General features: G+C 37.7%; 64 protein-coding genes (1 of these 64 running past the window's edge). 21 read left to right on the top strand and 43 right to left on the bottom strand.

Going from position 1 to position 55,361, the window contains the following annotated elements:
* From REI64_RS17220 to REI64_RS17210, 3 genes are all read right to left on the bottom strand, one after another.
* Positions 1–691, bottom strand: the 5' portion of a protein-coding gene (locus REI64_RS17220) for a LysR substrate-binding domain-containing protein (protein WP_308851388.1). It extends 245 nt beyond the left edge of the window; only the first 691 of its 936 coding nucleotides appear in the window; its start codon is at positions 689–691; its stop codon lies off the left edge, out of view.
* A gap of 134 nt (positions 692–825) precedes the next feature.
* Entirely contained in the window at positions 826–1,629 is an 804-nt protein-coding gene (locus tag REI64_RS17215) for a DUF4249 domain-containing protein (RefSeq protein ID WP_308851387.1), read from the bottom strand.
* A 12-nt stretch (positions 1,630–1,641) separates the two neighbouring features.
* Positions 1,642–3,972 carry a TonB-dependent receptor gene (locus tag REI64_RS17210; protein WP_308851386.1) on the bottom strand — a complete coding sequence of 777 codons (2,331 nt, stop codon included), beginning with the start codon at positions 3,970–3,972 and terminating at the stop codon, positions 1,642–1,644.
* A 237-nt stretch (positions 3,973–4,209) separates the two neighbouring features.
* Between REI64_RS17210 and trmB the strand changes: the two genes are divergently transcribed.
* From trmB to REI64_RS17175, 7 genes are all read left to right on the top strand, one after another.
* The gene (trmB, locus tag REI64_RS17205; RefSeq protein WP_308851385.1) at positions 4,210–4,860 is read left to right on the top strand and encodes a tRNA (guanosine(46)-N7)-methyltransferase TrmB; all 651 of its coding nucleotides are present in this window, start codon (positions 4,210–4,212) and stop codon (positions 4,858–4,860) included.
* Positions 4,861–4,957: 97 nt separating this feature from the next.
* The gene (locus REI64_RS17200) at positions 4,958–5,284 is read left to right on the top strand and encodes an MGMT family protein (protein WP_308851384.1); all 327 of its coding nucleotides are present in this window, start codon (positions 4,958–4,960) and stop codon (positions 5,282–5,284) included.
* Positions 5,285–5,371: 87 nt separating this feature from the next.
* Entirely contained in the window at positions 5,372–5,713 is a 342-nt protein-coding gene (locus tag REI64_RS17195; RefSeq protein ID WP_308851383.1) for a carboxymuconolactone decarboxylase family protein, read from the top strand.
* A 57-nt stretch (positions 5,714–5,770) separates the two neighbouring features.
* Entirely contained in the window at positions 5,771–6,055 is a 285-nt protein-coding gene (locus REI64_RS17190) for an Rdx family protein (RefSeq protein ID WP_308851382.1), read from the top strand.
* Between the two features lie 187 nt (positions 6,056–6,242).
* Entirely contained in the window at positions 6,243–6,602 is a 360-nt protein-coding gene (locus REI64_RS17185) for a hypothetical protein (RefSeq protein ID WP_308851381.1), read from the top strand.
* A 219-nt stretch (positions 6,603–6,821) separates the two neighbouring features.
* Entirely contained in the window at positions 6,822–7,385 is a 564-nt protein-coding gene (locus REI64_RS17180) for a hypothetical protein (protein WP_308851380.1), read from the top strand.
* Positions 7,386–7,388: 3 nt separating this feature from the next.
* A complete protein-coding gene (locus REI64_RS17175) occupies positions 7,389–7,697 on the top strand; it encodes a hypothetical protein (protein ID WP_308851379.1) in 309 nt (102 codons plus the stop codon).
* A 97-nt stretch (positions 7,698–7,794) separates the two neighbouring features.
* Here REI64_RS17175 and REI64_RS17170 read toward each other — a convergent pair whose 3' ends face one another.
* Entirely contained in the window at positions 7,795–8,478 is a 684-nt protein-coding gene (locus REI64_RS17170; protein WP_308851378.1) for a hypothetical protein, read from the bottom strand.
* Positions 8,479–8,542: 64 nt separating this feature from the next.
* Between REI64_RS17170 and REI64_RS17165 the strand changes: the two genes are divergently transcribed.
* From REI64_RS17165 to REI64_RS17150, 4 genes are all read left to right on the top strand, one after another.
* Positions 8,543–9,238: a type II CAAX prenyl endopeptidase Rce1 family protein gene (locus tag REI64_RS17165; RefSeq protein ID WP_308851377.1), complete on the top strand. Its 696-nt coding sequence runs from the start codon at positions 8,543–8,545 to the stop codon at positions 9,236–9,238.
* Positions 9,239–9,297: 59 nt separating this feature from the next.
* The gene (polA, locus tag REI64_RS17160) at positions 9,298–12,096 is read left to right on the top strand and encodes a DNA polymerase I (RefSeq protein WP_308851376.1); all 2,799 of its coding nucleotides are present in this window, start codon (positions 9,298–9,300) and stop codon (positions 12,094–12,096) included.
* A gap of 99 nt (positions 12,097–12,195) precedes the next feature.
* Entirely contained in the window at positions 12,196–13,086 is an 891-nt protein-coding gene (locus REI64_RS17155) for a TonB family protein (RefSeq protein WP_308851375.1), read from the top strand.
* 49 nt (positions 13,087–13,135) lie between these two features.
* Positions 13,136–13,411 carry a hypothetical protein gene (locus REI64_RS17150; RefSeq protein ID WP_308851374.1) on the top strand — a complete coding sequence of 92 codons (276 nt, stop codon included), beginning with the start codon at positions 13,136–13,138 and terminating at the stop codon, positions 13,409–13,411.
* 143 nt (positions 13,412–13,554) lie between these two features.
* Here the strand turns inward: REI64_RS17150 and REI64_RS17145 are convergent, their stop codons facing one another.
* The 5 genes from REI64_RS17145 to REI64_RS17125 all read right to left on the bottom strand — a co-directional run bounded on the left by REI64_RS17145 (position 13,555) and on the right by REI64_RS17125 (position 17,657).
* Positions 13,555–14,232 carry a metal-dependent hydrolase gene (locus tag REI64_RS17145; protein WP_308851373.1) on the bottom strand — a complete coding sequence of 226 codons (678 nt, stop codon included), beginning with the start codon at positions 14,230–14,232 and terminating at the stop codon, positions 13,555–13,557.
* A gap of 82 nt (positions 14,233–14,314) precedes the next feature.
* On the bottom strand, positions 14,315–14,620 hold the full coding sequence (locus tag REI64_RS17140) for a YbaB/EbfC family nucleoid-associated protein (protein WP_308851372.1): 306 nt from the start codon (positions 14,618–14,620) through the stop codon (positions 14,315–14,317).
* A 126-nt stretch (positions 14,621–14,746) separates the two neighbouring features.
* Positions 14,747–15,565: an OmpA family protein gene (locus REI64_RS17135; protein WP_308851371.1), complete on the bottom strand. Its 819-nt coding sequence runs from the start codon at positions 15,563–15,565 to the stop codon at positions 14,747–14,749.
* 89 nt (positions 15,566–15,654) lie between these two features.
* Positions 15,655–16,716 carry an NADPH dehydrogenase NamA gene (gene namA, locus REI64_RS17130; protein ID WP_308851370.1) on the bottom strand — a complete coding sequence of 354 codons (1,062 nt, stop codon included), beginning with the start codon at positions 16,714–16,716 and terminating at the stop codon, positions 15,655–15,657.
* Between the two features lie 395 nt (positions 16,717–17,111).
* The gene (locus tag REI64_RS17125) at positions 17,112–17,657 is read right to left on the bottom strand and encodes a DUF1543 domain-containing protein (RefSeq protein ID WP_308851369.1); all 546 of its coding nucleotides are present in this window, start codon (positions 17,655–17,657) and stop codon (positions 17,112–17,114) included.
* A gap of 161 nt (positions 17,658–17,818) precedes the next feature.
* Between REI64_RS17125 and REI64_RS17120 the strand changes: the two genes are divergently transcribed.
* Positions 17,819–18,493: a hypothetical protein gene (locus REI64_RS17120; protein WP_308851368.1), complete on the top strand. Its 675-nt coding sequence runs from the start codon at positions 17,819–17,821 to the stop codon at positions 18,491–18,493.
* Here REI64_RS17120 and REI64_RS17115 read toward each other — a convergent pair.
* The 6 genes from REI64_RS17115 to fumC form a co-directional block, all read right to left on the bottom strand.
* On the bottom strand, positions 18,482–18,919 hold the full coding sequence (locus REI64_RS17115; RefSeq protein WP_308851367.1) for a low molecular weight protein-tyrosine-phosphatase: 438 nt from the start codon (positions 18,917–18,919) through the stop codon (positions 18,482–18,484). The two genes, REI64_RS17120 and REI64_RS17115, sit on opposite strands and share 12 nt — an antisense overlap.
* Positions 18,919–19,356 (bottom strand): hypothetical protein, encoded by a 438-nt coding sequence (locus tag REI64_RS17110; protein ID WP_308851366.1) that lies wholly within the window; start codon positions 19,354–19,356, stop codon positions 18,919–18,921. The genes REI64_RS17115 and REI64_RS17110 overlap by 1 nt, the downstream gene beginning before the upstream one ends.
* A gap of 54 nt (positions 19,357–19,410) precedes the next feature.
* Complete coding sequence (locus REI64_RS17105; protein ID WP_308851365.1) at positions 19,411–20,202, bottom strand: S1/P1 nuclease; 792 nt, start codon at positions 20,200–20,202, stop codon at positions 19,411–19,413.
* A gap of 52 nt (positions 20,203–20,254) precedes the next feature.
* Positions 20,255–20,803, bottom strand: a complete 549-nt coding sequence (locus tag REI64_RS17100) for a fumarate hydratase (RefSeq protein WP_308851364.1) — start codon at positions 20,801–20,803, stop codon at positions 20,255–20,257.
* Between the two features lie 2 nt (positions 20,804–20,805).
* Positions 20,806–21,162 (bottom strand): hypothetical protein, encoded by a 357-nt coding sequence (locus REI64_RS17095; RefSeq protein WP_308851363.1) that lies wholly within the window; start codon positions 21,160–21,162, stop codon positions 20,806–20,808.
* 206 nt (positions 21,163–21,368) lie between these two features.
* Complete coding sequence (gene fumC, locus REI64_RS17090) at positions 21,369–22,766, bottom strand: class II fumarate hydratase (protein WP_308851362.1); 1,398 nt, start codon at positions 22,764–22,766, stop codon at positions 21,369–21,371.
* Between the two features lie 549 nt (positions 22,767–23,315).
* On the opposite strand from fumC, the gene REI64_RS17085 reads away from it, so the two are divergent.
* Both REI64_RS17085 and REI64_RS17080 read left to right on the top strand, forming a co-directional pair.
* Complete coding sequence (locus REI64_RS17085; protein ID WP_308851361.1) at positions 23,316–24,908, top strand: histidine kinase; 1,593 nt, start codon at positions 23,316–23,318, stop codon at positions 24,906–24,908.
* A gap of 4 nt (positions 24,909–24,912) precedes the next feature.
* Entirely contained in the window at positions 24,913–25,659 is a 747-nt protein-coding gene (locus REI64_RS17080; RefSeq protein WP_308851360.1) for a LytTR family DNA-binding domain-containing protein, read from the top strand.
* Between the two features lie 410 nt (positions 25,660–26,069).
* On the opposite strand, the gene REI64_RS17075 is transcribed toward REI64_RS17080, so the two are convergent.
* The 3 genes from REI64_RS17075 to REI64_RS17065 form a co-directional block, all read right to left on the bottom strand.
* Positions 26,070–26,684, bottom strand: coding sequence for a superoxide dismutase (locus REI64_RS17075; protein WP_308851359.1), 615 nt, complete (start codon positions 26,682–26,684; stop codon positions 26,070–26,072).
* 86 nt (positions 26,685–26,770) lie between these two features.
* The gene (locus tag REI64_RS17070; RefSeq protein ID WP_308851358.1) at positions 26,771–27,253 is read right to left on the bottom strand and encodes a nucleoside deaminase; all 483 of its coding nucleotides are present in this window, start codon (positions 27,251–27,253) and stop codon (positions 26,771–26,773) included.
* A 75-nt stretch (positions 27,254–27,328) separates the two neighbouring features.
* Positions 27,329–27,664: a tRNA-binding protein gene (locus REI64_RS17065; RefSeq protein ID WP_138723172.1), complete on the bottom strand. Its 336-nt coding sequence runs from the start codon at positions 27,662–27,664 to the stop codon at positions 27,329–27,331.
* Positions 27,665–27,801: 137 nt separating this feature from the next.
* Here REI64_RS17065 and REI64_RS17060 point away from each other — a divergent pair, with 137 nt between their 5' ends.
* Together REI64_RS17060 and REI64_RS17055 are read left to right on the top strand one after the other, a co-directional pair.
* Complete coding sequence (locus tag REI64_RS17060; protein ID WP_308851357.1) at positions 27,802–28,989, top strand: class I SAM-dependent rRNA methyltransferase; 1,188 nt, start codon at positions 27,802–27,804, stop codon at positions 28,987–28,989.
* Between the two features lie 54 nt (positions 28,990–29,043).
* A complete protein-coding gene (locus REI64_RS17055) occupies positions 29,044–29,943 on the top strand; it encodes a bestrophin family ion channel (RefSeq protein ID WP_308851356.1) in 900 nt (299 codons plus the stop codon).
* 184 nt (positions 29,944–30,127) lie between these two features.
* Here REI64_RS17055 and REI64_RS17050 read toward each other — a convergent pair whose 3' ends face one another.
* The 9 genes from REI64_RS17050 to REI64_RS17010 form a co-directional block, all read right to left on the bottom strand.
* Positions 30,128–30,889: an SDR family oxidoreductase gene (locus REI64_RS17050; protein ID WP_308851355.1), complete on the bottom strand. Its 762-nt coding sequence runs from the start codon at positions 30,887–30,889 to the stop codon at positions 30,128–30,130.
* A gap of 65 nt (positions 30,890–30,954) precedes the next feature.
* On the bottom strand, positions 30,955–31,338 hold the full coding sequence (locus tag REI64_RS17045) for an AraC family transcriptional regulator (RefSeq protein ID WP_308851354.1): 384 nt from the start codon (positions 31,336–31,338) through the stop codon (positions 30,955–30,957).
* A gap of 98 nt (positions 31,339–31,436) precedes the next feature.
* A complete protein-coding gene (locus REI64_RS17040) occupies positions 31,437–31,628 on the bottom strand; it encodes a hypothetical protein (protein ID WP_308851353.1) in 192 nt (63 codons plus the stop codon).
* 27 nt (positions 31,629–31,655) lie between these two features.
* The gene (locus REI64_RS17035; protein ID WP_308851352.1) at positions 31,656–32,036 is read right to left on the bottom strand and encodes an XRE family transcriptional regulator; all 381 of its coding nucleotides are present in this window, start codon (positions 32,034–32,036) and stop codon (positions 31,656–31,658) included.
* Positions 32,037–32,066: 30 nt separating this feature from the next.
* Entirely contained in the window at positions 32,067–32,360 is a 294-nt protein-coding gene (locus tag REI64_RS17030; protein WP_308851351.1) for a type II toxin-antitoxin system HigB family toxin, read from the bottom strand.
* Between the two features lie 145 nt (positions 32,361–32,505).
* Positions 32,506–33,561 (bottom strand): nucleoid-associated protein, encoded by a 1,056-nt coding sequence (locus tag REI64_RS17025; protein WP_308851350.1) that lies wholly within the window; start codon positions 33,559–33,561, stop codon positions 32,506–32,508.
* Between the two features lie 482 nt (positions 33,562–34,043).
* Positions 34,044–34,832, bottom strand: a complete 789-nt coding sequence (locus REI64_RS17020; RefSeq protein WP_308851349.1) for a TerC family protein — start codon at positions 34,830–34,832, stop codon at positions 34,044–34,046.
* 82 nt (positions 34,833–34,914) lie between these two features.
* Positions 34,915–35,355 carry a hypothetical protein gene (locus REI64_RS17015; RefSeq protein WP_308851348.1) on the bottom strand — a complete coding sequence of 147 codons (441 nt, stop codon included), beginning with the start codon at positions 35,353–35,355 and terminating at the stop codon, positions 34,915–34,917.
* A 78-nt stretch (positions 35,356–35,433) separates the two neighbouring features.
* Positions 35,434–36,822, bottom strand: a complete 1,389-nt coding sequence (locus tag REI64_RS17010) for a DUF6600 domain-containing protein (RefSeq protein WP_308851347.1) — start codon at positions 36,820–36,822, stop codon at positions 35,434–35,436.
* Positions 36,823–37,091: 269 nt separating this feature from the next.
* Between REI64_RS17010 and REI64_RS17005 the strand changes: the two genes are divergently transcribed.
* Positions 37,092–37,805 (top strand): SAM-dependent methyltransferase, encoded by a 714-nt coding sequence (locus REI64_RS17005; RefSeq protein ID WP_308851346.1) that lies wholly within the window; start codon positions 37,092–37,094, stop codon positions 37,803–37,805.
* Positions 37,806–37,871: 66 nt separating this feature from the next.
* Here the strand turns inward: REI64_RS17005 and REI64_RS17000 are convergent, their stop codons facing one another.
* From REI64_RS17000 to REI64_RS16960, 9 genes are all read right to left on the bottom strand, one after another.
* The gene (locus REI64_RS17000) at positions 37,872–38,315 is read right to left on the bottom strand and encodes a hypothetical protein (RefSeq protein ID WP_308851345.1); all 444 of its coding nucleotides are present in this window, start codon (positions 38,313–38,315) and stop codon (positions 37,872–37,874) included.
* Entirely contained in the window at positions 38,305–38,676 is a 372-nt protein-coding gene (locus tag REI64_RS16995; RefSeq protein ID WP_308851344.1) for a phage holin family protein, read from the bottom strand. Before REI64_RS16995 ends, REI64_RS17000 begins: the two co-directional genes overlap by 11 nt.
* A gap of 20 nt (positions 38,677–38,696) precedes the next feature.
* Positions 38,697–38,963 (bottom strand): YtxH domain-containing protein, encoded by a 267-nt coding sequence (locus tag REI64_RS16990; protein WP_308851343.1) that lies wholly within the window; start codon positions 38,961–38,963, stop codon positions 38,697–38,699.
* A 306-nt stretch (positions 38,964–39,269) separates the two neighbouring features.
* Positions 39,270–40,712: an ATP-binding protein gene (locus REI64_RS16985; protein WP_308851342.1), complete on the bottom strand. Its 1,443-nt coding sequence runs from the start codon at positions 40,710–40,712 to the stop codon at positions 39,270–39,272.
* 14 nt (positions 40,713–40,726) lie between these two features.
* Positions 40,727–41,128 (bottom strand): response regulator, encoded by a 402-nt coding sequence (locus REI64_RS16980; RefSeq protein WP_308851341.1) that lies wholly within the window; start codon positions 41,126–41,128, stop codon positions 40,727–40,729.
* Positions 41,125–43,410 (bottom strand): PAS domain-containing protein, encoded by a 2,286-nt coding sequence (locus REI64_RS16975; protein ID WP_308851340.1) that lies wholly within the window; start codon positions 43,408–43,410, stop codon positions 41,125–41,127. Before REI64_RS16975 ends, REI64_RS16980 begins: the two co-directional genes overlap by 4 nt.
* Positions 43,411–43,578: 168 nt before the next feature.
* A complete protein-coding gene (locus REI64_RS16970) occupies positions 43,579–45,006 on the bottom strand; it encodes a sigma-54 dependent transcriptional regulator (RefSeq protein WP_308851339.1) in 1,428 nt (475 codons plus the stop codon).
* 135 nt (positions 45,007–45,141) lie between these two features.
* The gene (locus REI64_RS16965; RefSeq protein WP_308851338.1) at positions 45,142–45,924 is read right to left on the bottom strand and encodes an enoyl-CoA hydratase-related protein; all 783 of its coding nucleotides are present in this window, start codon (positions 45,922–45,924) and stop codon (positions 45,142–45,144) included.
* Between the two features lie 4 nt (positions 45,925–45,928).
* A complete protein-coding gene (locus REI64_RS16960) occupies positions 45,929–46,348 on the bottom strand; it encodes a cobalamin B12-binding domain-containing protein (protein WP_308851337.1) in 420 nt (139 codons plus the stop codon).
* A gap of 127 nt (positions 46,349–46,475) precedes the next feature.
* Here REI64_RS16960 and REI64_RS16955 point away from each other — a divergent pair, with 127 nt between their 5' ends.
* The 3 genes from REI64_RS16955 to REI64_RS16945 all read left to right on the top strand — a co-directional run bounded on the left by REI64_RS16955 (position 46,476) and on the right by REI64_RS16945 (position 48,862).
* On the top strand, positions 46,476–46,772 hold the full coding sequence (locus REI64_RS16955) for a type II toxin-antitoxin system HigB family toxin (RefSeq protein WP_308851336.1): 297 nt from the start codon (positions 46,476–46,478) through the stop codon (positions 46,770–46,772).
* A gap of 1 nt (position 46,773) precedes the next feature.
* The gene (locus tag REI64_RS16950; protein ID WP_308851335.1) at positions 46,774–47,139 is read left to right on the top strand and encodes a helix-turn-helix domain-containing protein; all 366 of its coding nucleotides are present in this window, start codon (positions 46,774–46,776) and stop codon (positions 47,137–47,139) included.
* Between the two features lie 73 nt (positions 47,140–47,212).
* A complete protein-coding gene (locus REI64_RS16945; RefSeq protein WP_308851334.1) occupies positions 47,213–48,862 on the top strand; it encodes a glutamine--tRNA ligase/YqeY domain fusion protein in 1,650 nt (549 codons plus the stop codon).
* A 102-nt stretch (positions 48,863–48,964) separates the two neighbouring features.
* On the opposite strand, the gene nadD is transcribed toward REI64_RS16945, so the two are convergent.
* From nadD to REI64_RS16925, 4 genes are all read right to left on the bottom strand, one after another.
* The gene (gene nadD, locus REI64_RS16940) at positions 48,965–49,540 is read right to left on the bottom strand and encodes a nicotinate (nicotinamide) nucleotide adenylyltransferase (protein ID WP_308851333.1); all 576 of its coding nucleotides are present in this window, start codon (positions 49,538–49,540) and stop codon (positions 48,965–48,967) included.
* A 172-nt stretch (positions 49,541–49,712) separates the two neighbouring features.
* Positions 49,713–50,279 (bottom strand): guanylate kinase, encoded by a 567-nt coding sequence (gene gmk, locus REI64_RS16935; protein WP_308851332.1) that lies wholly within the window; start codon positions 50,277–50,279, stop codon positions 49,713–49,715.
* A gap of 57 nt (positions 50,280–50,336) precedes the next feature.
* Entirely contained in the window at positions 50,337–51,200 is an 864-nt protein-coding gene (locus REI64_RS16930; RefSeq protein WP_308851406.1) for a YicC/YloC family endoribonuclease, read from the bottom strand.
* A gap of 243 nt (positions 51,201–51,443) precedes the next feature.
* Positions 51,444–52,178 carry a lysophospholipid acyltransferase family protein gene (locus REI64_RS16925; protein ID WP_308851331.1) on the bottom strand — a complete coding sequence of 245 codons (735 nt, stop codon included), beginning with the start codon at positions 52,176–52,178 and terminating at the stop codon, positions 51,444–51,446.
* 124 nt (positions 52,179–52,302) lie between these two features.
* Between REI64_RS16925 and REI64_RS16920 the strand changes: the two genes are divergently transcribed.
* Positions 52,303–52,980 (top strand): hypothetical protein, encoded by a 678-nt coding sequence (locus REI64_RS16920; RefSeq protein WP_308851330.1) that lies wholly within the window; start codon positions 52,303–52,305, stop codon positions 52,978–52,980.
* A gap of 33 nt (positions 52,981–53,013) precedes the next feature.
* Here REI64_RS16920 and rnc read toward each other — a convergent pair whose 3' ends face one another.
* From rnc to REI64_RS16905, 3 genes are all read right to left on the bottom strand, one after another.
* Positions 53,014–53,742 (bottom strand): ribonuclease III, encoded by a 729-nt coding sequence (gene rnc / locus REI64_RS16915; RefSeq protein WP_308851329.1) that lies wholly within the window; start codon positions 53,740–53,742, stop codon positions 53,014–53,016.
* Between the two features lie 83 nt (positions 53,743–53,825).
* Positions 53,826–55,079: a beta-ketoacyl-ACP synthase II gene (gene fabF, locus REI64_RS16910; protein ID WP_308851328.1), complete on the bottom strand. Its 1,254-nt coding sequence runs from the start codon at positions 55,077–55,079 to the stop codon at positions 53,826–53,828.
* A 28-nt stretch (positions 55,080–55,107) separates the two neighbouring features.
* Positions 55,108–55,344: an acyl carrier protein gene (locus tag REI64_RS16905; RefSeq protein WP_008508386.1), complete on the bottom strand. Its 237-nt coding sequence runs from the start codon at positions 55,342–55,344 to the stop codon at positions 55,108–55,110.
* Positions 55,345–55,361: the final 17 nt, after the last annotated feature.

The following is a 55,361-nucleotide window of genomic DNA, read 5'->3' as shown; positions in this document are numbered from 1 at the left end:
TGATCAAAGTTTCTACACTGCCAGTGTTGTAAGTTAAAGCTTGCAGTTTATTATTTTTGGTAGATCTGCAAATGTTTAGCACCTGCGAACGCATACAATGCCCCTCGTTTAAAAGCCAGATGTTTTCTTCCTCGAAATCTTCGGTGTCGATGGTTTTCTTTTTGTAGAGCTTACTATTTTTACTTACATAGCCCACAAAAGTTTCGTAGTACAAAGGCTGCTCGGCAATGTTGGCATCAACTAAAGGCGTTGCCAAAATACCACAATCTATTACCCCGGTTTTTAGGTGGTGGATAATATCTTCGGTAGTGTACTCCCAAATTAGCAGCTTTAGTTCTGGATATTTGCCCAGCATTGAAGCAATAACTTCTGGCAGTAAATAAGGGGCAATGGTTGGGATGATACCAATTTTTAGCTCACCTGTAATATCTTGCTCCTGATTGCTGATAATTTCCTTGATCTTGCTATTCTCTTGTAAAACGATACGAGCTTGCTCAATAATCTGCGATCCTATTTCTGTTGGTGTTACAGGCTGTTTGCTCCTATCAAAAATCTTTACGTTAAGAAACTCTTCGAGCTTTTGTACCTGCATACTTAACGTTGGCTGGGTAACAAAGCACTTTTCGGCAGCGCTAACAAAACTTCTGTAAGTGTCTACGGCAACAATATATTCGAGTTGAACTAAGGTCATATAGCTAAAATTGATAATAATGTTATTTAGCTATAAATTTAGACAATATCAGCTCTCAAACAAAACTTATTAGATAATTTAAAATTAAGGAATGAAGAATAATTAAGACCTAACTCCTTAATGGTTGAGTATTTTTATTGTACTGTATATTCTTTTGTTTGCAACGTGTGCGCACTGAAATACCCAATAGCACCGCCTTTGATATTACTTACCGGATTAGCTGGCGCCGCGTTATCTCCGCCACCCTGTGCTCCGTTATCTACACTAAACCAATATTTATAAACAGGCTCTTCAATAGTTAGAAACTCTAGTTTAATTCTGTCACCTTTTTTAAGTTTACTTTCTTCGGTGAACTCAAAAGGGAAAATGGTTTGATTAACGGTTTTGCCATCACTAAACTCATCGTTAGAAGCCATGATAGATTTAGTGTAAACCCCGTTTTTGTACTCTATGAAACGATAAAAGTTTTTCACGCCAATTGGATCCGTATATCTAACATGGGTAAATAGGCGTGGACCATCAAACAAGTTTAGTTCATATTGATAAACATCTTCTAAAGGCACCACTTCGGGCATCACGGAAGTAGAGGTAAAAGTTTGTCCAGAAACCGAAATTTTTAGCTTGTATGTCTGTTTTGGCATGCCTTTTAGTGTTTGATGAGTATAAACACCTTTGGGCATTTCAATTAATTGTGTGTTGTTCCCAAACTGATCTTCAATTAAAACTAAAGCATTGGGCACGCCATCAAAGTCGTTTGTGCTTTTGTAGTTTTTAGTTTTGCTGATAAGCACCCTGGCACCACCAGCTTGATCAGTTAATGTTGCTTCTATTACGTATTTCTCTGGGGCATTTTTTAATTCTAAGTCTATCACTTCTTCGCAAGAAGAAAGCCCAATTACCAATAAAAAAACAATTGTTAAATATTTGAAATTTCTCATGAGTATCAGCTATTAAAATTTGAAATTATAAGATATTGATGGCAACCACTGGAACAAAGTAGTGCGAACCACTTCGGTTCTGCTTGGGTCGTTTTCTGCCTCTCTAAAATTAATAGAGTAAGCATTCTTTCTACCATAAGCATTGTACAAACTGAACGAAAGTTCCGAACTATAGTTTTTTCGTTTCTTTAATTGAAGGTTTGCGCCTAAATCTAACCTGTGGTAAGATGGCATTCGGTAAGTATTTCTGTCTGTATAATAGAAGAAGACCTGTCCATCCATATTGTATTTACCCACCGGAAAAGTAATGGCATCGCCAGTATAGTAAATCCACGATGCACTAAGGCTCCATTTTTCATTAAGCTGATACGAACCTACCAAGGCCAATTCATGCGTTCTATCCTGACGGGCATTGTACCAGTTGCCACCATTAATTCCGTCTATTTTCCTTTCGGTTTTAGATAGTGTATAGCTTAACCATCCGGTAAAATCGCCCTTCTTTTTCTTAAACAACATTTCTAAACCGTACGCTCTTCCAATACCGTAAAGCAACTGCGTTTCTATATTATCTGAGTTAAAAGTTTCGGCTCCATCCCTGTAATCAATTTGGTTATCGAGGGTTTTGTAGTAACTCTCTACGTTCAATTCAAAGGCATTATCGAATAAATTACGGTAATAGCCTACGGCAAACTGGTCTGATATTTCTGGCTTTACCATCAACGAACTTGGCAGCCACTTATCGCTCGGGCGACTAGAGGTAGAGTTAGAGATCATATGCATATTCTGTGCATTTCTTACATACGATGCCTTTACAGAACTTTGTTGATTTAGCAAATAACTTAACGATAAACGGGGTTCTAGGTTGAGGTAGGTTTTCACAAACTCGCCTTTATTGTAATAGGTTGAATTAATGATATTTCCCTCTGGATCAACTGTCAGAAAATCGCCACCACCAAGCACACTAAAGCTGGTTAAGCGCAAGCCAAAACCAATGTTAAGTTTTTCGGAAGCTTGCCAATCGCTTGATGCGAATACCGCATTTTCCCAAGAAAATTTCTCTTGGTAATTCACATCGTTAAAACTAGACTGACCTTGTGAGGTAACTTCGCCGGGCGTTACTGTATGGTGAATAGAATTGAACCCGAACTTTACCAAGTTTTGATCCGAAGCTTGCCAGAAGAAATTTTGCTTCAAGCCCCAATCTTTTAACTGCGAGAAAATACGAACGTTATCTATTCCGGTATTTACTTCAATCTTGTTTTGATAACTAGTAAAAGAACCTGTAGTTGTTGAGCTTAATTTATCAGAAAATATATGTTTCCATTGTGCGCTTGCAATGCCATTGCCCCAGCTTAAGCCAAAGGTTTTTGCTAAGCCCAATTTATCGCTACCTAAATAACCACTGAAACTTAGTTTATCTTTATCGCCCAACTGGAAATCGGCTTTTCCGTTCACATCATAAAAGTACATGGTGTTTTGGTTAATGGTACTATCTGGCGAAAGCCTCAAAAGTGCATCTACATACGTTCTTCGTCCAGAAATAATAAAAGACGATTTATTCTTCTGAATTGGACCTTCTAAGGTAAGTTTCGAAGAAATTAAACCAATACCGCCAGAAGCAGAGAATTTATCGGCATTGCCCTGGCGCATTTTGATGTCTAACACCGAAGAAAGTCTGCCGCCAAATTGAGATGGCATTCCGGTTTTGTAAACGGTGATATCTTCTACCGCATCTGGATTAAAAGTAGAAAAGAAGCCTAATAGGTGAGCAGCGTTATAAACAGGCACATCGTCCATCAATACCAAGTTTTGATCTGCCGAACCACCACGAACATAAATACCTGCACCGCCTTCGCCTGCAGATTTAATTCCCGGTAAAAGCTGAATGGCTTTCAAAATATCTCGCTCACCAAAAATTAATGGAATATTTTTAATGGTTTTCATGCTCAATCGTTCTGCACCCATTTGCGGACTGGCTAAACTGCGGTCGTCCCTTGCTGTAGAGATTACAATTTCATCGAGGTTGTTGGCATTGTCTTCTAATTCGAAGTTCAAGGTCTGATTTTTGGAAACCTTCAGTTTTTTTGTCAAGGTTGTCATTCCAACGGCACTAATTACGAAAGTGTAATTTCCTGCTTTTAGTTCTACTTCGTAATTACCCAAACTATCTGCCATCACATTGCGCTTAGCCTCAACAATGTTAATGGTTGCTGCTTCTATTTGGCTTTCGGCCGATTTTACCTTGCCGGAAATTTTAAAAGTTTGTTGTGCAGATGTACTTGAAATACTTAGAATAATAAAGCTGAATAAAAATAAGACGAGCTTAAAGAGATTAGATGTCATTTACGTATCGGAATTTATTTGTGTGTTAATTAATGGTATTTTGAAGTATGACAACGAAAAAAGAACATACCCCTACGTTTTCCAATAATTTTTTCGCAAGTTAAATAGAATGAAAGTATTTATTTCTTAAGGAAAAGTTAAATCTTAAGCATTAGACGATAATTTGCCCACTTAGTTACTTGATATAAATAACGGAATAGACAATTAAATCTTACTTTTGTGCTTTAATTTGCAGTAGTGGGAAAAGATAAACTCAGAAAATTTGCGGAAATAGACACTTTTCCGAATGTATATCAATTAGATGAAGCCAAAGTACTGAAAGGAAATTGGGCAAAAGATCACTTTAAGAACAGCAATCCGGTAGTGTTAGAGTTAGCTTGTGGAAAAGGCGAATATTCGGTGGGATTGGCTAGGCTTTTTCCTGAGAAAAATTTCATTGGCATTGATTTAAAAGGAAACAGAATTTGGCGTGGCGCTAGAACAGGCGTTGATGAGGGCATTCCAAACCTTGCTTTTTTGCGCATTCAGATTGAAGATTTACTAGAGTACTTTGGTGAAAACGAGATTGATGAAATTTGGATCACTTTTGCCGACCCACAGCCTCAAATTAGCCGAGAAAAGAAACGTTTAACGTCTCCAAATTTCTTGACCAAGTACAAGCCTTTATTGCGTGAAGGAGGGAAAATCAACCTAAAAACAGATAATGATGGTTTGTACAACTACACTAAAGAAAAAGTAGCGGAATTGGGTTTGGTTACGCATAAAGATACCGATCATTTATATCAATCTGATTTGGCAGATGAGGTACTTTCGATCAAAACACATTACGAACGCATTTACCTTAAAAAGGATAAGAATATTAATTACATTCAATTTTCGTTTTGTTAGGCACTCCGTCATTGCGAGGCACGAAGCAATCTTACAACGTTAGTTATTTGCTTTAGGATTGTTTCGTGCATCGCAGTGATGTATAATTTGACTTAAAATGGACACCAATTTTTACGAACAGGTTTACGAAGTGGCAAGGTTAGTTCCCAAAGGGAGGGTTACTTCCTATGGAGCAATTGCCAAAGCTTTGGGCGTGGCAAATTCATCGAGAATGGTGGGGCATGCCATGGCTTATGCAGGCCAAGCTAGTCCAAAAGTACCGGCGCATAGAATTGTAAATAGTAGCGGATTGCTAACTGGCCGGTTTCATTTTTCGCCACCAACATTGATGCAGGAACTTCTGGAAAAAGAAGGAATTACGGTAGTTAACGATAGAATAAGGAATTTCAAGCAGGTATTTTGGGATCCGTTGCAGGAATTATAACCTCTAAATCCCCTAAAGGGGGCTTTTGTAAGTAGCCAAATGATTTTAGTCCCCTTTAGGGGATTTAGGGGTTCAATTATTATAAAAATGGGAAAATTAGCAGAAGAATTTAACGACTATCGCTCAAAAATGAATGAGCGTGTAATGGAAACCGCCAATACCAACATTAAACGCTTTTTTGCGCTAGATACCACTTCTTACGCAGAAGGCGCATTAAACGTAAAGACAAAAGAGATGTTGGGCTTGGTAGCTTCGATGGTTTTAAGATGTGATGATTGCATTAAATATCATCTAGAAAAGTGCTACAACGAAGGCGTTACCGATGACGAAATGAACGAAATATTCATGATCGCCAATTTGGTGGGTGGCTCTATCGTTATCCCACACTATCGCAGAGCTGTAGAGTTTTGGGACGATTTGAAGAAATAGGTTTTAACCACTAAAACATAATTTATCCCGACCTTTCGGGAAAGGACGAAGAATTTTATGATAAACAAATCCAATGTTACCATTGAATATTGCCCTAAATGTGGTTGGATGTTACGTTCTGCTTATTTCGCTCAAGAACTGTTGACTACTTTTTCTGAAGAACTGGAAAGCGTAAAATTAAAACCCAGTGAAACAAGTGGCACATTTCTAATTTTCGTAAATAACGATTTAATTTTCGACAGAAAAGCGCAAGGTCGTTTTCCAGATATTAAAGAGCTGAAACAGCTGGTTAGAGATATTGCTTGTCCGGGTAAAAGTTTGGGACATGCTGATAAACCTTAAACAGACCCAACTTTAGGTAGGGTTGAATAGCATTGATAAGCAGTGTTTTGCGTAAAATCTTCTACAAATTGACCAAGCGTTACACGTTTGCAAAATCTTGGTTTATACAAAGCCGATCTAAATGTAGGCTTTAATAACTTTGGCACATTTTTTAATAGGTTAGGAGTATCTACTATATACACATCCTATGAAAAATTTTTTAATAACTAGCGTTTTAACGTTATGTATTTTAACAGGCCTCAGTGCCCAGCAAAAGCAACTGCGCACTTACCAATATCATCCAGAAATCAACAAAAAATCTATTTCTGGCACCATCACAAAAATTACCAGCTCAACCCTTGGAAAGCACGAATTGAAATGGTTTCATTTGGGAGATATCGTTATCCATGTTTGGGGAAAAGACATCAAAAGAGAGATGGCGGTAGGCAAAGTATTTACTTTTAATGGGGTCCAAAGACTAATTGGCGTTAGAAGGCACATGGAAGAAGCGATTAATCCACAATTACTGGGACTAACAAATGCGCCCAGTGACAACAATAACCGCTAATTAATTGAAAGGTGGAGACGTTGCTATTTTGGTTGAAAAATATTGGAATAAGCTAGCTCTCCACCTTCATTTAAAGCTGTCATCTTTTGTAATTGCAGGTTATAAAGTTCCTTTAATTCTGGAGGATTGATGATTTTCACGTTGCTTTGAGTTTAACATAAAAACATTTGGATGTTCATAATTTTTTTATTATAATTAGTAAAAAACATCCTAGTTTCTATGATAGTAAATCACCAACTTTTAGACCGTGACTTCTTTATTCCATCTTGGAAAGTTAAACATTTATTTTTAGGCACATTCAATCCTTATGGAGGAAAAAGTGTTGCTTACTTTTATGGAAGAGAAAAAAATTTCACATGGAATATTCTTTCAAAGATATTTACTTCCCATTTTAACAGAAACAACATAAACGAGCTATTGCCTCTTCTGAAACAAAACAAAATTGCTTGTATGGATATGATTAGAAGTGTTAATGCTTTAGAAGAATTTGTACCAGGAATAATTGGAGAAGGATATCGAGATTCTAAAATAATCAACAGAAAAATCAACAGAAACTATAATACCTTATTCATAAACGAGGTAATTAGGAAAAACCCAGGTATAAAAGTCTACTCTACATGGGGCAAAGGATCTACACTTAAAAGTTGGATTGAAGAAGTAAGTAGTGTTGAATCAAATGTAATTAGCCTAGCTTCCCCAAGTCCTGCCGCTAGAGTGCCTAAAGGGACTGAAAAATATAATTATGTCTTAAATAATTGGCAAACCAAAATTCAAAAATTTTAGGTCATGATAATTTACATAAAGCTAGGCATAGCTTTTTATAATCAAGGGTTTTTTAATGTTCTAAAAAAGGACAAGCCTTACTTTGGCAAACATCAAGAAAAAATAAAAGTTAAACTTGGGTGTAATGGACAGATCGCAAAATACCCCTCGCATATTAATAGGAAATTTAATGAAAATGAAACCCTTAGTACTTATATTGGTAACGAATACACAAATTGGGTTCAAACCAAATTTCGGCAAGGTGACGCAATGAAAATAGAAATAGTAAATCCAAACTCAATCATACTTTATGCAAAAGGAGAGGAGAACTAACAAACATATTTACTTAAAAAATGTCAAAAAAAACTGTTCCGGATTGCAAACCGAGTAAGGCGAGTTCATGTAATAATCTCGACTAGCGGAAACTATTTCACTTCACCGCCTCATTGTAAGATTTTACCAACGCAATCAGCATTTTTTCGTCGAAACTTTCGGTTGCTTTGATACTCTCTGTTAAGCCTTCGTCACCCGTAAGTTTAGCTAACAGCAAGTTTTTAGTAGCTGCTGTCCTAGAGCCGTCAGCAGCAATTTCTTGCATTGGGCCGGTGCCTGGTTTTTCAATGAAGTAAAAAACCTTGGCTTTCGGCGGTGCTCCAGCGGGTCTTTCAACACCTCCGCCACGATTACCACCAAGGTTAATGCTAACACCACCTCCCATGCCGCCGCCCATACCGCCACCAGTCCCCATGCCAACACCAAAAGTTGGGCGAGCTTTTACACGAGGTTGTACAGGTTCTTCAACACCAGATGTTCCGCCCACCGCATATAAATTTACTTTTCCGCTTTCTACCAATTTAAAGAACTTAACTACTGCTTTCTTCCCAACAATGTAGGGCTTACTTTCGTAGGTATCGCCGTTCCATAAAAATGATTTGATATCTTTAGCCTTATATTCCTTTAGGCCTTGCTCTTCTATTTGGATAAAAACAGATTCGTAATTGGTTCCTTTAATTTCGCCACGCACAAAGTTGCCCTCACTAATCAATACCGCATCTTGGGCCTTTGTGGTAAAAGCCAACAAACAAATTACGACTATTAATTTAAAAATTCTCATACTCAAATTAACGGAAAATAATGTAGTATTGTTATATCGATAACATTTATTAACATCTCACATCATGAAGGAAGCGCTTGAAACTTTTGTCACTTTTTTAAAGAGTCCAAAACCACTAAAGCAAGTCAAATACAAGTATTTATTGATAAGAGATTTTGCAGCACTTTTAATTCTGTATGTTTCCTTTACCATATTATTATTATCTGTATTTGGTTTACTTTTACATTTTGATCTGATCAGAGAATACAAAGGCATAGACCTCTTAAAAGAATTTGGTGTTTTAGGCACTTTATTTTTAGCCTGTATCGTTGCGCCACTATTGGAAGAAACTATTTTCAGATGTCATCTAAAGGATCTAAACGGGGCAATTTATTTTATTTTTCTATCCTTAGGAGCATTAACCGTTTCGCAAGTTAATGGGATACGTATTCAGCTTGCCATTATTGGGACAGCTTTAGTCTTAGCAGTGTTAGTCATCGAGTTTTTGAAGAAAAAAAGTAGGTTTTACGCTACAAAATTCTGGATAAAGATTTATCCATATCTATTTTACTACACTGCCATTATTTTTGGATTGGTACATTTAAGCAACTACAAAGATTTGACGGTTACTGACCCTAGTTTTGTGTTCTACATTGGCTCCCAAGCTTTTGGCGGACTAGGACTTGGGTACTTACGCATTAAGTATGGCCTAATCTACAGTATGCTTTTCCATGCTTTATTTAACTTGCTAATGGTTTCGTTGGTAATTCTTTTCTCCTAGTTTTTTCAATTTATCATTACCTTTATCATCTGTCTTAAATATCAAATATTGTTAAGCAAATGAGCAACAAAAAACTTTTCCTTTTAGACGGAATGGCCTTGATTTACCGAGCACATTTCGCACTAAGCAAAAACCCTCGTTTTACGTCAACAGGTGTTAATACTTCTGCAGTGATGGGGTTTACCAATACCTTACTAGAAGTGCTAAAAAAGGAAAAGCCTACGCATATCGCTGTAGTTTTCGACACCGATGCGCCTACAGAAAGGCACACCGATTTTGAAGCCTACAAAGCGCATCGAGAAGCTATGCCCGAGGACTTATCGAAAGCTATTCCTTATATTTTCAGGCTCATTGAGGGCTTCAATATCCCGGTAATTACTAAAGATGGCTACGAAGCCGACGATATTATTGGAACCTTGGCCAAGGAAGGCGAAAAAGCTGGCTTTAAGGTATTCTGCATGACACCCGATAAAGATTTCGCTCAGTTGGTTTCTGATAATATTTTCATTTACAAGCCTGCTCGTATGGGTAACGAAATGGAAATTTTGGGCGTGCCAGAGGTTTTGGCCAAATGGGAAATTGAAAATGTTTCGCAGGTAATTGATATTTTGGGCTTATGGGGTGATGCCGTAGATAATATACCAGGTATTCCTGGTATCGGCGAGAAGACTGCTAAAGCGCTGATTAAGCAATACGGCAGTATGGAAAATATCATCGCCAATAGTCACGAACTGAAAGGAAAACAAAGGGAAAATGTAGAAAATTTTGCTGAGCAAGGATTGATTTCCAAAAAACTGGCTACTATAATTCTGAATGTTCCTGTAGAATTTAACGAACAACAGTTATTGCTTGAAGAACCGAGCAAAGAGTTGTTAGAACCTCTATTTGCTGAGCTAGAATTTAGGACCATTGGCAAACGTGTTTTTGGCGATGCTTTTAGTGTAAATGAAGGTAAAGCGGGGGGACAGCAAGATCTGTTCGGCAACGCTATAACTACAAAAGAAGTAGAAAACCAACCTTCGCTGTTCGATACGCCGATTGATGCCAAAAACATTGCTAACACACCGCACGAATATCATTTAGTTGCCACACCAGAGGAGAGAAAAGAACTAGTTAATTTGTTATTGCGACAAAGTCGGATATCTTTTGACACCGAAACGACAGGAACAGACGCCAATTTTGTGGATTTGGTAGGCTTATCTTTCTCCATTGAAGCCGGTAAAGGATATTACATTCCAACTCCTCAAGATAAAGCAGAAACACTAGCCATTTTAGAAGAGTTTAGGCCAGTTTTTGAAAGCGAAAATATCGTTAAAATTGGTCAAAATATTAAGTACGATATGTTGGTACTTAAATGGTACGACATCAATCTAAAAGGAGAGTTATTCGATACCATGTTGGCGCATTATCTGATAGATCCTGATACTCGACACGGCATGGACGTGCTTTCGGAAAACTATTTAGGTTATACCCCAATTTCTATTACTTCGTTAATTGGAGCCAAAGGTAAAAACCAACTGAATATGAAAGATGTGCCGGTAGAGAAAGTGGTTGATTATGCCGCAGAAGATGCCGACGTGACTTGGCAATTGGCCAATGTTTTTGAGCCAATGCTAGCGGAAAGAAATGCCAATAAACTAGCTGCCGAAATCGAAAATCCGCTGATTTATGTATTGGCTGATATGGAAAAAGAAGGTGTTAGGATTGATGCTGAAACACTAGCCAATTATTCGTCGCAGTTACAGGAGGAAATTTTAAAAGCTGAACTTTCGGTTTATGAAAAAGCGGGGTTTAAGTTTAATCTCGCCTCACCTAAGCAATTAGGAGAAGTTCTTTTTGATCATTTAAAACTTGATCCAAAAGCGAAGAAAACTAAAACCGGTCAATATCAAACTGGCGAAGATGTGTTAACCGCATTAGCTAATAAAAGCGATATTGTTAAGGATATTCTAGATTTCCGCCAGATGCAGAAATTGAAATCTACTTATGTGGATGCTTTGCCTTTGTTGGTAAACCCAAGAACTGGAAGAGTGCATACAAGTTACAATCAGGCAGTTGCCGCAACGGGAAGATTGAGTTCTAACAATCCGAACTTACAAAACATTCCTATTAAAACTGATAGAGGTCGGGAAGTTAGGAAGGCCTTTATTGCTAGAGACGAAAATCACATCCTTTTATCTGCCGATTATTCACAAATTGAACTAAGGATCATTGCCGAAATAAGTAAGGAAGCAAATATGTTGGATGCCTTTTTAAATGGAATTGATATCCATACCGCAACTGCAGCCAAAGTTTACGGAATTGGCATTGATGAAGTAACTTCCAATCAACGTAGAAATGCCAAAGCGGTTAATTTCGGTATTATTTATGGTCAATCGGCTTTTGGCTTATCGCAAAACTTGAACATTCCGCGTAAAGAAGCTGCCGAAATTATCGAACAATACTTTATTCAATATCCAGGTATCAAAAACTACATGAGCGATACCATGAATTTTGCTCGCGAAAACGGTTACGTAGAAACCATTATGGGCCGTCGCAGATATTTACGAGACATTAACTCGGCAAATATGACAGTAAGAGGTTATGCAGAGCGAAATGCGATTAATGCACCAATTCAAGGTTCCGCAGCCGATATGATCAAAATTGCGATGATCAATATCCATAAAGACATGACGGCTCAAAAACTACAATCAAAAATGACGATGCAGGTACATGATGAGTTGGTGTTCGATGTAATTAAGAGCGAAAAAGAAGCGGTGAAAGAAATTATCACTAACAGAATGAAAACGGCCATCAAAACCGAAGTACCAATTGAAATTGAAATTGGCGAAGGTGTAAATTGGTTGGAGGCGCATTAATAAACTTAATACGTCATTGCGAGGCACGAAGCAATCTTTGAAATTTATCTTTTAAGATTGCTTCGTGCCTCGCAATGACGACGATAATAACAAATAACGATGAAAAAAATAACGCTTATCTTATTGCTAGCAATTACAAAAATCAGCTTTGCACAAAATACCGACCGTAATAATTCCATACAAGATACCACATTGGTTTACAATAGCCCAATGTACACCAAAGACCCTGTGCGTTCTAAATGGCGACCGGTAATTAAACGTACTGGAGAATTTTACCAAGTTTCGTTCTACGACCGAAAAGATATTCTTCAGGAGGTTATCAGTTTTGAGGATAGGGATCTAGTGGTAAGAAAAGGCCCGTATTCAAAACTAGCTAAAGGCAAGTTGAAAGAAAAAGGGAATTATGATAAAGGCCACAAACACGGAGAATGGATTACTTACACCAATGACGGCGAGGAACAAAAGAAAATCGAAACCTACACCTACGGCAAGCTAGATGGCAAATTCATAGAATACTGGCTTGGTAATAAGGAAGAGGGCAGCTATGTGAATGGCAAAAAATCGGGTATTTGGAAGTTCACTTATAAAGAAGGTAAGATAGCGGGCGAAGAAAGTTACGATGAGATTGGAAAGAAAATAAGCGGCAAATACTATGACAAAAATGGGGTAGAAGTTAAATATGAAGATTTATTCTCTCCGCCAACCTACAAAGGTGGTTTAAAAGATTTCTATAGGTATCTTTCTTCAGAAATCAAATATCCATCTCAATCTGCCAAACAAGGCATTCAGGGCACGGTAATATTAAGTTTTAGTGTAAAGAAAAATGGTGATGTAGAAGATGTCAATATAGAAAGGTCGCCAAATAATGAGCTTGCGATAGAAGCGATGAGGGTACTTGAAATGTCTCCAGATTGGATGCCCGGCAAAATGTTTGGCGAAGTAGTGAATGTACGATACAACATTCCAATTAAATTCTCACTAAACAGATAACATTCTGTATATTACATCGTTATTAAACACTAAAATAATACTACTGAAAATGAAAAAATTCTTAACTCTAGCTGCTATTGCCCTATTTGGCTTAAGCACTACATTTGCGCAAACTACTACAACAGTAAAGCAAACCCCTAAAAAAACTACAGTAACTACAAAAACTAAATCTACAAGTGTAAAGCTTAAAGCCGACGGTACGCCAGATATGCGTTACAAAGAAAACAAGGCTAATAAAGTGGTTGTAGCAGGACCGAAGAAGAAAGATGGAACTGCTGATATGAGGTATAAAGCAAACAAGGCAGCCGCTAAAAAGAAAGGCTAACTGACAAAAAGAAAGTCCCGATGTAATGTCGGGACTTTTTTATTTTAGACTTACGAAGTTTAACTTTTGTATGCTGTTATTTTAATGGTAAAGTTGAGGGCTTTGCCATTTAAAAACTTCGTAAGTCTAATTAAAGTCAAATACTACAATTCTATCGTTTCGCCAATTGCAGGCAATAACAATTGTTTTTGTGCTCTTTTAAATACTTCAACGGCAGTGTATTTATCAATCTCAATTACTGGGAAAGAATCATAATGTACACCAATTACTTTATTGCAGTTTACATATTCTGCAGCTATTGCAGCATCGCTGGCATCCATGGTGTAATTACCGCCAATTGGTAAAATAGCATACTCCAACTTGTACAGTTCGGCCAAAAGTTTCATCTCTAGGGTTAAACCTGTATCGCCTGCAAAATAAATCTGTTTGTCATCAACATCTAACACAAAACCTGCCGGATTACCTCCATAAGAACCATCTGGCAAACTGCTAGAGTGTGTTGCTGTAACCATACGAACAGTTCCAAAATCGAATTTAAACTTGCCAATGTTCATATCGTGGATATTGGTAACACCTTGCTTTTGCAGCCATCCTGCTATTTCTGGCATACAGATGACTTTTGCGTTTGTTCTTTTGGCAATATCGACCAAATCTGCTACGTGGTCTGCATGACCATGACTTACCAAAATGTAGTCGGCTTCAATTTTAGCTATGTCAATGTTTTTCGCTAATGGATTTCCACTAATAAAAGGATCAAATAATAGTTTTGCCGACGATGTTTCTAATAGAAAGCACGACTGCCCGTAATAAGTGTATTTCATTTTTTTAGATTTGAGTATTAAGATATAAGAAATCGGGGTGCAAAGGAGAAAGCTTTAGTCTTTCACCTTTAGTCTTTCAAGCTTAACCGCCGAACAAACCACCTAAACCGCCCAACATATCTTTAGTTGCCGCTTGCATTTCAACTGCACTAACTTGGTCGGCTTGTGCAAGCGCTTTATTAACCGCAGCCTGTAACAGTTCTTCTAGTTCTTCTTTGTCGGCTTTTTCATAAAATTCGTCGGTAATTGCGATAGCAGTAATCGCTTTATTTGCAGTAGCGGTAACTTTAATTGCGCCACCTTCTACCTCGCCAAATACCGAAATGGTATCTAATCTTTTCTTAATTTCTTCGGCTTTGCCTTGTGCAGCCATTAATTTATCAAACATGCTATTATATTTAAATCGTATCAATAAGCGATGAAGCTCGCTTCAAAAGTAAAAATCAAATTGCTAATAAAAGAGAAAAACCCCAAAGTTTAAACTATGAGGTTTATCAAAAGGTTTTAAAATTCTTTATTTGGTGTTGATGCCGGTAATCTGTAATTCAACTCTTCTGTCGTTCTTTTCGCCTTTGCCCAAAGGGAAATTAGCCATCATACCTTTATAGGTCAACCTTTTTTTATCCACTCCTTTATAAATTAGGTAATCGTAAATGATTTTTGCTCTTGCTTGTGAAAGATTATACTCACCAGTTTCAAAATCCTTTACATCTCTACCTGGCGGATTACAACAAATATGACCGAGTATGGCAATATTGTATTGCTTCTTTTCTTTAATGATATTGGTTATCCTTTCTAAAACTGGAATTGATTCTTCCAAAAGCACCGACCTACTATTTTCAAAAAGGATGTTCTCTAGAATAATCTTATCACCTACTTTAAGTGTGTCTGATAAAATGGAGTTGTCGTTAGCAAACTTTCTTTTTACATAACCTATCACTAAATCTACCCTTCTGTTGTAAGCTCTTTGTTCGGTTACGTTGTTTTGTTCTGCTAAATCTACTTTTCCATTGCCAGTAAGCAATTTTACTTTATCGGTATTAATTCCTCTTTGATGCAGTAAATCTTTAACGTAGTTGGCTCTTTTTATAGAAAGCGTATCGTTATAGCCCTTTCTTCCCCTATCATCGCAATAGCCGAGTATCGAAATAGACACGATGTCTTCAGCCTCCATTTCGCTTACAAACTGCGAAAACGCTTCTTTCTGTTTTTCATCTAATACACTTAAATCAGTATCAAAGAAAAAGCTCGTCGTTTTCTTTTTCTGTGCAGCAGCTTGGGTTGCAAAAAAAGAGATATAAAATAGGATTAATAGGAACCCTTTATAAAGCATACACGTTTAACATTTGGCTTTATAAAGATAGAAAAACTTCATTCTTTACAAAATACCTGGCGGTGTTAAAATCACTCCGTTTAAGAATACTATTTAGCTCTTTCATATTGTACAGGCCATTTCACATCATCACCTAGTTGTTTGGCAGCTTGTAACGGAAAATATGGGTTTCTAAGGAGCTCACGAGCGATAAAGATTAGATCTGCCTGGTCTGCGGACAAAATGGCTTCAGCCTGCGCTGCTTCGGTAATTAAGCCCACTGCACCTGTCAAAATACCAGTTTCCTTCTTAATTTGTTCCGCAAAACCTACCTGATAATTTGGCGCTACCAGAATTTGTTGCTCTCTGGCCAAACCTCCTGTTGAAGTGTCAATTACATCTACTCCTATTTCTTTCAAGATTCCTGCTAGCTGTACCGAATCTTCTGCGTTCCAACCTCCATTAACCCAATCGGTAGCAGAAATACGCACAAATAGGGGGTTTTCCTTTGGCCAAACTTCCTGCACCGCAGCAACAACCTCCAATACTATTCTTATTCTGTTTTCGAAACTACCACCATACTCGTCTGTACGTTGGTTGCTTAATGGAGATAAAAACTGGTGCAGCAAATAACCGTGAGCGGCGTGTACTTCCACTACTTTAAATCCAGCTTCTAAAGCACGTTTGGCAGCCGCTTTAAAATCTGATTTTACCTTTTCGATGCCAGCTTTGTCTAAAGCAATGGGCATTTTATCTTTAGAATTGAATTGGATAGCGCTCGGAGCAACTGTATCCCAACCGCCATTTTCTTTAGATACTTGTGCGGGATTTTCCCAAGGAATATCGAAGCTTGCTTTTCTGCCTGCGTGAGCCAATTGGATGCCCGCTACAGATCCGTTTTCATGGATGAAATCTACAATCTCCTTTAACTTCTCCTTATGCTCATCTTTCCAAATGCCCAAATCTACAATAGAAATTCTTCCTTCTGGCGATACTGCCGTAGCTTCTGTAATGACAAGCCCTGCACCACCAACAGCTCTACTGCCCAAATGCACCAAGTGCCAGTTATTCGCAAAACCGTCTATAGATGAATATTCGCACATTGGCGAAACCACAATACGGTTTTTTAAAGTGATGTTTTTAATTTTTATAGGTGAAAAAAGTAATGACATGTTGTTGTTTTTTAATGCAATTTAAGAAGTAAAACAGCAACAAAAGCTTAGCTAAAAAGTTGTGAATATTTAATGACAAAGACAATCAGCTACACATAATAGCCTTTTACCGATACTTTATTAAAAATGAACTTTGCAGGGCTTATGTTTGAGTTCATTAACAAGCTTCTTAATTCCTTATAGTTTTAGCGGGCCCAATGTGGATGCATTAGCTCGCTTTTTCTTTAAGCGCCTCGTCATGCTGAACGGTCGCTATTCCGGATTTGTAATCCGGAATTAGTTATCTGCGGATTTTAAATCCGCAACTCAAAAAGACGAGATTACAAACCGAGCAAAAGCGAGTTCATGTAATAATCTCGACTAGCAAGAAACGATTAAGGTGTTTACAAGAAAAATTACAACTTACCAATTGGCATGTAGCCTAACACAATTTCATCTTCTGGCAAACTATCCGTGGGTGTAAAAATCAACTGATATTTAGCTTTTATCTCCTCTTGCAACACATCTTCAATCTCAAAAACATCGTCCACATCTACACCATATTTATCATCTATATGAGGACTGAAATATTGCATAAAAAACTCGCTTTCCTTGGCTTTTTTGATAGCCTCAGCTTTTTCTGTAGCCACCATCAACATTTTATAGTGTAGTTCTTCAAAAACATTACTTTGATATCCGCCTAAATTCATAAAGAATAAGCGATTTGCAGCATCAGCTTTGCTATTTTTCTCTACAACATCTACTTTATAACCATTAACATTGTTTACAATTCTGTAAGCGTCTAAATGTATTTTTCCATTTGCCTCGGGCCAGAAAGCGTTAATTGCGGGCACCAACTCTTTCACTTCATTTGCAATAGCGAAGAAAATATCGTGTTGCTCGGTATGTCTACCTTTTGGTTTACATCCCAGCAAAATCATAAATAGTTTTGGGTTTGTCATGCTTGTTTGGTTTTTAAATTTTAACCACATAGACACATAGCTTTAGAATAAACTTAAAAGTAAAGCTATGTGTCTATGTGGTTACTTTAGTTTTACAGAAGCCTAAAGTTAAGCTAAAACAAAAACAATTACCTTCACGTTTTAAGAATAAAAATAAGCTCATGTCTATTAACCAACTCCCTCCAGATGGAGGAATAATCTATACGGAAACCAATATGGCTCAACTTTTTCCTGAGCCGCTAAATGCCATCACCGCAGTTTTCTTTTTATTCATTGCCATTTTTTGGACGATAAAAATCAAAGGAAATTTCAAGGCACATCCATTTTTGGGCTACTGTCTGGTCTTACTTTACATTGGTGGTATAGGTGGTACCGTTTATCATTCGTTAAGGCAATGGTCTGTTTTTATTATGATGGATTGGCTTCCGATTATGCTGCTTTGCGTATCTGCTGGTATTTATTTTTTGGCGCAAAGTACAAGGTGGTTTTATGCCGTTTTAATGGTTTTCGGCTATGCCGGATTACAATTTGCACTTAGAGATTTATTGACCACACAAAATGCACACCTTTTCATCAATATCAATTACGCAATGATGGCCTTGTTGGTTTTGGTGCCAGTGCTGCTACATCTTATCGCCACAAAATGGAAAGCAGGAAAATGGGTTGGTTTTGCATTGCTATCTTTTGCTTTTGCACTTACTTTTCGCATAGCGGATAAATGGGAATGGGCAAGCTTTGGAACACATTTCTTGTGGCATAGTTTCGGTGCAATAGCAACTTATTGCATGTTCAACTATATTTATTTAACTCAAAACAAAAAGGAGCTAACCACGTAGCTCCTCTAATATTTCTTTACAACGCTGTTCTACTTGTCTGCTTACGGGATCAAATAAATCGTTGTCGTAATAAGGATCAGTAACCTCATCGTCTATAAGAAAGAGCTTGATTTTATTTCGATGCTCTTGCGTTTCTGTTAATTGTAGTACATCTCTCAGGTTATTTTTATCCATTACCAAGATATGGTCATACTCGTTGAAAAAACTTGTACTGAAATGTCTTGCTCTTTGTGCACCAATATCGTAACCTAAATTACGGGCGGCCAAAACACTCCTTCTATCTGGCGGATTACCCACATGCCAATTTCCAGTGCCTGCGCTGTGCACTTGCCAACCTAAATTTTCTTGATCGGCCAAATGTTGCAAAATGCCATGCGCCAAAGGCGAACGACAAATATTACCTAAGCAAACCATGAGGATTTTCATTACTTCTTTGCCTTACGAACCGTTATAAACACGTAGTTTTTTCCTTCTATTTCTATACTTTCTGTTTTAGTCATCTTGTCTTTTTCGATAAAAAACTTCTCGCTAAGATGGGCATCATAATTTAGGACCAATTCATTATCTGTTCTCGTCCATTTCTGATTAGAACTATTTGTTGCCATATCACAAAGAGAACCATTAGAAGATATGGAATATGTACCGTCTTTTTTAAAATTAAGGGTATTGTTCTTGGTGCATCCTTCTGGATTTTGCAATGCCAAATAATCTGTTGAAGTTTTACCATATAAAGTGATTGCAGGTGTAACCATTTGAGATTCCAATACCCAATTGTACTGGGTGATATCGTCTGATAAACCTTTCTTACAACCCAAACCAAATAGTGCGATAAGCAGTACAAAGCAACTTAATTTATTTTTCATATTTTTCTTTCTGCCTTATACGTTGGTGAGGTTAACAACGCTACAATTAACCAACTACTTATAAATCTCGTTCAACACTTTAGCCAAACGCACACCACCCTTTAACAATTGATTGTTTAATGTTCCAATCCAATCGAAGTTGTAGTTATAGCTTAGTTTATCATCGTTTTTAATGCCTGTAGCGTAAATTTTATTGCATATCTCGTACGACTCGAAAATACAATCTTTCAAGCTCGCTTTGTTCCACTCGGTTAATTGCTGTGGCGTAGCAAAGTTGATGGCTTTTGTATATTCGGTATAGCTCAATTGTTGGTAATCGATTAACTGCTCGTCCCAAACTCTGTGCAAGTTAGATTTTTGGCCAAACCACATCACAGATATCCTGTTACCACCTAAATCTTCCTTTCTAGCAGTGTGCATTGGCTGGTGCATATCGCCAATTAAGTGAACCAATAAGCGCATTGCGAAAACTTTCTTGTCTGCAGGTGTTTTTGGATCTTTTAGCAAAGCAATCATTTCATTGGTTTTGCTGTAGATGTTCGCTTCCTTAAAGCCATCTAAAAAATTGCCCAAACCACTTTTATCTAAACCCTCTGGCAAGTTTACATAGTGCCAATTGTTCAAATACCTGTAGCTGGTATCCGATTTGATAAAATCGGCCCAGTTTGCGCTCATAGCTAAAGTTTCATTACCTAAAATTTGCTTAATGCCTTTACGAGCATTCGGCGTTAAATAACTATCAGCAATTTCGCCAACAATACGGTGCCCAAGCAGGCCCCAAGCGTTAGCTGCAATTGGTGCATAAACAATGGCAAACGCCAGGATTAATTTTTTTAAGTTTTTCATATTTTATAATCTAATTCGTCATTGCTTCGTGCATCGCAATGAGGTAAAATGCCTAAAGCGCCTTCTGTACGCAAGTTATCTTTTCTTTTAAATTTAGTATTACTTCGGTTTGATCGCTTAAATTCTCCAACTGCAATTGTTCAGCGCTCCACGATTTTACTTTAAAGTTACTAATAAAATGTCCATTGCGATAGCAGCCAGAAACCTTTTGCTTGTAATTTTCTTTCGTAAAATCACCAACCAATATCAGTGTGTCGTTTCTAACTTGGTAGGTTCCTTTCGCGTACTCTTTCCAAACACCGTTATTAAAGCATTCGTTATTGTAGTAGTTCACTTTCGAACGAGTAATGTAGTCTACGTAAAAAGAATCGCAGCTAAATTTGAAATGATGCTGGGTGTACGACTTCAGTTGTTCTTTGTTAGGGATGCTGTCTTGGTTCCAAACACCTTGCAAAAAGGTTTCTCCTTTGCCTTGAACATTGGGTAAACGACTGCAGCTTAATGTTGATAATAGAAATAGAAAGGTGAATAAAGCTCCGAAACTGAATATCAATTTTGGATGAATATTTCTATATGATTTTACTTTCTTAATAAACTGCATTATTATAATATATTGCTATCTGGAAAGTCATTTTGATTTGCCCTTTTACCTTTTGTCGCATCCATTATCAATATAAAAAATCCTATAACGAAGCAAATTCCTCCAAAAAAACTAACTATGCCAATTGCCATATAGATTTGTTGGATTTCGAGAGAAGAATAACTTCCCGAGCGCATAAAATAAGGAATGATAACCAAGCTAACAGTGCTAACTATTAAGCCTACAAGAGCGCCCAAAAATAAGAGGATAGAATCAGTTTTTATCTTTTTGGAAATATAGATACAAGTTGCGATAAACATAGCAAGCGGTGTAACTATGGATGTAAGGCTAAAGAAAACTGTCTTTAATAACTCACTCATTTTTTATCCTATATAATGCCAGCTTTGTTAACTAAACCCGATTGTAGTGGTCATCCTTTTTTGTTACGCTATTCTCAAAATAGGCGCATCTCAAAAACAGATTTCTCACATGCGTTCGAAATGACGGCTGGAGAACACAAAAAAGATGATAACGAAAAGCGGGACTGACGAACATCGAAGCCACCAGCCCTGCTTTTCAAAAAACCTTATTTCAAGCTACCTACCATGTCTTCTGGTTTCACCCAAGCAGTAAATTGCTCGTCGGTTAACAAACCAGTTTCAATAGCAGCTTCTCTTAATGTTTTATTTTCTTTATGTGCTTTTTTAGCAATTTTAGCAGCATTTTCGTAACCAATGTGAGGGTTCAAAGCTGTAACCAACATCAATGAATTTTCCATGTGTTGTTGAATTACCGGACGGTTTGGCTCAATTCCTTCTGCACATTTATCGTTGAAAGACACACAAGCATCACCAATTAAACGACCGCTTTGCAACACGTTAGCCGCAATAACAGGTTTAAAAACGTTCAACTCGAAATGACCGTTACTTGCACCAATGCTTACCGCAACATCGTTACCCATTACCTGTGCACAAACCATAGTCAACGCTTCTGGTTGTGTAGGGTTTACTTTACCTGGCATAATTGATGAACCCGGCTCGTTATCAGGAATGATGATTTCGCCAATACCGCAACGAGGACCAGAACTTAACATACGGATATCGTTGGCGATTTTCATTAACGAAACAGCCACTCTTTTGTAAGCGCCCGAAAGCTCCACCATTGCATCGTGAGCTGCTAAAGCCTCGAATTTATTAGGAGCAGTTACAAATGGCAAGCCCGTTAAATCGGCAATTTTTTGAGCTACCAGCACATCGTAACCTGCAGGCGTATTTAAACCAGTACCCACAGCAGTACCGCCAAGCGCCAATTCTTTAATCATCTCTAGAGCATTGTTGATAGCTCTTAAACCATTGTCAATTTGCTGTACGTAACCAGAAAATTCTTGTTTTAAAGTCAACGGCGTAGCATCCATAAAGTGCGTACGACCAGTTTTTACGATATCGCCCCAGCTATCAGCTTTGCTAGCTAAAGTGTTTCTTAATTTTTGCAAACCCGGAATAGTCACCTCAACCGCTTGTTTGTAAGCCGCAATGTGCATTGCCGTTGGGTAAGTATCGTTTGATGATTGCGATTTGTTCACATCATCATTCGGGTGTAACGATTTTTTTTCGTCTAGCAAATTACCACCACCAATTACGTGGCCACGGTTAGCAATTACCTCGTTACCGTTCATGTTACTTTGCGTACCCGAACCAGTTTGCCAAATTACTAACGGAAATTGGTCGTCTAATTGACCAGCAATTACTTCATCGCAAGCTTTGGCAATTAAGTCAGTTTTATCTTTAGATAGTACACCTAATTCGTTATTCGCTAACGCAGCAGCCTTTTTTAGGTAGCCAAAAGCGTGGATAATTTCTTTAGGCATCGATGCCTCTGGTCCAATTTTGAAATTGTTTCTAGAGCGTTCAGTTTGTGCTCCCCAATATTTGTCGGCAGGTACTTGTACCTCACCCATGGTATCGTGTTCTATTCTAAAACTCATGGTATTTGAAAATTATTTTTGCCCAAATTTAACCTTTTTGCCTCGTAAAGGAAATATATTTAGAAACGTTACATAAACATTAGAAAAACATTGGAGCAGGCGTTTCGGAAACTTCAGTCCCGCTGTTCGTTTTAATCTTTTTTGTGTTCCGTCTCCCGTCATACGAACGCATGTGAGAAATCTGTTGGGAGAATGCGTCTATCTCAAATACACCCCCAAAAAAGGATTACCACTTCCATCGGGTTTAATTAACTCAAACTTGTACAGTAATGATGGAACCCTCTCTGCCTTTCAGGCATCTCTCCCTGACAGGGAGAGAATAGCGAATAGCACACTTATCTTTGCGCTCTTTGCGATTTCTTCGCTTTTCTTTGCGGTTATTTTTTCAACGCAAAGGTTTAAAAAAGGTACGCGAAGGTCGCAAAGACTTGACGTTCCAAATTCTGCTCAAAACAATATCGTTACTATTTCAAAACCCGCCTTTCCTGCTTTATGGTTTTAGTTTTGTTATTATTGCCACAGTTTTGATGAAAATTAATTCTGGATATTATGAAAAAGACAATCTTTACATTCCTCAGCTTCATCATTTCGCTTTCTATAGTAAGCGCACAAAAAGGCATCGACTTTAATAAAAAATATGCTGCAGGCGGCAAACTTTTGATGTCTGTAGATAGTGGGGCAAAAAATGTTTATTATTCAAGTATTCCACCTAATCAACCCAATACTTACTTCAATTATCTGCCTGAGGTCAGTAATTTAAGTATCCAGATTTATTTCAGAAAGAACATCAATACGCAAAATTACCGCTACACCATTTTAGTAGACGACAAACCTTTAGTGGTAAATAAATCCATAGATAAAACTCAACTAAAAGATGTGGATATGCCCGATGAAGTTTTCAGTTCTACATCACTTGGTACTTTTGCAATTAAAGGAAAAATTATTACTGTATTAGCATATAGTATAGAAAAACCTCAAGATATTGAAAAGTCTGTATTTTATGGCAAAATCATTCCCAAAGCTAAAATTACAAGGATAGCAAAACTCGCAGTTACAAACGAGGGAGCGAAATATAGTCACCTCTTCATATCAAAAAGTAAAACAGACATCAAATTCTCTGAAGAAGACTTGCAAATAACCGTCATAAAAAACAAGTCTGACATTGATTACCTTTACTACATCTCAATAAAAGACAAAAAAACAGATGAAACAATACTAGAACCAACGCCTTGGCAATATGGAGGATATGTTGAAAAACATGAACACATACCATATCTAAATATACCCAAACGTGTTTTCAAAAAATCGGGAGAATATGAGGTTATTATTCGGCCTTTTATAAAAGACCACGAGCCACCAAAAGACATAGAACGATACGTTACTAGACACACGCTTTCCATCACTTTAGAAGAGGAAAGCTACTCTAAAAAAGACCTTTTGGTTTACGGCTTAATTATTTGCGCAGTTTTTGGAGCTATTGCGGGCGCTCTCCTAACTTATGTAAAAAAGAAAGAAGTTAAAAAGCTTGTGCAACAATACAAAGAAAAGGAAATTGTAGAGTTGCAATTGAGTTCAGTTCGCTCGCAATTAAACCCTCATTTTCTATTTAACGCATTGGCTGGCATTCAAAACTTAATGAACAAAAACGAAATAGACAATGCCAATAAATACCTTTCGAAATTTGCTCGGTTAACTCGAAATGTGCTTAACAATAAAGAGCTGGTAAGTTTAGCTCAAGAAAAAACTTTGTTAGACGATTATCTACAAATGGAGCAGTTACGTTTCGGCTTCAGCTATGAAATTAAAACCAACGATAATTTAGACTTAGAGAATATTGAAATACCAAGTATGTTATTGCAACCTTTTGTAGAAAACGCAGTAAAACACGGTATCGCCTCAAAAAACACTGAGGGAAAAATAGAAATTGCTTTCAGTAAAAACGATAACAATTTAGTATTAACCGTTGCAGATAACGGCAAGGGTTTTAGCGCAGATAAAAAGCATGAAGGTTTAGGTTTATCATTAAGTAAAAACAGAATATCTTTACTGAACAGCATTTATAAAGAAACGCCTTTTGTGCTTGCAATTAATTCAAGTGATGCAGGCACAAAAATCGACTTAACTTTAACCGATTGGCTGTAACAATATGAAGGCAATTTTAATAGACGATGAATTTTCAAACTTAGAAAACCTGCGGACTTTGCTACAAAAGCACTGTCCGCAGGTTAATATTGTGGCAACAGCAAAAAATGTAACTGATGCCGTTAACGCTATTGAAAAGCACCTGCCTGATTTGATTTTTCTAGATATCCAAATGGGGGAGCAAACGGGTTTTGATGTGTTGAATTTGCTTCCAAAGCGAAATTTCGAAGTTATTTTTGTTACCGCTTATGACCAATATGGCATACAGGCAGTGAAATTTGCAGCTTTAGATTATCTGTTAAAACCAGTTGACATTGACGAATTGAAAACTGCCGTTAGCAAAGTTGAACAGAAATTGGTAACGCTATCGCAAAACTCACAATTAGATTTTCTGCTGCAACAAATAAAAAACCCACAACCTGCTATCAGCAAAATTGCGTTGCCCATGCAAAGCGAAATTAGGTATATCGCTTTGTCGGAGATTATTCGCTGCGAAGCAGATAATACTTACACGTTTTTCTTTCTTGCTAACAATGAGAAGCTATTGGTTTCCAAGTCACTTAAAGAATACGCTGATTTACTAAAACCCAATGGTTTTTTAAGAACCCACCAAAGTCATTTGGTAAACCCAAAGTTTGTAAAGAGTTGGCTTAAAGAAGATGGCGGCGTTTTGCTTTTAACTTCCGGAGATAAAATTCCGATCTCAAAACCGAACAAAGAAGTGGTGAAATTGGCTTTGCAGCAGCTTTAGGTGGTTTGTTAATTAAAAATTTGAAACATGGTATTTGTTGGCGAGGACGCCAACAAAGGATTGGCTAGCGTTGGCGTCCCCGCCAACGTGTAATTGATTTTGTAAAGAGTTGGCTCAAAGAAGATGGTGGCGTTTTGCTGTTAACTTCTGGAGACAAAATCCCTATCTCAAAACCGAACAAGGAAATAGTTAAGTAGGCTCTGCAGCAGCTTTAGGCGGTTTGCTAGGTTGTAGTTAGCACTGGTTTTTCGGTTTTAAACCCGATTGTAGTGAATCCCGATTTAAGCATTTATTTTTATTGCATTATAGGTATGCTTTCTTGTTACACAGGTTTCATCGGGAGAAACAAAAAGCGGGACTATCGTAACCGACGCCCCGCTTCTATTGCTTTTCTAAAAAAGAAATTTGAATTATTTACCTAATGCTTTTTTGTAACGCTCAGCTACTGCATCCCAGTTTACTACATTCCAAATTGCCGCTAAATAATCAGGGCGTTTGTTTTGGTATTTTAAGTAGTAAGCGTGCTCCCAAACGTCGATACCGAAAATTGGCGTACCTTTTTGCTCAGCAATGTCCATTAAAGGATTGTCTTGGTTTGGTGTAGAAGAAACAAACAATTTACCGTCTGCACCTACAGAAAGCCAAGCCCAACCAGAACCAAAACGAGTTGCTCCAGCATCTTGGATTTTAGTTTTGAACTCTGCGAAAGAACCGAAAGCTTCGTCGATTGCCTTTGCTAAATCGCCAGTTGGCTCGCCACCTTTATTTGGGCCTAAAACTGTCCAGAACAAAGCATGGTTAAAATGACCACCACCATTGTTGCGTACTGCAGCTGGGTATTTTGAAATGTTTTTAACGATATCTTCGATGCTATTATTAGCCTCTGGTTTGCCTTCTAAAGCTTTGTTTAAGTTGGTAACGTAAGCTTGGTGGTGTTTGCCATGGTGAATTTCCATGGTTGCTTTGTCGATATGTGGTTCTAATGCGTCTGTTGCGTATGCTAACGCAGGTAATTCAAATGCCATAATGTATATGATTAAGGGTTATTTAAAATGTTATCTCTACAAATATAACAGAGATAGGTTAAATTTTATTCAATTGTTTGTCAACTTTATTTACGTTTATTGAGAAAAAAAGCAGACATGAGGCTGCCGCATTCTTCGGCCAAGATACCTCCAGTTAACAACGTTTTGGGATGTAAAAGGTTTTGGCCGATTTTGGTGAAACCACGTTTTTCTTCCTTTGCGCCGTAAACTATTCTGCTTACTTGTGTCCAATAGCTGGCACCTGCGCACATTACGCAAGGTTCTATGGTAACGTACAAAGTACAGTCTTTTAAATATTTGCCGCCCAAAGTTTGCGCTGCTGCAGTAAAGGCTTGCATTTCGGCATGGGCAGTTACGTCATTAAGTTGTTCGGTAAGGTTGTAGCCTCTGCCAATTACTTTGCCTTTGCAAACTACAATAGCTCCAATGGGAATTTCTTGCGCATCGTAAGCTTTTTTTGCTTCGTGTAAAGCCAAACGCATGTAATGTTCGTCTTCTTGCTGCGGATACCCCAAACCCCTAAAGGGGCTTTCCCTTCTATCGCTCATATATATTTAAATATCTATTTTAAAACTATCTGTATTTCCACCAATCTTATAGTTCCCCTTTAGGGGGCTAGGGGGTTAAATCAACTTACTTCCATTTGGGACTTTTCTTTCCACTGTGCTCAGTACAATATCTCCGTTTTCATCGGCCAAGCCAGTCACTAAAAACTCGCTCATAAATTTGCCAATTTGCTTTTTAGGGAAGTTAACTACACCGATGATTTGTCTACCAATTAATTCTTCTAAAGTATAGTGTTTGGTGATTTGTGCACTGCTCATTTTAATGCCCAATTCGCCAAAATCTACCTTTACTTTATAGGCTGGTTTTCTTGCTTCGGGATATTCAAAAGCTTCGATGATGGTACCAACTCTTAATTCTACTTTTTCAAAATCGTTCCACGTGATTTCTTCCATTTGGTAAAAATAAGATTAAACCACCAAGACACGAAGCACACAAAGTTTAATTTGAGAATACCACATCTAAATTACTTATTTCTTGGTGCCCTTGGTGTCTTTGTGTTTATAGAACTACTTTTTACTACCTTTGCCAAATGGTAGAAATCAAGCTAAAAAAGGGAAAAGAAAAAGCAATTTATCAACGTCATCCTTGGGTGTTTTCTGGAGCATTAGACAAGGTGAAAGGGAAACCCGAAAATGGAGATGTAGTACGTTTGGTAGATGCTAGTGGAGATTTTTTAGCTTACGGATATTACAACGACCAGTCTCGGGTAGCCGTTCGTCTGATAGAATGGAACGAAGAAACTACCATTGATGAGGCTTGGTACGAGCAGAAAATTAAAACTGCCATTGCTGGAAGAGCTCATTTATTAGCAGACAGGAAAACTACTGCCGCTCGTTTAATTTTTAGCGAAGCTGATTTTTTACCAGGCTTAATTGTAGACCGCTACGCTGATTTTCTTTCTGTGCAGATTTTAAGTTCTGGCATTGAGAAAGCTAAAGATGTCATCATTGATGTTTTGGTGAGGCTTTTACAACCCAAAGGGATTTTCGATAGGAGCGATGCGACTGCTCGTACGCATGAAGGAATTACTGCAGAAAACGGCTTGCTTTGGGGCGAAACTCCGGAAGAGTTCATCGAAGTAAAAGAGAACGGAATTAAATACCATATCAACATCGCCGAAGGGCAAAAATCTGGTTTTTACTGTGACCAGCGTGATAATAGAAGCATTTTAGCAAGTTATACCAAAGGTAGATCTGTACTAGATTGCTTTAGCTACAGCGGTGGTTTTAGCTTAAACGCTTTTGCACAAGGTGCTGCAGAGGTAACTTCTGTAGACAGTTCTGCTTTGGCAATAGAAACTTTAAAGCAAAACATCGACCTAAATAAATTTGATGTCAGCAAACATAGCGCTATACAAAGCGATGTAAATAAACAACTCCGTCAGTTTAATGATGAAGGTAAAAAGTTTGATGTGGTGGTACTAGACCCACCAAAATATGCACCGTCACGTTCTGCTTTGGATAGGGCAGCTAGGGCTTACAAAGATTTAAATCGTCGCGGTTTGTTGTTGTTAGAAAGTGGCGGATTACTGGCTACATTCTCTTGCTCTGGTGCGGTTGACATTGAAACCTTTAAACAAATTATTGCTTGGGCAGCTTTAGATGCGGGCAAGGAAGTACAAATCATCAAACAGTTTTGCCAGCCAGAAGATCATCCCGTGAGGTTATCTTTTCCAGAGGGAGAATATTTGAAAGGGTTATTGCTAAGAGTAGTGTAAAGCAAACTATTTTCTTGGATTGTTGTTAGGTGACCAACAAACAGAAAATTACCAATGCTTCTTGTAAATAACATCCGCCTAAGTAGAATTGTCAGAAATACCTGGCATGTAGATTTAATTATGATAGCGTCTTGTATGGGCGCTTATTTTATTCGCGAATATCTCATCGCGTACCATTTTTCTATTCCAACTATTATTCCTACCGTTTTAGGTACTGCAATAGCTTTTTTTATTGGTTTTAATAACAATCAAGCTTACGACAGATGGTGGGAAGCAAGAAAAGTTTGGGGCGGCTTGGTAAACGATTCGCGTTCGTTTGCCCGTAGTTTATTAAGTTATGTGTCGCAAAGCGATGAAAATAAGGAGATTACCCAACGAATGATCCGTAGACACATTGCCTTTTTATATGCGTTAAAAGCTAGTTTACGTGGTACTGTAGATTTAATTTATGTGAAATACTTAAATGAAGATGAGCGTAAAGAAATAGAAAAACATAACAATTTGCACAATGCCATTCTGCTTAAGCAATCTGATGACTTGGAGAAACTTTCTAAAAATGGCGCAATTGATGGCTTTAAGTTCATCCAAATTAATGAAATGCTGGTGCGGTTTAGCGATGAAATGGGAATGAGCGAGCGTATCAAAAACACAGTTTTCCCAACTACCTATAGCTATTTAACAAAAGTTTTCATTTGGCTTTTTGTAGTAACCTTCACTTTGGTAATTAGCCAGGAAATGGGTGTTTGGTCTATTTTTATGGGCTGGATGATTGGCTTCGTTTTCGTGTCTACACAAATTAACGGAATGAATTTGGTTGATCCTTTTGAGAACAACGTAGCCGGTATTCCTTTAAACCAAATTACCAGAACTATCGAAATCAATATGTTGCAAATGATGGGCGAGAAAGAAATTCCGCCGCCAATTACGCCCATTAATGATGAGTATGTGTTGTAGATTGTGAAGACTTACGAAGTTTCTAAAACTTCGTAAGTCTAGCTGAAACATAAAAAAGCCCAACGAAATCAATTCGCTGGGCTTTAATAGTGTTGCTTGATTTCAAAAGCTCTTCTAAGGTGTAAAAACTTTATCAATAACTAAAGCTAGTCCATTAAAGGTTAAAAAGCAACATTTTATGAATTTAAATAAACATTCCGCCAGAAATCTCTAACCTTTGTGCGTTTACCCAACGGCCTTCTTCCGAACAAAGGAAAGCTACTACACCACCAATATCGTCTGGTAAGCCAACCCTGCCAAGCGCTGTGTTGGCGGCAATACCTTGGTTCATTTGCTCATTGTCTCTAACCACGCCGCCTGCAAAATCTGTTTCAATTGCACCTGGAGCTACTGCATTCACCGCAATTCCTCTAGCGCCTAATTCTTTTGCCAAATATTTGGTGAGCACTTCAATAGCACCTTTCATAGCTGCATAGGCACTGTAGCCAGGTAGAGAGAACCTGCTTAAACCGGTTGATACATTGATAATCCTACCGCCATCGGCAATAACTGGCAGCAATTTCTGAGTAAGAAAATAAACCCCTTTAAAATGAATATTGGTAAGTAAATCGAATTGTTCTTCGGTTGTGCTGGCAAATGGCGCATGAATACCAATACCAGCGTTGTTGATCAAAAAATCGAAGCTTGGTCTGTTCCATTTTTCGTTTAAAGTTGAAGTTAGTGAGGAAGCAAAAACATCAAATCCTTTTACTTCGCCAACATTTAATTGAATTGCAGCAGCTTTTTGCCCTAAAGTTTGTATGGAATTAACCACCTCATCAGCTTCTGTTTTGTTGCTGTTGTAGGTAATAATTACATCGTTGCCTTTTTTGGCCAAAGCAAGCGCCATATTTTTGCCCAAACCGCGGCTTCCGCCAGTTATTAAAGCTATTTGTTGTGTTTCCATCGTTTTGTGTCTTTTTAATTAGAAACAAATATCAGCAGGAAGCTAGCTTCAAAAATGGTGACAGTTTAAGTATTTTCTGTAAGTTGCTTTCTGAATTGGCGAGGCGTAATACCTTCGAAAGATTTAAAGAACTTAGTGAAGTTGGTTGGGTCGTTAAAGGTTAGCCTATAGCTAATTTCGTTGATGGGCATGTCGGTTTCGCTGAGCATTTTCCTTGCTTCGTCCATTACACGTTGTTCTGCAAAATGGCAAGGTGAATAACCTGTGGTTAATTTGATGGTGTTGCTAAAGTGCGTAGGGTGAATGAACAAATGCGCCGCAAAATCTTTGATGTGATACATTTGTTCGGTTCTACCGCTTAAAATATCATCGATGTGCTTTTCTAGCAGGGCGAAAAAATCCTTCGTAATCTCTTCTTTGCGGGTAAGTAATTTTTTAGGGATTGGCATAAGGCACTTTGGATTTAATCATTAGAAAAACGAAATTATAACAAACGATTATACTTTTGTAAGATTGCTTTGTGCCTCGCAATGACTGTAGTTCAGAGTTAAGCTCCATCTACTTCGTAGCCTACAAAATTCCAATTTCCTTTGGCATCTTTCTCGTAACTTACTTTGTAATTAGAAGAAGGCGGAATAGTAAAATGAAAGCTCAGCGTAGTTTCTTCCGGGTTTTTCGGAATGAAGTGACTAACGATGGAATTAGCTGTTGCTTCTATTTGCTCTTTTGAATGTTTCATTATAAAACTTATAGTAGTCTATAAGACCTAACTTTTTAAATTATATTCTCTTATAAGCATATCTGTAGGAATTCGTAGCGTGGCACTAAGTTGCCTAATTAATGAAATGGATAATGCTCGTTGATAATTTAGAACTTTACTTAAATTGCTTTTATCACCATGCATTTTTGCTATATCTGCGGCTTTAAGCCCAAATTCTTCCATTCTGATTTTAATTGTTTCAATGGGGTCTACATCTGGTAAATCCCATTCCTTGTTTTCATATTCAGAAATAAGGTGCACTAAAAGCATTTTTTCCTTATGTTCAGGACTATCTTTTTGAGCATTTTTTACTTCTTCGTAACGAGAGGTAGCAAGGTTATAATCCTGCTCACTTTCTAATAAAAACCATTGAGATGTTTTACTCATAATTTTATTAATTGACTTTTGATCACAAACTTAAATAGTTAATGCATCAACTTTGTCATATTCAGCATGTGTGCCGACAAATCTAATTTCAACTGTTTTATCTATAAAGTCCACCTCAACTATGATGCGGTACTTATTGCCAACAATTTTAAATCTAGCTCTTTGGCTGTTTAAAACTTTGGCTCTTGGAAAACTCTCCATTATTTCTAAGGAAGTATTCCAGTTTACTTTTTCTACAATGCTTTTAAAAACGGCGATACTTTTAACTGCATCTGAATGTTTTTTGCTGAAGTCTTGTAGCTTCTTGAGATAGATTATTCTCATTAGGAGAAACTTTGCTGTTAAACTTTACTTTACTCATCTTTGGATTTGCTTTGGGTAAGCAAATGTAATAAAAAAAGTTGTCTTAAAGACAACTTTTTTTATTACATTTTTCAGCTTTGTTTAATTGCTCCAGAAGATGACGAAGTTATTGTTCTTCCTTAAAATAAAGCTTGTAACAATTCATTCCTTTTTCTGCGTCATATTCCTTTTCTATCAACTCTTTGTTCCCGTGAATATATACGTGAAAGTTCTTATCTAATTTAAGGATGCTTTTAAAATCCTTTGCTTGTTTTTTTACTGCGGCCGTAGAAATATCAAAAGTGTCGGCAATTTGCGTATCAAACTCTTCTTCGTAAGATTGTTTGTAGTTTTTGAAAAGTTCAATCCCTTCTTCGTTAGCAATTACTTCATTGGCAAATTCATCAATATCAAAGGTTTCTTTTTCCTTAAAATATTTCATGGAACGGTTCAGCAAATCAATCTTGTCCGTTTTCTCTACATCAAATTCTTGATCCAATTTTTCAGTAACGAAGTTTTTGTAAACATCCATTACGTTTTGCGTTTTGTTAAAGTTATCGTTTCTAATTTTTAACATCAAAAACTGATCTTTCCAATAAGCAGCTTCTGAGGTACGACTTGTATTATCTACAACCACAACTTTGTAGCCTTCTGCTGCTTCGGTTTTAAAAATTAAACAGCCTTTATCTAATTTATTAATGTTAATGCCTTGTTGCTCGTAACTAATGCCAAATCCTTTTTCTTCAGGATAAACCTTGATGTAACTTTCTTTACTTTCTGAGCGGAAAATCCCAATCACATCATGTAAATCGCCTTCAATTTGAACATTTTCAAAATAGCCTACATACAATTCTCCGCCTTTAACTTTTGGATGATCTGCCACCTCAAAAAGATAGGTTGCCATGTTTTTGCTGTTTTCATGGAATGTTTCTCCGTGTGCAAAAATTTCTGCGGCAAGGCGATAAATCTCGTTCGAATTTAAATCGTTGTTGGAGTGCGTAAAGCGATAAACTTCATTTACTTTTTGGAATGGCGAAAGAAAGTATTGCTTTAACAGTTGATTAAGCATTTCATCGTCTATGTGCATAGAGTTGTCTGATAGCGCATAATACTCTTCATTGGTCTTATTGCCAACATGATGCACAGAAAGCTCTGCTAAATTAGATTCGAAAAAAGATACCATAAAATTGAATTGAGCAGCAAAGGTATTAATAAAGTCTAAAGCTAAAAGTAGAAAGACTCAGAAGCTGTTTAAATTCCTTTACAAAAAATACAGGTTTCATGTTTAGCTCGTGGAAACATTCTTCATCAAGTAGTCTTCGATACCGATTAAATCGGCACAGGCTAAGCTCAGACTGACAAGTAAAAAGTTTTACTAAAATTTAAACAGCTTCTAAAGTTTAGCAAGTTGAAATACTGTGGTTTTAATAAGCATTAGCAAAGGGAAGAAAGCGAAACGAGTTACCTTTGTTAGTTAAACCTTATTGTAGTGTAAATACTTTTTGTTGCGTCATTTCGAACGCAGTGAGAAATCTGTTACATAAGCAATTAACTTTAAGATTTCTCACTGCGTTCGAAATGACGGCAAGAGATAAACAAAAAGATTGAAACGAAAAGAAGGGCTATCGTTTCCGACGCCCTTCTGACAATGTTTTTCTTAAAAATTTATTTCGTTTCTTCTTCTGTTGGCGTGTTGCGGAGCTTAACCGGGTCGCGGTCGTTGCGCTTCATCCTTAGGTTAAGCATTTCTACCAATACAGAGAATGCCATTGCAAAATAGATGTATCCTTTCGGGATGTGTTGGTCTAAACCTTCGGCCAAGAGCGATACGCCGATAAGCAATAGGAAAGATAAAGCCAACATTTTAACCGTTGGATGTTTGTTCACAAAATTGCTGATGGCGCCTGCAGAAATCATCATCACAATTACGGCAATTACAACTGCTGCAATCATAATCTCGATGTGATCTGCCATACCAACGGCAGTAATTACCGAATCGAGCGAAAAAACGATATCTAAAATTAGGATTTGGACAATTACTCCACTAAAGGAGTGTACCTTAACTTTTCCTTCGTTTTCTTGCTCTCCTTCTAGCTTATTGTGTATTTCATGAGTACTTTTATAGATAAGGAAAAGACCTCCTATGAGTAAAATTAAATCTCTACCGGATATCGCTAGTTTCTCTAACCATTCTGGGTTCGTAATGCCTATCCAATCGCCGATATTGAATAACGGAGCGGTAAGCCTCATGATCCAACTTAAAGACATTAATAGCAATACGCGGGTAATCATGGCTAATGCCAAACCTAGTTGTCGTGCTTTTTTCTGTTGATGTTGTGGAAGTTTTCCAGCTAAAATAGAGATGAAAACGATATTATCGATTCCTAAAACAATTTCTAAAACTGTTAGTGTGAGTAGTGATATCCAGGCTTCTGGACTACTTAAGAATTCCATAAATAATTTCTAAAATATAAGATCGAAGATAAAACAAAAAAGGGAAGCTTTTGCTTCCCCTTTGCTTAAATATTTTTTACGTTTAAATAAATAGCGCAGAAACGGCATCTACTGTAGGCGAGGTTTTTAAGCCCAATAATTTTGCATATTGAACTGCGGTAAGTACACCCTTCATTTTAGAAAGCATTCCCGAATTTAAGCCACTTAATTTTGAAGTGTAGGCACTTGCATTTGTAGTAGCTAGGGATGATAAACCTGCTTTGCTTTTTAAATAATCAGTAACAATAGAAGACACTTGCGGCTTTTGTGTGTTAGTTAAGCTTAATGCCGAATTTAGTGTGGTAGCAATTTTAGAAGCTTGTGAAGCATAGTTGCTAGCGGTTGTTGTTACTGTTTTTGCTGCCTGACTATTAGCTGTGGTAGCTGTTTTTGTAGCTTGATTAAGTTTTGATGTTAAACTTGTTTGAGCAAATGCTGTTGTTGCACCTAGTGCAATAGCGAGAGTTAAGATGGTTTTGTTCATTGATAAGATTAATTGTTTTTTAAGGTAAATATAAAAATTTAATAGAAAGGATGGCCCTAGGCCATCCTTCCATTTTGTTTAACCCCTTCCGGGTCTGCCGCTGCCCTCGCCTCGGCTAGATCTTCCTGAGCTTTCTCCTGATCTACTGCTAGAACCAGATGACTGCTGTGGTCGTTGTTGCGAACGCTCTACACGCTCAGTTCTTTGTGGTTGCGGGCGTTCTTGACGCTCCATTGTTCTTTGCTGAGGCGCAGATTGCTGCACTCTACCTTCTGAAGAAGAAGAACGAGATGGCGTGTTTTCACTACTACGTTCTGTGCGCTCTCTACCTCTTCCAAAACGGTCGTTACGTTCTTGGTTAGTTGGAGGAGTTGTAGTGCTTCCTCGGTTCTCGGTGCCACGGTTGTTTTGTTCGTTCGTAGTCACAGTTCCTCTGTCTCTAGATCTTCCGAAGATAGAACCGCTGTCGTTTCCTGCACGCTCTCTGCTTTCTCTACTAGGCATAGTTGCATCTGTGCCACGCTCTGTACGTGTATTGCGTTCTCCACGGCCTGTGTTGTTATTGTCGTTTCGGCTGTTACCAAATCTGTCGCTTCTATCATTGTTAGCAGAAAAAGAACCATTATCATTACCACGTCCGCTTCTGCTTGCTGGGCTGGTTCTTTCTATTCTGTCTCTAGTAATGCTACCTCTAACGGCTTCTCTAGGTGCAGCTTTGGCGTTATCGCTACCTCTACTTGGGCGTGGTGCATAAACATTAACTGTGTTGTTTTCAATTCTATTACCACCAGTTCTGCTGGTTCTAGAAACATTGTAAACAGTTACGTTTTGGTTGGTTGCCCTTCTTACGTCGTCAATCCTCGGGCCGCTATAATACGTTCTGTTGTTGCGAACATAAGTATTGTTAATGATTACCGTGTTTTGGATATAAACTCTGTTTCTACCACTGTAATAGCGAGGGTAACTGTTATAATAAATGTGGCCGCTTGGTATAAAGTTCCAGCAAAAGTCTGGGGTTACGTAACGGCGTCCAATATTAATGTTGATGTTAATGCTTGGTCCCATTGGTGCCCAACCGTAGTATCCGCCACCGCTTCTCCAATCTACCCAAGCTGGTCCCCAGGTTGTATCTGGTAACCAAACCCAGTTGTTGTACCTGTTGTACATCCAACGACCGTAGTGGAAAGGTGCCCAACCCCACTCGTAGTTTGATACCCAAGTGTTGCCATACTCTGTCATAGCCCAACGGCCATTACTGTAATAAGGCCTAAAGTCGGCTTGGTCTACATCTGGTCGCCAAACGTAGCCATACTCTGGATCGTTGATCCAAGTGCCATAAGGTGATAACTCGTCGTAGAATGTTTGCAAAGAAACATCGTCGTACTGTGCTTTTGCGCTCTGTGTGGTTCCGGTGAGGAGGAGCAAAAGCCCGAGCATCATTGCCGGAAATTTGATCAAGGTTTTCATGTCTGTGTGTTTTAAATATTTATAATTAACCTAACGCTGTGTGTATATCAATTTAAAATCCAAATTGTGTTATAGAACGTTAAACGCCCTCAATGCCACAATAAAGTTGCGTGTTTAGTAGAATTAACGTAAGTTTCGCCAACGAAGTGTGAATTTCTGTATTGAAATTATGTCATTTATGAGAATTGGCAGAACTAAATTTGATACAGTTTCTAGTCTAGCAAAACAATTGTTGTGCTTCGTTGTTTTTGAAAATTTTAATTTTGTTCATGCAAAAAGGTACACTTTTCCTCGTTCCAGTTCCGTTGGCAGACAATGCCGCTCATAAATCATTTACGCCATATTTGGTAGATACCATTAACAGTATCCATACCTATATTGTAGAGAACGAAAAAACAGCCCGTAAATTTTTAAAGGAAGCAGGTTTGAAAATTCCACAAAGTGAATTGGTAATACATGATTATGGTAAGCATAAGAGAGGAAGTTCTTTAGCGCCTTTTTTCAAAGAATTAAATGAAGGGAAAAATGTAGGCTTAATGAGCGAGGCTGGCTGTCCAGGCGTAGCCGATCCAGGCGCAGAAATTGTAGCCGAAGCGCACCGAAGAAATATTAAAGTTGTGCCTTTGGTTGGGCCTAATGCGATGCTACAGGCGTTAATGGCCTCTGGTTTTAGTGGACAGAGCTATGCCTTTACGGGTTATTTGCCGATAGATAAAGGTGATAGAGCAAAGCGGATTAAGGATTTAGAACAACTTTCGCAACGATATAGGCAAACCCAACTTTTTATGGAAACTCCTTTTAGGAACAACCATTTGTTTGAAGATATCCTGAAGAATTGCCAACCCAATACGCAGTTGTGTGTAGCTTGTAATATCAATGCAGAAGATGAATATATCAAAACGCTACCCATCAGCCTGTGGCGTAAAGAAAAAATAGACCTGCATAAAAAGCCTACTGTGTTTTTAATTTACAAAGGGAAATAATCTTCATAAAAAAAGCTCTTAATATGGATTAGGAGCTTAAATTTCTTCTTTTTGAAGATAAAACATTTAATAAGTTTCACTGTCTGGCGGAATGCCGTAGTCTACAAAATTCACATCAGCTTTTTTCCTTTTAGATGTTAGTGAAGTAAATAAAGACTTTGCTTTACCGAAAAAGCCAGTTAAACTTTCCGCATCTAAAGTTTTTCCAATTTTGCCAGAAACCAAGGCCGCTAAACTTTTGGTGATAAAGCCAGAGCCTCTGAATACAGTTTTATTTAGGAAAAGCGGCAAGAGAAACGACATGATGGTACCGCTTATATTTGTTTTCTCATCTAACTTGGTCAAGCTCTGTGGATTCAGAAAATTCTTAATTAGGTTTATAGGAGAAAACTGCTTGATGTAAGTTTTAGCATCTTCCTTTAACTGTGTTTCTTTTAGCTGATATTCAACTTTAACACGGCTAATCTCAATCTCTAATTCTGCCAAGGATTTTATGTCTTTATGCCTCATCGTCTTTATCTGCTATTTTATTAAAGTATTTTCTAATAAACATATTCACCAATATCTTCTCGATAATGTTATCCTTGGTAAGGAAAACGATAATGGATAAAAGCAAGTAAACACCCGCCACGCAGCCGAAACCTGCTACCATACTGCCAAAAACCTCTGCGAGATATAAGGCAAGCGTAATAGTGCCCAATAAAAAGGCTAAAAGGAAACAAACTACAACTACCGTATTGGTAATTAGGTCGGCAAATAATTTAGAACCCTTCTTTACCGATTTTAGATGAATATAGTCTAAACGACTATCTACATAACTCTTGGCATCGGCTACGAGCTCTTCAATATTTTTTTCTTTCTTTTCTTCCATTACCGTTTATTAGAGTTTTCTTACACGTGTTCTACTTCGTCAGAGTATTCTTGCTCTACGTCGCGAAGTTTGCCTTTGATAGAGTTTACCACTTTATCTTTTAGGCTGCTTAAATTGTTGATCTCATCTGCAGCTCTGTCTTTAATCGAGTCGCCAAAATCTTTCAAAGATTGACCCAGCTTGTCGCGAGTGTCAGTACCTTTGTCAGGTGCAAACAGTATTCCTAATGCTGCTCCTGCAGCTAAGCCTGCTAATAAGGCTACTACTACTTTCGAGTTATCGCTCATGTTTTTATAGTTTTATGTTAAAAAATGAAAAGTTATCTAAACTATACTGTTTAAACTACCTAAAAATAAAAATTGTTTTAAGTTTTTGTTTTTTATCTAAAGATCGTCTTCCGTCAAATCGAATATCCCAATATAGTTAAAAAAAGAGCCTTAACAAACCAAAAACAAATATTATTCCGTTTTTGAGTTAAATTTTAGAAACAGATTATTTTATAGTAAATACAAAGGCGGGTGTCCTCACCCGCCTTTAGATATTTAGATATTTATTTATTCGAAATGTGTATTAAAGAGGTTGTTGAGCTTAATTTAATTGATAGGCAACTTCACTACAAATAAGCTTCCATTCTCTTGCGGCTTAAAAACGATATTACCATTATGAGCTAATAAAGTCCTTTCAGCTTCTGTTAAGCCTAAGCCTTCTGCGTCCTTTTTGGTAGTGAAAAATGGTTCGAAGATTTGGTGCTCTAAGTCCTGATTGATGCCTTTGCCATTGTCTTCTATTAATATGGAGTAAAAGCCGCTATCGTTGATACTGCTAATATTTAACACTTTTGGATAGGTTTCCATGCCTTCTACCGCATTCTTTAAAATGTTAACCAAAGCCTTTTTGATTTGTTTTTTATCGATAGACAGATACACTTCTGAAGGAAGTAAATGTTTTTCCAGTACGATCCGATGTCCTAATATCAGATCATTAATTTCTGCCAAGGCTTCTTCTATAACTTGATTAATACCATTTTTTTGAGTAGAGATAGGCTTATTCTCAGTACTCTCAATAAAATTTCGAGTGAGCTGGTTAATGTCGTCTATGTTGTTCTTTATCGTCTCAAGATTAGATTGAAGGGTTTCGTTATAAGCCAAACTTTCGTCTGTAGTAAGGTCATACAGCACCAAATTAATAGTCGATAGCGGATTTCTGATTTCCTCTGCAAAGCCTTTGGCGATATGCTCCGAGATAGAAAACTTACTTTCGTGTATAAACTTCGTTTCTTGATGCTTTCGGTGTGTAAGATCGTGGATAATCGTATGGTAAACTTCTACCATGTTTTGCGGGTCTATCTGCAAGAAAGAAGATAAGCTACAGAAGTAAACCTGCCCCTTGTTAGACACCATCTGACATTCAAAATCGCTTACAGCACCCTTAGTTTCTAATTCTTGGATAAAATTTTCACGGTCTTCTTGCGTGTAGAATAGACTTCTATCATTAAGTTCTAACATTTCTTTGATGTGGTAACCAAAAAATTGTAAGCCAGCTTTATTGATGTCGTGTATTTTTCCAGTATAATCGGATATCAAAATAGGTTCTTTAGCTTTGTCGAAAATGATCTTGAATTTATTTTCGCTTTCTTTTAAGGCCTTTAAAGTTTCGCTTTGCTTTAGCGCATAGCGGATGCTACGGTCTAGTGTATCAGGTTCAATTTTGTCCTTGATAAGATAGTCTGCCGCACCAACATTCATCGCCTCTTCATCAATTTTATAGTCGCCTTTTCCTGTTAGAATAATGATGGGTTCCTTAATACCTGAAAGAACGGCTTCATTAACCAAATCAACACCGGTGTGTTTGCCCAATCTATAATCTACCAAATAAATATCAAACTGATGCTTTAACACGGCATTAATGCCTTTCTCGAATGTGTCTATCCAAGTGAGTTCATATCTTTCGGCTCCATTTATACGATTAAAAACATCTTTGGTGATGATATAGTCATCTTCATCATCATCAATTAATAAAACCTTTATTTTGCTCATATTTTTAAATTAGATTAAAGCCATTTGCTTGCCATGTTTGTAGTGATATTCACTAAATCTTTAAAAGAAGCTGGTTTGGTAAAAAACTGATCTGCGCCAAGTTCCATTACCGAATCGATATCTTCTTTATTTTTTGTTGTAGACAGCACTACAAGCGGTATATTTTTGGTTTGATCACTTTTTCTAAGCTCTTTTATTACGCCTCTACCATCTAATACTGGCATATTTAAATCTATAACTACCAAATTGGGCATTTCATTGTTAAGCAATAGTTTTTGTATATGTTCTATCAATAATTTTCCGTTATTTAAAAAGGTTACTGCATTCTGGTTAATTTCTGAAAAAGCATCTTTAAGCATCAAAGCATCATCAGGGTCGTCTTCGGCAATTAAAATAAGTGGGTGCATTTTTGTCATGGAGCCGCGTTAGGTTTAAGGGGTAAAACGATAAAAAATGAAGCTCCTTCGCCTTCTTTACTTTTTGCGAAGATGAAGCCAGAGTGATTTTCTACAATTTTCTTGCAGATGGCCAACCCAATGCCAGTTCCTTTATATTCTGTTCTAGCGTGCAATCGCTGAAATAGATCGAAAATTTTGCCAGCATAACTCTCGTCGAAGCCAATGCCATTGTCGGTAATTTTAACCACACAATAAGTCGAATTCTGGGAAATTCCTATTATAGGAATAGCGCTTCCCAATAGTGTTTGTGAAGAAATATCTATTGCAGGTTGTGTATCTGGCTTGATAAATTTTAAAGAGTTACTAATGATGTTTTGGAACACTTGAGCCAGTTGTGCGGCAATTCCTTCAACCTCTTCATTTACCGATAACGATACTTTAGCATTGGTGGTTTCTATGGTATAATCTAAATCGTGCAGTACTTTTGTGAGCAATTCATTGAGGTTGATTTTGTGAAACTCTTTGGCTTCGCGGGTAACTTTTGAGAAAGCCAGCAGATCGTCAATCAAAATCTGCATCCGCTCTGCTGCGTTTTGCATCCTTTCGATGTAATCTTGCCCTTCTTCGTTGATATGCTCGGTAAACCTTGTTTTTAACCGATCGCCAAATGCTCTAATTTTTCTTAACGGTTCCTGCAAATCATGCGAAGCCACATAAGCGAACTGCTCTAGGTCTTTGTTTGAAACATTTAGCTCGTTTATCTTTTCTTCGAGTTTCCTTTGTGTTTCTTTTAACTGCGTAACATCTTGCGTATTTCCTAAGTATGAATAACCATCACCAATTTCATCTTCTTTAAATTTTGCCGTGGTAGAAACGTATCTTATTTCGCCGTTTGGCCTAATAATTCTGTAATTAGCTTTAAATGATGTTTTACTCGATCTGGCTTCTGCAAAAATCTTTTTGAGCTCGGCTGAATCTTCTTGATGTACAAAACCGAAATAAGAATTGATGGTAACAACGGTAGAGTGTGGTAAGTAGCCATGTATGTTGAACATCTCATCAGACCAGAACATGTACTCGTTTTTAGAGTGCCATTCCCAGCTACCATTATTAGAAACAGCCTCGCCTTCGCGTAGCAGAGTTTCATTTTTTCTTAGTTTAAGTGTAGCTTCTTTAAGCTCGGTAATGTCTTGAATGGTACCTACGAGCTTATGTTCCTTACCAGCAAAATATCCTTGGTTAAGCACATATCTTTTTTCGCCATTAGGCTGAATGATTTGATATTCGGCAGCAAATGAAGTTTTATTCTTAACAGCATTAGATAATTCTTTGCTTAATTTTTGCTTGTATTCTGGTACAATTACCCGCTCGGCAATGGCGTGTGTGGGTTGAAATGAATTACCTTCGAAGCCATAAATACGATATAACTCGTCAGACCATTTGTACGAGTTTGTTTTGATATCGAGTTCCCAACTACCCAGTTTAGATATTTTTTCTGCGTTCGCCAATAAGCCTTCTCTTTCTATTAAATTAGCCGTTAAAGCTTGTTTTTCCCTTACTTCTACATCTAGTTTAGCAATAATGCGCTGCTCGTTCCTAACGGTTTCTACATAATTAAGGATAATACCAGTTAAAGGCACCAAATAACTAATGAAGCGGAGGTAGTGCGCTGCATTAAAATAGGTGTCGAAAGCATTGGTGCTCAAAGCCATAAATAACTGAGCTAACAGAAGCGGCGCAATACTTAAAATAAGCAGTTTTGAAAAGATGCTATGAAAACGTAGCATAAACTTAGGCAAAAAGAAAGTGGCCCAAACAAACAGCAGTATTAATGGCAAAAAAGAGAATAAATCGATTTGAACTACTTTGTCAAACACGAGTTTATGCCGTAAAATGGCGTCAGTATTTGCGATGGTTAATACGCAGGCTATTCCAGCAAAAAAGCAAAAAATGGCAGTTCTCCATAAAATTTTACGTTTTTGTTCAAGACTCCGAAGGTTTTTAGATTTTATTCTGAGGTATACGAAGGTGCCGATCAACAGTGTTAGGGAATAAAACATCCTGTTAATCCACCAAATGAAATACAAAGTGCCAGAGGTATCTGAAAAACCTGTCGCATTTTCATTTAAAATCAATAGGTAGTAAACGTCGAGGATGGCAGAAATAAAAAGCGTGATGCCAAAAAGTGTAATCGTTAACTCTTTCCGGATATTATAATCTATCATGGCAAGCACGCCCGTAAATAACGCTGCGGCTATGCCAAAAGTGGTCCAAACACTCGTGTAAAAATTAGTGTTCAAGTTAAAAAAAAGAATCTTCTGCGAAACATTTCCAAAGGCAATATCCAATACCACAGAAAGTAATGGAGCTATACATAGCAACATTACTATCCATAATATTTTCTTGGAAATATTGTAACGGTTTTTAAACCTAGAAGGGCCAGATTTTTTAAATAAACTAAGCACTGTCTATTTATTGTCGAGGTCAATTGCTTTCATCTTATTGTAAAGAGTCTTCCTGTCAATATTTAAAATTTTAGCGGCTTTCGTTTTGTTGAAATTCACTTCTCTTAGCACTTTCAGGATTGTCTCATACTCTGCCTCTAGCGCTGCATTTTTCAAATCTCTAGGCTTGTTACGCTCTGTGTTTTCTGCCGATGTACTGGCGAAATTATTTAGCACAGGCGCTTTGGCATAAGTTGATATTTCTAGCGGAAGGGCTTTCAGCTGAATTTCGTCGGTTTCTGTAAGTAAAGTTGCTCTGCGCACCACATTTTTTAGTTCTCTTACATTTCCCGGCCAGTTGTAAGTTAAGAAGCAATCAACTACCTCATCTGAAAACCCCTTAATGTTTTTACTCAATTCCTGATTGGCTAACTGTAAGAAACTCTCAGCAAATGCTAAAATATCCTTGCCTCTTTGGCTAATTGGCGGAAGATTAATAGAAAATTCGTTGAAACGATGGTAAAGATCTTCTCTAAATCTGCCTTTTGAAATGGCATCTTGAAGATTTTCGTTAGTTGCTACAATAATTCTCACATCTAAGTCAATCTCTTTGGTACTGCCAATGCGTTTAATTTTGCGCTCTTGAACTGTTCTCAGTAGTGCAGCTTGGATATCGTAAGATAGATTTCCAACCTCATCTAAAAATAAAGTTCCACCATTTGCCATTTCGAAGTGACCAATTTTAGTGTACAGTGCACCTGTAAATGATCCTTTTTCGTGACCAAAAAATTCGCTTCCGGCTAGTTCTTTAGTTAATGAGCCACAATCCATAGCCACAAAAGGTTTGTCTTTTCTAGGGCTATTCAGGTGGATAGCTTTAGCTACAGATTCTTTACCTGTACCGCTATCTCCCATTAAAATAACACTGTAAGCTGTAGGGGCAACTAATAAAATTTGTTTCATTAAATCTTTAGAAGCTCCACTTTGCCCAATCACAAACTCATCGGTAAAGGTGTAATTGCCTTTGCTTGCTTTAGGTTTGTCTTGGCCACTAGTTGTTTCTACCTCAGGTGTACTTTCGTTCAAAGCAATTTGTGTTTCAATAGCTTTGTTGATTGTGTTTAGAATTTCGTCTGGATATAACGGCTTTGTAATATAATCATAGGCGCCAAGCTTAATTAACTCCACAGCTAGTTTAATATCAGAGTAACCTGTTATGATAATCACGCCAGTTTTTGGATAACTTTCTTTGATTTTAACGAGCATTTCTTTACCATCGGTATCTTCCAAGCGGTAGTCGCAAAGCACTAAATCAAAATGATCTTTAGAAAGGTATTCCATTGCAGAACTACCACTAGTTGCACTAGTTACATCGAAAGAATTTCGGGTTAAAAATTTTGAAAGCAGTAATCCGATATTTATCTCATCGTCAACTATTAATATTTTCTTCATACAATTAACTTAACGTACGTTATAATAGCTAAAATATGTAAAAAAAAGCGAATGGGAAATTTTTTCTACACTTTTTTACAAAATGTATACCAAAAAGGAGTGGAAGAGAGACCGTGTAGATTTACGATAATAAAGCTAAACACCTTTAAATTCAGGTTTTCGTTTTTCCAGAAAAGCCGTAGTGCCTTCTTTGAAATCGTCTGTATTGAAACAGTTGCCAAATTCGTTAATCTCTGTTTGGAAACCGTCTGCTTTTGGATTAAAGCCCGCATTTACCGCCTTTATTGCGCTTGCCAATGCCAATGGTGCTCTAGATTTTATTTTTTCAATCAATTCGTCCGCTTTTGCTAACAAATCAGTTTGGGGAACAACGTGATTTACTAAACCAATCTGTAGCGCTTTTTCTGCACTAATCATATCGGCTGTAAAAATCATTTCGAGCGCCAAGCCTTTGCCCACCAATTGTGCCAACCGTTGCGTGCCGCCATAACCTGGAATTAAGCCTAAAGTGACTTCTGGCAAACCAAGTTTAGCATTTTCGCTGGCAATTCTGATATGACAGGCCATTGCTAACTCCAAGCCGCCACCTAAAGCAAAACCGTTAATAGCTGCAATTACTGGCTTCGTTGAATTTTCTATTGCATTAAATACATTATCGTGTCCGTCTTTAGCTAGTTGCCTACCTTCTTCCAAGTTGTAGTTCTGAAACTCGGAAATATCAGCGCCAGCTACAAATGCTTTCTCGCCTGCGCCAGTCAATAAAATAGCCCTAATTTCTTTGTCTGTTTGGGCAGAGGCTACAGCATGAGCCAATTCTGTTAATACCTCTTTGTTTAGTGCATTAAGTTTTTGCGGACGGTTAATCGTGATATATAAGATGCCGTTTTTTAATTCTGCTAATGTTTGCTGATATTCCATTTTGTTAAAAATTTCGGTGTTCTACCACCCAGTTTTCAATGTAGTTTACAATGTCTTTCATTGTTGTGCCCGGAGGAAAAAGCTGTCCAATACCAATTTCCTGTAGTTTTTTCATATCAGCATCTGGAATAATCCCTCCGCCAGTAACTAAAACATCGGTAAGCCCTTTTTGCTTCATTATTTCTATCACTTTTGGAAAAACAGTCATGTGTGCGCCAGACAAGATAGAGATACCGATGGCATCAACATCTTCCTGCAAAGCTGTATTTACAACCATTTCTGGGGTTTGCCTTAAGCCGGTATAAATGACTTCCATACCAGCGTCACGAAGAGAAGTGGCAATTACTTTTGCGCCTCTATCATGTCCGTCTAACCCTACTTTAGCTACAAGAACCCTAATGGGTCTATTTAAGGTTTTGTTCATATCTGGTGTACTTGATAGACGTAAATGTAGTAAAATTTTGAATTGCGCAAAATTAATGTTCTGTAAAACAAAATTATTTTTTGAATAACAAAAAAATATCTATTTTTACTATTGCAAAATAAATGTAATGAGAGTCCTGTCACATAGCACTTTAATTGACTACTATAATAAGGATATTAAGGCTAAGGCTGCGCTTGAACATTGGTATCAAACCGTAAAAAGAGCAGAATGGACCTGCTTTGCCGACATTAAAAAAGATTTTAATACCGTTGACAGCGTAGGCAATCAAAGATATGTTTTTGATATAAAAGGCAATGACTACCGATTGGTGGTAATTGTGAGATTCTCTATTAAAACAATATTCATACGTTTTGTAGGCACACATAAGGAGTATGATAATATAAAGGATATTAAAAGTATTTGATATGGCTAGTATAAACACAGAAATAGAATATAAAGCAATAAAAGAGCGTATTGAAGAGTTGTTGCTTCTTACTGACGATGATACTCATATTACTGATAAAAAGATGGTGGAGTTGGATAAGCTCTCGGAGCTGGTAGAAGAGTATGAGGATATTCACCATCCGATAGGAATGCCAACCCTTGCTCAGGTAATTAAACTTCGTATGTATGAAATGGGGCTTTCGCAAAACGCACTATCAGAGCTTGTAGGTGTAAGCCCCTCCCGCATTAGCGAGTATCTCACAGAAAAAAGCGAACCTACGCTGAAAGTAGCGAGAAGTATAAGTAAAAAACTGAAAATTTCGGCTGATATTATTTTAGGCATTTAAACGTTTGCCGGTTTGCCAGTGCTTTAAATTACCCTAAATTTGGTTAACTTTGAAGCTTAAACAATACAATTATATGAGCGAGGAAAAATCATTAAACTTTATAGAAGAAATTATAGAGAATGATTTAAAAAGTGGAAAGTACGAGACGTTGGTAACACGTTTTCCGCCAGAACCAAACGGTTATTTGCACATTGGCCATGCAAAGGCAATTTGCTTAAACTTTGGGTTAACGCAGAAATACGGAGGTTACACCAATCTAAGATTTGATGACACCAATCCGGTTACCGAAAAAACGGAGTATGTAAACAGCCAGCAGGAAGATATTCAATGGTTGGGTTTCCAGTGGAAGAACGAGTTGTACGCTTCCGACTATTTCGATACGCTACACGGTTATGCTGTGCAGTTAATTGAAAAAGGACTTGCTTATGTAGACGAAAGCACAGCTGAAGAAATTGCTACTCAAAAAGGCACACCAACAGAACCTGGCACACCAAACCAATACAGAGATAGAAGCATTGAAGAAAACTTGGAGCTTTTCGCAAAAATGAAAGCTGGCGAGTTTGAAGACGGCGCTTGTATTTTGAGAGCGAAAATTGATATGGCTAGTACTAACATGCTGATGCGTGACCCGATCATTTATCGTATCAAACATGCACACCATCACCGTACTGGAGATGCTTGGTGTATTTACCCAATGTACGATTTTGCTCATGGACAAAGCGATAGTATCGAAAATATCACGCACTCGATCTGTACTTTAGAATACGTTTCGCACAGAGAATTATACGATTGGTTCATCACCCAGTTGGGTATTTTTCCTTCTAAACAATACGAATTTGCACGTTTAAATCTTACCTATACGGTAATGAGTAAACGCAAGCTTTTGCAATTGGTTAATGAAGGCTTGGTTTCTGGCTGGGATGATCCTAGAATGCCGACAATTAGCGGTTTGCGTAGAAGAGGTTACACGCCAGAAAGTATCAGAGAGTTTTGTGAACGCATTGGTATTGCCAAAAGAGAGAATTTAATTGAGCTGAGCTTATTGGAGTTCTGTATCCGTGAGGATTTGAACAAGAAAGCAACTAGAGCTATGGCTGTGCTTGATCCAATCAAATTGGTGATTACGAATTACGAAGGTGATGGCGAAATCTTAATTGGAGAGAATAACCCAGAAGCAGAAGATAAAGGCGGTACTAGAGAAATTCCATTTAGTAAGGAACTTTGGATAGAACGCGAAGACTTTATGGAAGAACCTGCGAAGAAATGGTTCCGTTTGGCACCAGGAGCAATGGTTCGTTTAAAGTTTGCTTACATAGTAAAATGTGAGAACTTTGTAAAAGACGCTGATGGAAATGTAACGGAAATTCACTGTACTTACTTCCCAGAGTCGAAAAGTGGTAGCGATACCAGCGGACTTACCGTAAAAGGAACCATCCATTGGGTGAGCACTAAACATGCTAAAACAGCAGAAGTAAGATTGTACGATCGCTTGTTTAGCGTAGTTTCTCCAGATGCAGAAGAAGGTGATTTTAAAGAATACTTAAACCCAAATAGTAAAGAAGTGTTGAGCAACGTTTACATTGAACCTGCTTTGGCTGAGGCAACGCTGGGAACAGGCTATCAGTTTATCCGTAAAGGTTACTTCTGTTTAGATAAAGACAGCACAGCAGACCATTTGGTGTTTAACCGAGTGGTTTCGTTAAAAGATGGCTGGAAAGGATAAGAACCCCAAGCCCCTAAAGGGGAGCAATACCCTAAAGTCTCCCTTCAGGGAGATTAAGCACAATTATTTATATATGAATGGTGTGCTTGAGGGCGAAGCCGTTTAGAGGGTTTTATACAGGCTCTTTTTATCCATAAAATCAATTACAGCATCCGGTACCAAAAACTGGATGCTTTTTTCTTGCTTAATCGCATTGCGAATAAACGTAGAGGAAATATCCATTTGAGGTGTTTCTGTAATTATTACAGATGGATTCGCCTCCCATTCGCTCAAATCAATTCCTGGCCTAGGGTAAACAAATAACTTGTGATTTTCTAGCAATAGCTCGTAGTTCTTCCATTTTTTAAAGGAAGCCAAATTATCAGCACCCATAATCAAAGCAAATTCCTTTTCAGGATATTTCTCTTTTAAATGAGTTAAAGTGTCAATGGTATATGAAGGCTGCGGCAATTTAAATTCTATATCGCTAACTTTCAAATGTGGCGCATTCTCGGTGGCCAGTCTAGCCATTTCTAAGCGATCGTACATATCCGCCAATCCACTTTTCTGCTTTAGCGGATTATGAGGAGATACCACAAACCAAACTTCTTTCAAGTTGGTGTAGCTAGCCATGTAATTGGCAATTACCAAGTGCCCAATATGGATGGGATTAAACGAACCGAAGAATAAGCCAATCATTTTATAAAACTATGTCGTCATTGCGAGGCACCAAGCAATTTTTTTTTCTGTCATTCCGACGTTAGGAGGAATCTGTTAGGTCTGTAATACTTGCTAACAGATTCTTCGCTGCGCTCAGAATGACAGAGCGCTTTAAGATTGCTTCGTACCTCGCAATGACGGATTATTAACGTTACTTCTTTAAAAAAGACCCAACCAACTCTTCTGCCTCAGCACAAGCCGTTCCAAGTTCAAAATTCTTAAGGATAACATCAAATTTATCAGCGTAAGCTAGTTCTTTTTCAGCTTTAGCATAGCGTTCTTGCAGTTTTTCTTCGCTATCCGTACCTCTGCCAGCCAAACGTTCTTTTAAAACCTCTAACGATGGCGGCTGCACGAAAATCGCCAAAGCATCTTCTTCAAACTTACGTTTTAAACGCAAACCACCTTCCACGTCAATATCAAAAATAACGTGCTTGCCTTCGTCCCAAATGCGTTGAATTTCTGAGCGCAAAGTGCCATAAAAAGTACCGCTGTAAACCTCTTCAAACTCTACAAACTCTTGGTGGGCAACTTTATGTAGAAACTCTTCCTTGCTAATAAAATAGTAATCTTTCTCGTTTGTTTCGTCGCCACGCAACTCTCTCGTAGTTGCCGAAATCGAAAAACTTAAATTGTCGAATTTGCTCAACAAATGTTTAACGATAGTGGTTTTGCCAGCACCAGACGGAGCCGAAAATATAATGAGTTTGCCTTGCATAATATGTGTTTTGCGTTGGGCGTTCTGCGTTTGGCGCTTATCGCCTAACGCTTATCGCTACAACACATTAAGTAACTGTTCTTTAATTTTTTCTAATTCCTCTTTCATACCTACCACCAACTGCTGTATTTGTGCATCATTAGCTTTGGCGCCCATGGTATTAATTTCTCTGCCAATTTCCTGAGAAATAAAACCAAGCTTTTTACCATTCGCATCCTTATCCTTCAAAGTCGTGATAAAGTAATCGCAATGACTTTTTAAACGGGTTTGCTCTTCGGTAATGTCCAACTTGTCGATGTAGTAAATCAACTCCTGCTCAAAACGGTTTTGATCGTAGTTAACCTTACCAACCGTATCTTCTAAAAACTGAGTTAAACGAGCTTTAATATTAGGTATTCGTTGCGGTGCTAAAACCTCTACTTCAGCAAAAAAGCCCAAAATATTTTTAATGCGCAGCTCTAAATCTGTTTTTAGCACCTTTCCTTCATCTTCTCTAAATTGATGAAAGCTTTTCAAAGCCTTTTGGAAAGTACCTTCTAAAACTGCCCATTCGCTTTCGCTGGCTTCCTCTTCGGTGTACGTAATTACCTCTGGTAAAGCCAATACAGAAGGCAAAAGATTATCAATATTTGCACCCAAACTCTTGTTAACTTCAACCAGTTGTGTATAATATTTCTTCAGTAAAGTTTCGTTAATAGATGCGCCTTTCTGAGCATCCTCACTACGCTCTACCATAATGGCAATGCTCACCTTACCACGCTCAATTTCCTTGTTGCAAAGGTTGCGCAGGTACAATTCTTTATCAGAAAATGTTCTAGGAATTTTTAAACCGAGTTCTAAAAACTTCGAGTTTAACGATTTTATCTCTACAGAAAACTTCACACTTTCGTGATCCGTAGAAGCCAAGCCAAAGCCGGTCATTGATTTTATCATGTGCAAAGATAGTAAAAAAGGTAGAAGGTTGAGCGAAGCGAAATCCCGATACTTCGGGTTAGAAGGCTTAAGGTTGCGCCGTGTTATTAGAAAATGTCTGTCAGTATATTCTTGGATACTTTAGCCCTGCTGTATGCTGCTATCTTTTGGCGAATGCAAGTAGAAACTTCGTAAGTTTTGGTACAACCAAAAGTATATCCGCTACCATCAGGTTTAGCCAACAAAGTTTTCCTATGCACCTTTCAAAATCGCCTCTTCCATCAAAACATAAACCTTCTTTTTTAACTCGGGCACATCATCCATATTTAAGCCACTTACCGAAACTTCAGGTAATAAAATCGTCTTTATTAGGCCAGGTCTAGCCTTCAAAGGATCTTTTCGTGGTAGCAGTTTCCTATTATTAATCATCACAAAAGGAATGATGGACGTTTGGGTTTCTATCGCAATCCGAAAAGCACCATCATAAAAATCTGCCAAAGGCCTACCGGTTTGGTTCATGGTACCCTCTGCGAAAATCAACACAGACTGCCCGTTCGCGATATCCTTCTTTAAAGCAGCTACAGAAATTTCCCTGCTTTCCTTGCTGCTGCGGTCAATTAAAACCACAATACGTTTATAGATTAAACCAAACACCGGCACCTTGGTAATCTCTACTTTACCTAATGCACTAAAATATTGCGGAATACTAATGCAAACGGCAACGGCGTCTAAATAAGAGCCGTGGTTACCAACATAAATATGCGATTTCGATCTATTAACCTTAGATTTGTTTTTGGTGCTAATCCAAAAGAAACTGAAAGCACTAAATAACCAGGCCCAAATTCTCAACACGGAAAGAATTGCCCGTTTGCCGGCATTGATAGGTAAAATTGCAGAGAAAATCAATACAAAGGGTAGTGCCACAAACATGAGTGTGACGAAGATCATGGCAGCATAGAGCAAAAAAACAGCAGACAGAAACCTCATTATCAATTAACCTTTTTTAACTTAAGCCAAGCAAAACATTTGTTAAGTTTACAAATTAATAAATTACGTTGCAATGCGTTATAAAGCAAAGCTGATATTTACTCTATTTTTCGCCATAACTTTTATGGGTAAGATCTCTTATGCACAAAATGATTTTAATTTAACTGGCGTAGTTTTTGAAGACCAAACCAAAGTTAGAATTGCCTTAGCTGAGGTTAAAAACAAACGCTCAGGATTTTCTACTGGCAGCAACGATTTAGGTATTTTTTATATTAAGGCTCGTGTTGGAGATACTTTGTTAGTCACCAAAAGAAATTTTAGCGACTTGCAAGTAGTAGTTAAAGACAATAAAGATCTGGTACTTCTTCTTAATAGGGGAGCCACAATGCTAAATGAAGTTGTAGTAACCGGGCAGACTAAAAAGCAAGCAATTACCGAAGTTAAGCGAGATTTTAGAAGAAAAGGTTCATTTCATGCGGGGAAGCCGCCGCTTTTGTCTTTCATTTTTTCACCCCTTACAGCTATTTACGAACTCGTAGGCAAGACCCCAAAACAAGCCCGCCGATTTAACAGAATGGCTCAAACTGAACTTCAAGATGCTCAGGTAGACCAGCTTTTTAACAAAACCACAATTAACCAGCAAGTTGGATTGGAAGGCAAAGCACTAGAAGATTTTCTAGTTAATTACAGACCTAGCTACGAACAAGTGAAGAATTGGAATACTTACGATGCTATAAAATGGATTAACGAATCTTATAAGAAGTACAGTGATACCGCAGGAAAAGTTAAAAGTAGCAACTAGAAAGTTTAATTGTGTAATTAACCAGTTATCAGCTTAAATACTCAAAGCTTCGCAAGCTTTTTCAGCGGCTAACTTTTCAGCATTTTTCTTGTTGTAATCTCTACCTATACCGAAGTTTTCGTTACCAATCATTACTTTAACTGTAAAAAGTTTAGCACTTTCGCCTTCTCCATTTTCTACCACATCAAAAGTGATTTCTTTACCTTGACGTTGGCACCACTCAATTAAGCGGCTTTTAAAATTGGTTTCGGTAATTTCTAAGTGATGAATATCTACATAAGGTTTAATGATGCGTTTTAAAATAAGGTTCTTGGTAAAATCATAACCTTTATCTAAATAAATAGCACCAATTAATGCTTCGAAAGCATCACCATACATAGAATGGTGTTTAGATTGGAAGTTTACAGTTTTTTGGTCGAAGACAATCAGTTCATCAAAACCCATTTTGCGGGCCAGCTGATTTAAATTAGCACGGTTTACAATTTTAGAACGCATTTCGGTTAAGAAGCCTTCCTCTTTGTAAGGATAACTTTTGAAAAGCAGTTCAGCTACTACAGAGCCTAAAATAGCATCACCTAAAAATTCTAGTCTTTCATTGCTGCTTCTGCTGCCATTCTTTAAAAGTTTAGCTACAGAACGATGCCTAAACGCCATTTTATAAAGCGCAATGTTTCCCGGCACAAAACCAAGTACGTTTTTAAGCTTCTTTACAAAGTGCTTATTGGGCGAAAGATATAGTTTATAAATGCTAAACAAAGACATCAACTAGCAACACAAATTTAAGTTTAGGAAAAAGCATTTGTATAAATATACAACACAAACCCTTTAAACCGTAAAATTTTGGCTTATTCTTCGTATTTCTTGAAAACTACAGACGCATTGTGTCCACCAAAACCAAACGTGTTACTTAATGCTGCTCTAACAGTACGTTTCTGAGCTTTATTAAAAGTAAAGTTCAATTTTGGGTCAAACTCAGGGTCGTCTGTAAAATGGTTGATTGTTGGTGGTACCAAATCATTCTGTATAGCAAGAATGGTAGCCATCGCTTCAATCGCACCAGCAGCTCCAAGTAGGTGACCTGTCATAGATTTCGTAGAGCTGATGTTTAGCTTATAAGCATCTTCTCCAAATAAATCTACAATCGCTTTAGCTTCTTGTACGTCTCCAAGTGGAGTAGAAGTTCCGTGAACGTTAATGTAGTCAATTTGATTGGTTTCTAAGCCAGCATCTGCTAAGGCATTAGTCATAACCATTTTAGCACCTAACCCGTCTGGGTGCGGAGCCGTAATGTGATGTGCATCTGCACTCATACCGCCACCTACAATTTCAGCATAGATTTTAGCACCACGAGCTTTTGCGTGTTCTAATTCTTCTAAAATAATAGTGCCGGCACCTTCTCCCGCTACAAAACCATCGCGATCTTTGTCGAACGGACGAGAAGCGGTAGTAGGATCATCATTACGTGTAGATAAAGCATGCATTGCGTTAAAACCACCCATGCCCGCTTCGTTAATAATCGCTTCAGAACCACCGCTGATAATGATATCGGCCATGCCCAAACGAATATAATTAAATGCATCAATCATCGCATTGGTTGATGATGCACAAGCAGAAACGGTGGCAAAGTTTGGTCCACGCAATCCATACTTGATAGAGATATGCCCTGGAGCAATATCAACAATCATTTTAGGAATAAAAAAAGGGTTGTATCTAGGCGTACCATCACCAGTAGCAAAGTTAGAAACTTCGTCCATAAAAGTTTTTAGACCGCCAATTCCAGCGCCCCATATTACACCGATACGGTTAGTGTCTAATTTGGAGAAATCATATCCTCCATCTTTAACAGCCTCTTCGGTTGCAACTAGTGCGTACTGCACAAACGGATCCAACTTACGAGCTTCTTTTCTATCCAAATGATCTTCTGGATTGAAATTTTTTACTTCGCAAGCGAACTTTGTTTTGAATTTTTCAGTATTAAAACTCTTGATCGGCGCAGCGCCGCTCACTCCATTTGTTAAAGCTTCCCAAAATTCAGGAACACTATTTCCAATTGGAGTGAGCGCACCCAACCCAGTAACTACTACTCTTTTTAATCCCATTTATAAGTATTGTACAGAAAAAGTATTTCTACTTAACGTTTTTTTCTAAATAAGCAATTGCTTGACCTACAGTACCGATAGTTTCAGCTTGATCATCAGGAATAGCTACATTGAATTCTTTTTCGAACTCCATGATTAACTCTACAGTGTCTAATGAATCAGCACCTAAGTCGTTTGTGAAAGACGCTTCTGGCGTAACTTCACTTTCATCAACACCTAGTTTTTCTACGATAATAGCCTTAACTCTTGAAGCAATATCAGACATAATTTTATAATTTAATG

Origin of the sequence: Pedobacter sp. (genome assembly GCF_031119335.1) — a bacterium.
Classification (GTDB): domain Bacteria; phylum Bacteroidota; class Bacteroidia; order Sphingobacteriales; family Sphingobacteriaceae; genus Pedobacter.
This window is presented reverse-complemented; position numbering and strand designations above follow the sequence as displayed.

Excerpts from the sequence above, each read along its gene's own strand:
- REI64_RS17200 (WP_308851384.1), top strand. The coding sequence starts at position 4,958 with ATGGACACCAATTTTTACGAACAGGTTTACGAAGTGGCAAGGTTAGTT.
- fumC (WP_308851362.1), bottom strand. The coding sequence starts at position 22,766 with ATGAGTTTTAGAATAGAACACGATACCATGGGTGAGGTACAAGTACCT.
- REI64_RS17060 (WP_308851357.1), top strand. The coding sequence starts at position 27,802 with ATGGTAGAAATCAAGCTAAAAAAGGGAAAAGAAAAAGCAATTTATCAA.
- REI64_RS16920 (WP_308851330.1), top strand. The coding sequence starts at position 52,303 with ATGGGTAAGATCTCTTATGCACAAAATGATTTTAATTTAACTGGCGTA.
- REI64_RS16970 (WP_308851339.1), bottom strand. The coding sequence starts at position 45,006 with ATGAAGAAAATATTAATAGTTGACGATGAGATAAATATCGGATTACTG.
- REI64_RS17145 (WP_308851373.1), bottom strand. The coding sequence starts at position 14,232 with ATGAAATACACTTATTACGGGCAGTCGTGCTTTCTATTAGAAACATCG.
- namA (WP_308851370.1), bottom strand. The coding sequence starts at position 16,716 with ATGTCATTACTTTTTTCACCTATAAAAATTAAAAACATCACTTTAAAA.
- nadD (WP_308851333.1), bottom strand. The coding sequence starts at position 49,540 with ATGATTGGCTTATTCTTCGGTTCGTTTAATCCCATCCATATTGGGCAC.
- REI64_RS17045 (WP_308851354.1), bottom strand. The coding sequence starts at position 31,338 with ATGCCAATCCCTAAAAAATTACTTACCCGCAAAGAAGAGATTACGAAG.
- fabF (WP_308851328.1), bottom strand. The coding sequence starts at position 55,079 with ATGGGATTAAAAAGAGTAGTAGTTACTGGGTTGGGTGCGCTCACTCCA.
- REI64_RS17000 (WP_308851345.1), bottom strand. The coding sequence starts at position 38,315 with ATGAGGCATAAAGACATAAAATCCTTGGCAGAATTAGAGATTGAGATT.
- REI64_RS17065 (WP_138723172.1), bottom strand. The coding sequence starts at position 27,664 with ATGGAAGAAATCACGTGGAACGATTTTGAAAAAGTAGAATTAAGAGTT.
- REI64_RS17110 (WP_308851366.1), bottom strand. The coding sequence starts at position 19,356 with ATGAAAAATAAATTAAGTTGCTTTGTACTGCTTATCGCACTATTTGGT.
- REI64_RS17010 (WP_308851347.1), bottom strand. The coding sequence starts at position 36,822 with ATGAAAACCTTGATCAAATTTCCGGCAATGATGCTCGGGCTTTTGCTC.
- rnc (WP_308851329.1), bottom strand. The coding sequence starts at position 53,742 with ATGTCTTTGTTTAGCATTTATAAACTATATCTTTCGCCCAATAAGCAC.
- REI64_RS17035 (WP_308851352.1), bottom strand. The coding sequence starts at position 32,036 with ATGAGTAAAACATCTCAATGGTTTTTATTAGAAAGTGAGCAGGATTAT.
- REI64_RS17085 (WP_308851361.1), top strand. The coding sequence starts at position 23,316 with ATGAAAAAGACAATCTTTACATTCCTCAGCTTCATCATTTCGCTTTCT.
- REI64_RS17170 (WP_308851378.1), bottom strand. The coding sequence starts at position 8,478 with ATGAGAATTTTTAAATTAATAGTCGTAATTTGTTTGTTGGCTTTTACC.
- REI64_RS16980 (WP_308851341.1), bottom strand. The coding sequence starts at position 41,128 with ATGACAAAAATGCACCCACTTATTTTAATTGCCGAAGACGACCCTGAT.
- REI64_RS17030 (WP_308851351.1), bottom strand. The coding sequence starts at position 32,360 with ATGAGAATAATCTATCTCAAGAAGCTACAAGACTTCAGCAAAAAACAT.
- REI64_RS17120 (WP_308851368.1), top strand. The coding sequence starts at position 17,819 with ATGTCTATTAACCAACTCCCTCCAGATGGAGGAATAATCTATACGGAA.
- REI64_RS17215 (WP_308851387.1), bottom strand. The coding sequence starts at position 1,629 with ATGAGAAATTTCAAATATTTAACAATTGTTTTTTTATTGGTAATTGGG.
- REI64_RS17140 (WP_308851372.1), bottom strand. The coding sequence starts at position 14,620 with ATGTTTGATAAATTAATGGCTGCACAAGGCAAAGCCGAAGAAATTAAG.
- REI64_RS17040 (WP_308851353.1), bottom strand. The coding sequence starts at position 31,628 with ATGAAACATTCAAAAGAGCAAATAGAAGCAACAGCTAATTCCATCGTT.
- REI64_RS16960 (WP_308851337.1), bottom strand. The coding sequence starts at position 46,348 with ATGAACAAAACCTTAAATAGACCCATTAGGGTTCTTGTAGCTAAAGTA.
- REI64_RS16905 (WP_008508386.1), bottom strand. The coding sequence starts at position 55,344 with ATGTCTGATATTGCTTCAAGAGTTAAGGCTATTATCGTAGAAAAACTA.
- REI64_RS17015 (WP_308851348.1), bottom strand. The coding sequence starts at position 35,355 with ATGAACAAAACCATCTTAACTCTCGCTATTGCACTAGGTGCAACAACA.
- REI64_RS16950 (WP_308851335.1), top strand. The coding sequence starts at position 46,774 with ATGGCTAGTATAAACACAGAAATAGAATATAAAGCAATAAAAGAGCGT.
- REI64_RS17210 (WP_308851386.1), bottom strand. The coding sequence starts at position 3,972 with ATGACATCTAATCTCTTTAAGCTCGTCTTATTTTTATTCAGCTTTATT.
- REI64_RS17125 (WP_308851369.1), bottom strand. The coding sequence starts at position 17,657 with ATGACAAACCCAAAACTATTTATGATTTTGCTGGGATGTAAACCAAAA.
- REI64_RS17075 (WP_308851359.1), bottom strand. The coding sequence starts at position 26,684 with ATGGCATTTGAATTACCTGCGTTAGCATACGCAACAGACGCATTAGAA.
- REI64_RS16995 (WP_308851344.1), bottom strand. The coding sequence starts at position 38,676 with ATGGAAGAAAAGAAAGAAAAAAATATTGAAGAGCTCGTAGCCGATGCC.
- REI64_RS17055 (WP_308851356.1), top strand. The coding sequence starts at position 29,044 with ATGCTTCTTGTAAATAACATCCGCCTAAGTAGAATTGTCAGAAATACC.
- REI64_RS17080 (WP_308851360.1), top strand. The coding sequence starts at position 24,913 with ATGAAGGCAATTTTAATAGACGATGAATTTTCAAACTTAGAAAACCTG.
- REI64_RS17095 (WP_308851363.1), bottom strand. The coding sequence starts at position 21,162 with ATGAGTGAGTTATTAAAGACAGTTTTCTTTAGCCTTACATCCATAGTT.
- polA (WP_308851376.1), top strand. The coding sequence starts at position 9,298 with ATGAGCAACAAAAAACTTTTCCTTTTAGACGGAATGGCCTTGATTTAC.
- REI64_RS16930 (WP_308851406.1), bottom strand. The coding sequence starts at position 51,200 with ATGACCGGCTTTGGCTTGGCTTCTACGGATCACGAAAGTGTGAAGTTT.
- REI64_RS17155 (WP_308851375.1), top strand. The coding sequence starts at position 12,196 with ATGAAAAAAATAACGCTTATCTTATTGCTAGCAATTACAAAAATCAGC.
- REI64_RS17005 (WP_308851346.1), top strand. The coding sequence starts at position 37,092 with ATGCAAAAAGGTACACTTTTCCTCGTTCCAGTTCCGTTGGCAGACAAT.
- REI64_RS16965 (WP_308851338.1), bottom strand. The coding sequence starts at position 45,924 with ATGGAATATCAGCAAACATTAGCAGAATTAAAAAACGGCATCTTATAT.
- REI64_RS16955 (WP_308851336.1), top strand. The coding sequence starts at position 46,476 with ATGAGAGTCCTGTCACATAGCACTTTAATTGACTACTATAATAAGGAT.
- REI64_RS17100 (WP_308851364.1), bottom strand. The coding sequence starts at position 20,803 with ATGCAGTTTATTAAGAAAGTAAAATCATATAGAAATATTCATCCAAAA.
- REI64_RS17050 (WP_308851355.1), bottom strand. The coding sequence starts at position 30,889 with ATGGAAACACAACAAATAGCTTTAATAACTGGCGGAAGCCGCGGTTTG.
- REI64_RS17105 (WP_308851365.1), bottom strand. The coding sequence starts at position 20,202 with ATGAAAAACTTAAAAAAATTAATCCTGGCGTTTGCCATTGTTTATGCA.
- REI64_RS17115 (WP_308851367.1), bottom strand. The coding sequence starts at position 18,919 with ATGAAAATCCTCATGGTTTGCTTAGGTAATATTTGTCGTTCGCCTTTG.
- REI64_RS17190 (WP_308851382.1), top strand. The coding sequence starts at position 5,771 with ATGATAAACAAATCCAATGTTACCATTGAATATTGCCCTAAATGTGGT.
- REI64_RS17070 (WP_308851358.1), bottom strand. The coding sequence starts at position 27,253 with ATGAGCGATAGAAGGGAAAGCCCCTTTAGGGGTTTGGGGTATCCGCAG.
- REI64_RS17195 (WP_308851383.1), top strand. The coding sequence starts at position 5,372 with ATGGGAAAATTAGCAGAAGAATTTAACGACTATCGCTCAAAAATGAAT.
- REI64_RS17175 (WP_308851379.1), top strand. The coding sequence starts at position 7,389 with ATGATAATTTACATAAAGCTAGGCATAGCTTTTTATAATCAAGGGTTT.
- REI64_RS16925 (WP_308851331.1), bottom strand. The coding sequence starts at position 52,178 with ATGAGGTTTCTGTCTGCTGTTTTTTTGCTCTATGCTGCCATGATCTTC.
- REI64_RS17135 (WP_308851371.1), bottom strand. The coding sequence starts at position 15,565 with ATGCTTTATAAAGGGTTCCTATTAATCCTATTTTATATCTCTTTTTTT.
- gmk (WP_308851332.1), bottom strand. The coding sequence starts at position 50,279 with ATGCAAGGCAAACTCATTATATTTTCGGCTCCGTCTGGTGCTGGCAAA.
- REI64_RS17025 (WP_308851350.1), bottom strand. The coding sequence starts at position 33,561 with ATGGTATCTTTTTTCGAATCTAATTTAGCAGAGCTTTCTGTGCATCAT.
- REI64_RS16985 (WP_308851342.1), bottom strand. The coding sequence starts at position 40,712 with ATGAGCAAAATAAAGGTTTTATTAATTGATGATGATGAAGATGACTAT.
- REI64_RS17185 (WP_308851381.1), top strand. The coding sequence starts at position 6,243 with ATGAAAAATTTTTTAATAACTAGCGTTTTAACGTTATGTATTTTAACA.
- REI64_RS17180 (WP_308851380.1), top strand. The coding sequence starts at position 6,822 with ATGATAGTAAATCACCAACTTTTAGACCGTGACTTCTTTATTCCATCT.
- REI64_RS16990 (WP_308851343.1), bottom strand. The coding sequence starts at position 38,963 with ATGAGCGATAACTCGAAAGTAGTAGTAGCCTTATTAGCAGGCTTAGCT.
- REI64_RS17020 (WP_308851349.1), bottom strand. The coding sequence starts at position 34,832 with ATGGAATTCTTAAGTAGTCCAGAAGCCTGGATATCACTACTCACACTA.
- REI64_RS17165 (WP_308851377.1), top strand. The coding sequence starts at position 8,543 with ATGAAGGAAGCGCTTGAAACTTTTGTCACTTTTTTAAAGAGTCCAAAA.
- REI64_RS17150 (WP_308851374.1), top strand. The coding sequence starts at position 13,136 with ATGAAAAAATTCTTAACTCTAGCTGCTATTGCCCTATTTGGCTTAAGC.
- REI64_RS16945 (WP_308851334.1), top strand. The coding sequence starts at position 47,213 with ATGAGCGAGGAAAAATCATTAAACTTTATAGAAGAAATTATAGAGAAT.